Source organism: Pseudoflavonifractor sp. MSJ-37, assembly GCF_018917965.1.
Classification (GTDB): Bacteria; Bacillota; Clostridia; order Oscillospirales; family Oscillospiraceae; genus Pseudoflavonifractor_A.
On the sequence record NZ_JAHLPP010000001.1, the window covers coordinates 802,405 to 858,525 of the forward strand.

Annotated in this window: 58 protein-coding genes, 1 other RNA gene, 1 pseudogene and 2 riboswitches (2 of these 62 cut by a window edge); of the genes and pseudogenes, 40 read left to right on the forward strand and 20 right to left on the reverse strand. The window is 61.2% G+C overall.

Annotated elements, in window-relative coordinates; genetic code table 11:
• The 3 genes from alr to KQI12_RS03720 all read left to right on the forward strand — a co-directional run.
• Positions 1-144, forward strand: the 3' end of a protein-coding gene (alr, locus tag KQI12_RS03710; RefSeq protein WP_216570676.1) for an alanine racemase. 996 nt of this gene lie to the left of the window's left edge; 144 of the gene's 1,140 nt are visible here — the last part of the coding sequence; its start codon lies off the left edge, out of view; the stop codon is at positions 142-144.
• Positions 145-326: 182 nt separating this feature from the next.
• Positions 327-692: a type II toxin-antitoxin system PemK/MazF family toxin gene (locus KQI12_RS03715; RefSeq protein WP_216570678.1), complete on the forward strand. Its 366-nt coding sequence runs from the start codon at positions 327-329 to the stop codon at positions 690-692.
• A gap of 111 nt (positions 693-803) precedes the next feature.
• Positions 804-1,331, forward strand: coding sequence for a hypothetical protein (locus KQI12_RS03720; protein WP_216570680.1), 528 nt, complete (start codon positions 804-806; stop codon positions 1,329-1,331).
• 84 nt (positions 1,332-1,415) lie between these two features.
• Here the strand turns inward: KQI12_RS03720 and KQI12_RS03725 are convergent, their stop codons facing one another.
• Positions 1,416-2,498, reverse strand: a complete 1,083-nt coding sequence (locus KQI12_RS03725) for a glycosyltransferase (RefSeq protein WP_253290788.1) — start codon at positions 2,496-2,498, stop codon at positions 1,416-1,418.
• Complete coding sequence (csaB, locus tag KQI12_RS03730) at positions 2,495-4,741, reverse strand: polysaccharide pyruvyl transferase CsaB (RefSeq protein ID WP_216570682.1); 2,247 nt, start codon at positions 4,739-4,741, stop codon at positions 2,495-2,497. Before csaB ends, KQI12_RS03725 begins: the two co-directional genes overlap by 4 nt.
• Before the next feature lie 147 nt (positions 4,742-4,888).
• Here csaB and KQI12_RS03735 point away from each other — a divergent pair, with 147 nt between their 5' ends.
• The 5 genes from KQI12_RS03735 (at position 4,889) to KQI12_RS03755 (ending at position 8,829) form a co-directional block, all read left to right on the forward strand.
• The gene (locus KQI12_RS03735; protein ID WP_216570684.1) at positions 4,889-5,425 is read left to right on the forward strand and encodes a DUF4330 domain-containing protein; all 537 of its coding nucleotides are present in this window, start codon (positions 4,889-4,891) and stop codon (positions 5,423-5,425) included.
• A gap of 96 nt (positions 5,426-5,521) precedes the next feature.
• Complete coding sequence (locus tag KQI12_RS03740; protein WP_253290789.1) at positions 5,522-6,097, forward strand: phosphatase PAP2 family protein; 576 nt, start codon at positions 5,522-5,524, stop codon at positions 6,095-6,097.
• 101 nt (positions 6,098-6,198) lie between these two features.
• Entirely contained in the window at positions 6,199-7,044 is an 846-nt protein-coding gene (locus tag KQI12_RS03745) for a transketolase (protein ID WP_216570686.1), read from the forward strand.
• Positions 7,045-7,046: 2 nt separating this feature from the next.
• Complete coding sequence (locus tag KQI12_RS03750) at positions 7,047-7,994, forward strand: transketolase family protein (protein WP_216570688.1); 948 nt, start codon at positions 7,047-7,049, stop codon at positions 7,992-7,994.
• A 4-nt stretch (positions 7,995-7,998) separates the two neighbouring features.
• Positions 7,999-8,829, forward strand: coding sequence for an HAD family hydrolase (locus tag KQI12_RS03755; RefSeq protein WP_256445842.1), 831 nt, complete (start codon positions 7,999-8,001; stop codon positions 8,827-8,829).
• A gap of 66 nt (positions 8,830-8,895) precedes the next feature.
• On the opposite strand, the gene KQI12_RS03760 is transcribed toward KQI12_RS03755, so the two are convergent.
• Positions 8,896-9,216, reverse strand: coding sequence for a carboxymuconolactone decarboxylase family protein (locus KQI12_RS03760; RefSeq protein WP_216570692.1), 321 nt, complete (start codon positions 9,214-9,216; stop codon positions 8,896-8,898).
• A gap of 25 nt (positions 9,217-9,241) precedes the next feature.
• On the reverse strand, positions 9,242-9,673 hold the full coding sequence (locus tag KQI12_RS03765; RefSeq protein WP_216571440.1) for a cupin domain-containing protein: 432 nt from the start codon (positions 9,671-9,673) through the stop codon (positions 9,242-9,244).
• A 243-nt stretch (positions 9,674-9,916) separates the two neighbouring features.
• Between KQI12_RS03765 and KQI12_RS03770 the strand changes: the two genes are divergently transcribed.
• The 16 genes from KQI12_RS03770 (at position 9,917) to cobI (ending at position 27,082) form a co-directional block, all read left to right on the forward strand.
• The gene (locus tag KQI12_RS03770) at positions 9,917-10,810 is read left to right on the forward strand and encodes a LysR family transcriptional regulator (protein ID WP_216570694.1); all 894 of its coding nucleotides are present in this window, start codon (positions 9,917-9,919) and stop codon (positions 10,808-10,810) included.
• Positions 10,811-10,885: 75 nt separating this feature from the next.
• Positions 10,886-11,587, forward strand: a complete 702-nt coding sequence (locus KQI12_RS03775) for a response regulator transcription factor (protein ID WP_216570696.1) — start codon at positions 10,886-10,888, stop codon at positions 11,585-11,587.
• A 28-nt stretch (positions 11,588-11,615) separates the two neighbouring features.
• Positions 11,616-13,667, forward strand: coding sequence for a HAMP domain-containing sensor histidine kinase (locus KQI12_RS03780; RefSeq protein WP_216570698.1), 2,052 nt, complete (start codon positions 11,616-11,618; stop codon positions 13,665-13,667).
• An 82-nt stretch (positions 13,668-13,749) separates the two neighbouring features.
• Positions 13,750-13,932: riboswitch (cobalamin riboswitch) on the forward strand.
• Positions 13,933-14,036: 104 nt separating this feature from the next.
• Positions 14,037-15,200 carry a cobalt-precorrin-5B (C(1))-methyltransferase CbiD gene (gene cbiD, locus KQI12_RS03785; protein ID WP_216570700.1) on the forward strand — a complete coding sequence of 388 codons (1,164 nt, stop codon included), beginning with the start codon at positions 14,037-14,039 and terminating at the stop codon, positions 15,198-15,200.
• Positions 15,197-15,955, forward strand: coding sequence for a precorrin-4 C(11)-methyltransferase (gene cobM / locus KQI12_RS03790; protein ID WP_216570702.1), 759 nt, complete (start codon positions 15,197-15,199; stop codon positions 15,953-15,955). Before cbiD ends, cobM begins: the two co-directional genes overlap by 4 nt.
• Positions 15,952-17,004, forward strand: a complete 1,053-nt coding sequence (locus KQI12_RS03795; RefSeq protein ID WP_216570704.1) for a cobalt-precorrin 5A hydrolase — start codon at positions 15,952-15,954, stop codon at positions 17,002-17,004. The genes cobM and KQI12_RS03795 overlap by 4 nt, the downstream gene beginning before the upstream one ends.
• Complete coding sequence (gene cobJ / locus KQI12_RS03800; protein ID WP_216570707.1) at positions 16,995-17,729, forward strand: precorrin-3B C(17)-methyltransferase; 735 nt, start codon at positions 16,995-16,997, stop codon at positions 17,727-17,729. Before KQI12_RS03795 ends, cobJ begins: the two co-directional genes overlap by 10 nt.
• A 1-nt stretch (position 17,730) precedes the next feature.
• Positions 17,731-18,483, forward strand: a complete 753-nt coding sequence (gene cobK, locus KQI12_RS03805; protein WP_216570709.1) for a precorrin-6A reductase — start codon at positions 17,731-17,733, stop codon at positions 18,481-18,483.
• The gene (gene cbiE / locus KQI12_RS03810) at positions 18,480-19,688 is read left to right on the forward strand and encodes a precorrin-6y C5,15-methyltransferase (decarboxylating) subunit CbiE (RefSeq protein ID WP_216570711.1); all 1,209 of its coding nucleotides are present in this window, start codon (positions 18,480-18,482) and stop codon (positions 19,686-19,688) included. The genes cobK and cbiE overlap by 4 nt, the downstream gene beginning before the upstream one ends.
• Positions 19,685-21,058: a cobyrinate a,c-diamide synthase gene (locus tag KQI12_RS03815; protein WP_216570712.1), complete on the forward strand. Its 1,374-nt coding sequence runs from the start codon at positions 19,685-19,687 to the stop codon at positions 21,056-21,058. Before cbiE ends, KQI12_RS03815 begins: the two co-directional genes overlap by 4 nt.
• A 23-nt stretch (positions 21,059-21,081) precedes the next feature.
• Positions 21,082-22,143, forward strand: coding sequence for a nicotinate-nucleotide--dimethylbenzimidazole phosphoribosyltransferase (gene cobT, locus KQI12_RS03820; RefSeq protein ID WP_216570714.1), 1,062 nt, complete (start codon positions 21,082-21,084; stop codon positions 22,141-22,143).
• Positions 22,140-23,126 (forward strand): adenosylcobinamide-phosphate synthase CbiB, encoded by a 987-nt coding sequence (gene cbiB, locus KQI12_RS03825; RefSeq protein WP_216570716.1) that lies wholly within the window; start codon positions 22,140-22,142, stop codon positions 23,124-23,126. Before cobT ends, cbiB begins: the two co-directional genes overlap by 4 nt.
• 42 nt (positions 23,127-23,168) lie before the next feature.
• Positions 23,169-24,215 (forward strand): histidinol-phosphate transaminase, encoded by a 1,047-nt coding sequence (locus KQI12_RS03830; protein WP_216570717.1) that lies wholly within the window; start codon positions 23,169-23,171, stop codon positions 24,213-24,215.
• Positions 24,215-25,729 (forward strand): cobyric acid synthase, encoded by a 1,515-nt coding sequence (locus tag KQI12_RS03835; RefSeq protein WP_216570718.1) that lies wholly within the window; start codon positions 24,215-24,217, stop codon positions 25,727-25,729. Before KQI12_RS03830 ends, KQI12_RS03835 begins: the two co-directional genes overlap by 1 nt.
• Positions 25,726-26,373 carry a precorrin-8X methylmutase gene (locus KQI12_RS03840; RefSeq protein ID WP_216570719.1) on the forward strand — a complete coding sequence of 216 codons (648 nt, stop codon included), beginning with the start codon at positions 25,726-25,728 and terminating at the stop codon, positions 26,371-26,373. Before KQI12_RS03835 ends, KQI12_RS03840 begins: the two co-directional genes overlap by 4 nt.
• Positions 26,374-26,386: 13 nt before the next feature.
• Positions 26,387-27,082 (forward strand): precorrin-2 C(20)-methyltransferase, encoded by a 696-nt coding sequence (gene cobI / locus KQI12_RS03845; protein WP_216570720.1) that lies wholly within the window; start codon positions 26,387-26,389, stop codon positions 27,080-27,082.
• A gap of 68 nt (positions 27,083-27,150) precedes the next feature.
• On the opposite strand, the gene KQI12_RS03850 is transcribed toward cobI, so the two are convergent.
• The 5 genes from KQI12_RS03850 to KQI12_RS03865 form a co-directional block, all read right to left on the reverse strand.
• Positions 27,151-27,684, reverse strand: a complete 534-nt coding sequence (locus tag KQI12_RS03850) for a nitroreductase family protein (protein WP_216570722.1) — start codon at positions 27,682-27,684, stop codon at positions 27,151-27,153.
• A gap of 60 nt (positions 27,685-27,744) precedes the next feature.
• On the reverse strand, positions 27,745-28,518 hold the full coding sequence (locus KQI12_RS03855) for a GNAT family N-acetyltransferase (protein WP_216571442.1): 774 nt from the start codon (positions 28,516-28,518) through the stop codon (positions 27,745-27,747).
• A gap of 7 nt (positions 28,519-28,525) precedes the next feature.
• Positions 28,526-28,801, reverse strand: coding sequence for a zinc ribbon domain-containing protein (locus KQI12_RS12430; RefSeq protein ID WP_253290790.1), 276 nt, complete (start codon positions 28,799-28,801; stop codon positions 28,526-28,528).
• On the reverse strand, positions 28,801-29,772 hold the full coding sequence (locus KQI12_RS03860; protein ID WP_253290791.1) for a YafY family protein: 972 nt from the start codon (positions 29,770-29,772) through the stop codon (positions 28,801-28,803). The genes KQI12_RS12430 and KQI12_RS03860 overlap by 1 nt, the downstream gene beginning before the upstream one ends.
• 124 nt (positions 29,773-29,896) lie before the next feature.
• Positions 29,897-30,724, reverse strand: a complete 828-nt coding sequence (locus KQI12_RS03865; RefSeq protein ID WP_253290792.1) for a DegV family protein — start codon at positions 30,722-30,724, stop codon at positions 29,897-29,899.
• A gap of 225 nt (positions 30,725-30,949) precedes the next feature.
• Between KQI12_RS03865 and KQI12_RS03870 the strand changes: the two genes are divergently transcribed.
• Both KQI12_RS03870 and KQI12_RS03875 read left to right on the forward strand, forming a co-directional pair.
• Positions 30,950-31,651, forward strand: a complete 702-nt coding sequence (locus KQI12_RS03870) for a hypothetical protein (RefSeq protein ID WP_216570726.1) — start codon at positions 30,950-30,952, stop codon at positions 31,649-31,651.
• A gap of 5 nt (positions 31,652-31,656) precedes the next feature.
• Positions 31,657-32,211 carry a Fe-S-containing hydro-lyase gene (locus KQI12_RS03875; protein WP_216570728.1) on the forward strand — a complete coding sequence of 185 codons (555 nt, stop codon included), beginning with the start codon at positions 31,657-31,659 and terminating at the stop codon, positions 32,209-32,211.
• A 91-nt stretch (positions 32,212-32,302) separates the two neighbouring features.
• Here KQI12_RS03875 and purD read toward each other — a convergent pair whose 3' ends face one another.
• From purD to purE, 9 genes are all read right to left on the reverse strand, one after another.
• Positions 32,303-33,562 (reverse strand): phosphoribosylamine--glycine ligase, encoded by a 1,260-nt coding sequence (gene purD, locus KQI12_RS03880; RefSeq protein WP_216570731.1) that lies wholly within the window; start codon positions 33,560-33,562, stop codon positions 32,303-32,305.
• A 23-nt stretch (positions 33,563-33,585) separates the two neighbouring features.
• Entirely contained in the window at positions 33,586-34,422 is an 837-nt protein-coding gene (locus tag KQI12_RS03885) for a TraX family protein (protein WP_216570733.1), read from the reverse strand.
• Positions 34,419-35,714: a phosphoribosylaminoimidazolecarboxamide formyltransferase gene (locus KQI12_RS03890; protein ID WP_371817945.1), complete on the reverse strand. Its 1,296-nt coding sequence runs from the start codon at positions 35,712-35,714 to the stop codon at positions 34,419-34,421. The genes KQI12_RS03885 and KQI12_RS03890 overlap by 4 nt, the downstream gene beginning before the upstream one ends.
• Positions 35,612-36,322, reverse strand: coding sequence for an IMP cyclohydrolase (locus KQI12_RS03895; RefSeq protein WP_216570737.1), 711 nt, complete (start codon positions 36,320-36,322; stop codon positions 35,612-35,614). Before KQI12_RS03895 ends, KQI12_RS03890 begins: the two co-directional genes overlap by 103 nt.
• A gap of 65 nt (positions 36,323-36,387) precedes the next feature.
• A riboswitch (ZMP/ZTP riboswitch) is annotated at positions 36,388-36,467 on the reverse strand.
• A 69-nt stretch (positions 36,468-36,536) separates the two neighbouring features.
• Positions 36,537-37,169, reverse strand: a complete 633-nt coding sequence (purN, locus tag KQI12_RS03900; protein WP_216570739.1) for a phosphoribosylglycinamide formyltransferase — start codon at positions 37,167-37,169, stop codon at positions 36,537-36,539.
• A 14-nt stretch (positions 37,170-37,183) separates the two neighbouring features.
• Positions 37,184-38,227, reverse strand: coding sequence for a phosphoribosylformylglycinamidine cyclo-ligase (purM, locus tag KQI12_RS03905; protein ID WP_216570740.1), 1,044 nt, complete (start codon positions 38,225-38,227; stop codon positions 37,184-37,186).
• 49 nt (positions 38,228-38,276) lie between these two features.
• Entirely contained in the window at positions 38,277-39,704 is a 1,428-nt protein-coding gene (locus tag KQI12_RS03910) for an amidophosphoribosyltransferase (RefSeq protein WP_216571445.1), read from the reverse strand.
• Between the two features lie 89 nt (positions 39,705-39,793).
• Entirely contained in the window at positions 39,794-40,507 is a 714-nt protein-coding gene (purC, locus tag KQI12_RS03915; RefSeq protein ID WP_216570741.1) for a phosphoribosylaminoimidazolesuccinocarboxamide synthase, read from the reverse strand.
• 91 nt (positions 40,508-40,598) lie between these two features.
• Entirely contained in the window at positions 40,599-41,096 is a 498-nt protein-coding gene (gene purE / locus KQI12_RS03920; RefSeq protein WP_216570742.1) for a 5-(carboxyamino)imidazole ribonucleotide mutase, read from the reverse strand.
• Between the two features lie 462 nt (positions 41,097-41,558).
• Between purE and KQI12_RS03925 the strand changes: the two genes are divergently transcribed.
• The 8 genes and pseudogenes from KQI12_RS03925 to KQI12_RS12765 form a co-directional block, all read left to right on the forward strand.
• Entirely contained in the window at positions 41,559-43,121 is a 1,563-nt protein-coding gene (locus tag KQI12_RS03925; RefSeq protein WP_216570743.1) for an NAD(P)H-hydrate dehydratase, read from the forward strand.
• 67 nt (positions 43,122-43,188) lie between these two features.
• The gene (locus KQI12_RS03930; RefSeq protein ID WP_216570744.1) at positions 43,189-43,812 is read left to right on the forward strand and encodes a hypothetical protein; all 624 of its coding nucleotides are present in this window, start codon (positions 43,189-43,191) and stop codon (positions 43,810-43,812) included.
• Between the two features lie 109 nt (positions 43,813-43,921).
• A complete protein-coding gene (locus KQI12_RS03935) occupies positions 43,922-44,116 on the forward strand; it encodes a hypothetical protein (RefSeq protein ID WP_216570745.1) in 195 nt (64 codons plus the stop codon).
• Positions 44,117-44,223: 107 nt separating this feature from the next.
• A complete protein-coding gene (locus KQI12_RS03940) occupies positions 44,224-44,433 on the forward strand; it encodes a DUF1858 domain-containing protein (RefSeq protein WP_216570747.1) in 210 nt (69 codons plus the stop codon).
• Between the two features lie 60 nt (positions 44,434-44,493).
• Positions 44,494-45,207 (forward strand): tRNA (adenine(22)-N(1))-methyltransferase TrmK, encoded by a 714-nt coding sequence (locus KQI12_RS03945; protein WP_371817946.1) that lies wholly within the window; start codon positions 44,494-44,496, stop codon positions 45,205-45,207.
• A complete protein-coding gene (locus tag KQI12_RS03950) occupies positions 45,204-46,022 on the forward strand; it encodes a Nif3-like dinuclear metal center hexameric protein (RefSeq protein ID WP_216570751.1) in 819 nt (272 codons plus the stop codon). The genes KQI12_RS03945 and KQI12_RS03950 overlap by 4 nt, the downstream gene beginning before the upstream one ends.
• Before the next feature lie 108 nt (positions 46,023-46,130).
• Positions 46,131-46,859, forward strand: coding sequence for a YebC/PmpR family DNA-binding transcriptional regulator (locus tag KQI12_RS03955; protein WP_216570752.1), 729 nt, complete (start codon positions 46,131-46,133; stop codon positions 46,857-46,859).
• 143 nt (positions 46,860-47,002) lie between these two features.
• Positions 47,003-47,260: pseudogene (locus KQI12_RS12765) on the forward strand (site-specific integrase); the annotation flags it as partial.
• A 96-nt stretch (positions 47,261-47,356) separates the two neighbouring features.
• Here KQI12_RS12765 and rnpB read toward each other — a convergent pair.
• Positions 47,357-47,716, reverse strand: an RNA gene (rnpB, locus tag KQI12_RS03965) — RNase P RNA component class A.
• 237 nt (positions 47,717-47,953) lie between these two features.
• Between rnpB and KQI12_RS03970 the strand changes: the two genes are divergently transcribed.
• Positions 47,954-51,241, forward strand: a complete 3,288-nt coding sequence (locus tag KQI12_RS03970) for a DEAD/DEAH box helicase (RefSeq protein WP_216570753.1) — start codon at positions 47,954-47,956, stop codon at positions 51,239-51,241.
• Between the two features lie 4 nt (positions 51,242-51,245).
• Here the strand turns inward: KQI12_RS03970 and KQI12_RS03975 are convergent, their stop codons facing one another.
• On the reverse strand, positions 51,246-51,884 hold the full coding sequence (locus KQI12_RS03975) for a Crp/Fnr family transcriptional regulator (RefSeq protein ID WP_216570754.1): 639 nt from the start codon (positions 51,882-51,884) through the stop codon (positions 51,246-51,248).
• A 114-nt stretch (positions 51,885-51,998) separates the two neighbouring features.
• Here KQI12_RS03975 and leuC point away from each other — a divergent pair, with 114 nt between their 5' ends.
• The 5 genes from leuC to KQI12_RS04000 form a co-directional block, all read left to right on the forward strand.
• Positions 51,999-53,258 (forward strand): 3-isopropylmalate dehydratase large subunit, encoded by a 1,260-nt coding sequence (gene leuC, locus KQI12_RS03980; RefSeq protein WP_216570755.1) that lies wholly within the window; start codon positions 51,999-52,001, stop codon positions 53,256-53,258.
• A 34-nt stretch (positions 53,259-53,292) separates the two neighbouring features.
• A complete protein-coding gene (locus KQI12_RS03985; RefSeq protein WP_216570756.1) occupies positions 53,293-53,778 on the forward strand; it encodes a 3-isopropylmalate dehydratase small subunit in 486 nt (161 codons plus the stop codon).
• Between the two features lie 33 nt (positions 53,779-53,811).
• Complete coding sequence (leuB, locus tag KQI12_RS03990; protein WP_216570757.1) at positions 53,812-54,894, forward strand: 3-isopropylmalate dehydrogenase; 1,083 nt, start codon at positions 53,812-53,814, stop codon at positions 54,892-54,894.
• A 132-nt stretch (positions 54,895-55,026) separates the two neighbouring features.
• On the forward strand, positions 55,027-55,821 hold the full coding sequence (locus KQI12_RS03995; RefSeq protein ID WP_253290793.1) for a type III pantothenate kinase: 795 nt from the start codon (positions 55,027-55,029) through the stop codon (positions 55,819-55,821).
• Positions 55,822-55,946: 125 nt separating this feature from the next.
• Positions 55,947-56,121: the beginning of a pyridoxal phosphate-dependent aminotransferase gene (locus KQI12_RS04000; RefSeq protein ID WP_216570759.1), read on the forward strand. Its footprint extends 1,016 nt past the window's final position; the window shows 175 of its 1,191 coding nt (coding positions 1-175); its start codon is at positions 55,947-55,949; its stop codon lies beyond the right edge, outside the window.

Below are 56,121 nucleotides of genomic sequence, written 5' to 3' on the forward strand. Positions count from 1 at the left end.
CCCGGCGATGTGGCGGAGGTGTTCGGAAGGGAACTGCCCATCGAGAAGATGGCGGATGAGCTGGGGACCATCTCCTATGAGATCATGTGCAACATCGCCCGCCGGGTGCCCAGGATCTATCTGGAAGGGGCACGGACGGACTGACCAGCACATAAAATGGACCGGGGAGCGCATGGGCCGCGCTGTGCGGCGGAACGCGATCCCGGCAGATCTTTCGTGCTGTGGGTATAGATCGCGCCGCACCGTGGGAAAATCATAGCAGTCGGACACGGCCCCTGAGAGGGCGGTGTCTCCGGCTACTATCTGACCGCGGAGTGTGAGCTTTTGTGGATAACAACGTAAAGCGCGGAGACATTTTTTATGCCGACCTGAGCCCGGTGGTGGGGAGCGAGCAGGGCGGCGTCCGTCCGGTGCTGATCGTCCAGAACGACACCGGGAACAAACACAGTCCCACCGTGATCGCGGCGGCCATCACGTCCCAGACCGGGAAGGCCCGTCTGCCCACACACATCGAGTTCGCGGCGGGGACGTATGGGCTCCCGAAGGACTCGGTGGTCCTGCTGGAGCAGATCCGGACCCTGGACAAGAGGCGTCTGCGGGAGCATATGGGCAGACTGGACAACACGTTGATGCGGAAGGTGGACTCAGCCATCGCAGTGAGCTTTGGGCTCCATCCGCAGCAGATGGTCTGACCGCCTGAGGCGGCGGACCGGTACGCGGGCCGGCGGAAGGCTACATAGGATAGCGTTCCGCCGGGGCCCGCAGACCGATATCATGGCACAGGCATACATAGGAGGATCCTCATGAAGCAGAAGAAGTGGATGTCCTGCCGCCTGCTGGCGGGCGGCCTCGTGACGCTCTCGCTCACCGCCGCGGCGCTGGCGGCCAGTCAGGGGAGCCAAAGCGATCCGCTGGTGACACTGAGCTATCTGAACGACAAGGCGATCCCGGCGATCCTGTCGCAGGTGGATACGAAGATCGCCCAGCGGGAGACCGACCTGAAAAGCCAACTCCAGCAGGTGGCGGACGGCTATGCGCAGAGCGTGAAAGGGAATGGCGGGAGCACCTCTGCGGTCTATCAGGTGGTCAGCCTCAGCAAGGGCCAGACCCTGACGGCTGGGAGCTCCTGCGAGATCCTCCTGCGGACCGGTACTGGGACCTGTTCTTCCAGTACGTCCCCGGGACTGGTGGACATGACCGGCGGATCTACGCTGGCACCCGGCGGGACGCTGACCTCCAACCACCTCTATCTGGCCACTCAGCCAGATCGAGGCGTCAGGGCCGTCACTGCTGTGACACTGATGGTCCGCGGCAGTTACAGCATCCAGTGAGCAGAAAAAGAAACACGGCGCACCGCGGGGGCTTTCCCAGCGGTGCGCCGTGTTCGACTTTAAAAGATACTGAACGTGTAGGACTCAAAACATCCCGATGCCCCCCAGGATCTGTTCGATCTTCCGGGCACGGTTGGACCAGGAGGCGGCCTCGCCGTAGGCGCGGCGGCGGTCTCTGGCCCATGTCCCGGCCTCGGCCAGGGCACTTCCACAGAGCTGAGAGAACTCATGGGCGGAGTGGGCGCTGTAGATCACATCCGGGAACTGCTCTACCTGTCCGGGGAGGAGCATGGACACCACTGGCTTCCCGGCGGAGAAATACTCGAAGATCCTGGGCGGAAGGACATCGGTGTCCAGAGAGTCCCGCCGGAGAAGGCTGACCCCCACATCGAAGCGGGCCAGATAGGCCGGGAGCTCCATCAGCGGCCTCCAGCCCAGGAGACGTACGTTGGGCAAGGCGTGCAGGGCCCGAAGGGCGGGGGTTTCCTCCACCCGTCCGATCAGGACGAAGTGGACCCGGGGATAGTCCCGGGCGGCCCGGAGGAGGGGAGCGAGGTCCAGATCGTGCCAGATCGTGCCCTCATAGCCCACGATGGGGCCCTGGATGTCTTGAAGCTCCGGAGGGATGGACAGGTCCTCCCGGGAAAAGATAGACCAGTTGGCTCCGTTGGGGAGGAGGACCACGTTGTCATTGCATGGAGACAGATGGTCGACCAGCTCCGGCGAGGCGGCAAAGACCACGTCAGCCTCCAAACAGAGGTCGCTCTCCCAGTCGTCGGGGAGAGAGGACCAGTCACGGCCACAGTCGTAGATGAGTCCCCGGAAGGGAAGCGTATCCAGCAGATGGACCGCTGATGGGGTCGCGCACCAGAGGACAGGGTCCCGAAAGCCATGTCGGCCCATGATCCGCTCGATATACCGGGACAGCTTCCGCTGGCCCATGTGGAAGAGGAGGCGGTTGTTCTCCTCCGGGTCCAGGATCGGAGGAAGGGAATAGACCAGAAGGTCGGACCGCATCCGGCGTCCCTCGTCTTTCCAGTGGCGCTTCCGGCGGAGGGGAGGTTCCAGATAGAGGATCCGGACATCCTTCATCCTGGTCATGAGCTGCTGGGTCCGGGCGGGGACCCGGCTCCAGGGGCGGTCGGCCAGACAGACGAGCTGCTTCAATCCGCTGCCACCTCCGGGAGCCCCAGCAGACGGGCGGCCGTGGCAGAATTGTGGTGTTCCACCTGACGGAGCCGTTCCACACCCTCTGTGAGGAAGGCGTGGTCATCGATCCGGGCGTAGGCAGCGTCGATGTCGGCAGTGAGCTGATCCAGCGTCAGAGAGGAGAGGTCGATGAACAGATCCTGACCGATATAGGAGAGGAAAGAACTGATCTTCTGGTCATAGACCACGCCGACCAGAGGAACACCCTGACTGGCAGCGAACACCAGCGCGTGGAGGCGCATGGAGACCACGACCTTCATCCGGGCGAAAAGGCCGATGGTATTGGCGGAGGATCCGGTGTCCTCGATGATATGATAGGGCGCGGTCATCCGGGAGGTGGCCTGGCGGATGGCGTTCAGATCCAGCCGGCTCTCGATGGGGAGGAACACCGGGGTCAGACCATACTGCTTCCAGGCATAGTCGGCGGCGGCAGCAAAGATCTCCGCTTTTTCCCTGAAGCCGGGCCAGGGGCGCAGAGTAAAGCCGATGTAGCGGCCATTGGGCTCCAGACCTTCCCGCTCCAGAATGCCGTCCACCACTTGGGCGGGGGCCGCCGGAAGGATCACCGTGGGATCGGCAGAGAGGATGATCTCCGGCTGGTCCACGCCCATGGAGGCCAGCTCTTCCCGAGAGTGGGTATCCCGGAGCGTGATGGCGTCCACCCGCTTCTGGAGGACCTTGGCGGCCCGCCGCCGATTGGACTCCGAGCGGATGGGCCCGATGCCGCAGCCGTACATGAGGACCTTGTTGCCCAAGAGCTTGCCGGCTGAGATGGTGGAGAGATAGAACCACAGGGAGCGGTGGCTCGTCACGTCCTGCATGAGAGAGCCGCCGCCGTTGATATAGAGGCGTGTCTTGGTCATCCGCCACAGATAGCGGAAGAAGTTGAAGGTATAGATGGAGTTCACCCGGTAGGTGAGGCGTGTGCTCTCCGGATCCCGGGACAGGACCCAGACCGGGAGGTCCGGGTCCAGGGCCCGCAGTTCGGTGACGATGGCCTCCAGGATAGCGTCGTCTCCGGCATTGCCACGGCCATAGGCTCCGCAGACTAAAACGCCGTCTCTCCGATGGTGGGTCTTTTTCCGCTCTTGCCGCCGGAGGATCGTCTCATAGATCTGAAGCTGGCGGTGGAGGGTGGATCCCAGAGAGAAATCCCGGTCCGCCCGCTCATAGAGCCGGTCCCCCAGATGACGGCGGAGGGTGGCGTCCTTGGCCAGAGCGGTGAGCTGGCGTGCCAGCCCGTCTGCGTCCCGGGCCTCGAACAGGAGACCGGTCACGCCGTCTTCGATGAGATAGGGCACGCCGCCCACCCGGCTGGCCACAGTGGGGAGCTTGGCCCTGGCGCCCTCGGTCAGGGCATAGGGGAAGGTCTCAGAGAGAGAGGTGAGGGTGTTGATATCCAGAGCGTTGTAGAAGCTGTCGATATCGGAGATCCAGCCGGCGAAGCAGACCACCCGTTCTATGTCCAACTCCTTGACGAGCGTCTTCAGGGCATCCCGCTCCTCGCCGTCGCCGGCGATGAGGAGGCGGAGCTTGGGACGTTCCGCGTGAGCTTTGGCAAAGCCGCGGATCAGGGTGCCCACATCCTTCACTGGGTCCAGCCGGGCGGCGATGCCGACGACCACACAGTCATCATCCGCCTCCAGGCCGACCGAGCGGAGGTAGGCCGACCGGTCCAGAGCGGGATGGCGGGGGGAGAAATCCAGACCGTTGTAGATGGTGAAGAGCCTGTCCGGGTCGAAGCCCCGGGAGATGAGCAGATCCGTCATGGCGTCCGAGACACCGATCCGATAGTCCAGGAAGCGCAGAGCCACCGTGTTGGTGGTCCCATAGATGAGCCGGGCCGCAGGGCGGCCCAGATAATCCAGCCGATAGTCCGAGTGGACGGTGGATACGACCGGCAGGCCGGTGGACCGGCGCAGGAGGGCACCCATCATATTGCCGCGGGCACCGTGGCAGTGGATGATCTGATAGCCGCCGTCTTTGATGAACTTCTTCAGTTTTCGATAGGTGGCGAAGACGTTCCGGCCGGAGAAGATGACCGTGTGGATGCCCAGTTCCCGGGCTTCCTGCGCAAAGGGGCCGTCCATGAAACAGACCATCGTGACATCGATGGTCTGGGACAGGTTCTGAAGGAGAGAATGCACATGGGTCTTGGCGCCGCCGCTGTCGCCGCCGCTGATCAGGTGGATGACTTTCATTGGTGAGACCCTCCAGATGAAAAAAGACTTGTTCCAGAGATCGAAGTATGCTACAATGTCTCCAGTCGTGGGATGGACGGTCATAGCGGTCCTATTGTACACCACGTCTGATACTTATGTCAATTTACGACCCGGAGGCTGCAAAAGATGCTGGATGAAAAGGGCAGACTGTTTGGAAAGATCAATATCGTAGACCTGCTGGTCTTGGTCTTAGTAGTGGCGATCGCCGCGGTGGCGGCGATCCGGCTCATGGGCAAGGGTGGGACGCTCCCCGGAGAATCCGGCGGGAAAGCGAAGCTCACCTACACGGTCCAGGTGAACAGCGTCTATCCCGAGATCTATGATTCGATCAAAGAGTATATCGACCAGGTGGATGAGAACGGGCAGAAGGGCGACGAACTCATGGCTTCCGGCAACCTGCTCCGGGGCTATGTGACCGACGTGACCTCCCAGCCCCATGACAATGCCGCCATCATCACCTCCAGTACCGGTGCGTTGACCATCCCTCTGGCAGATGACCTGCTGGACCTGACCTTCACTGTGGAGGTCACGGTGCCCGACCGAGTCACCAACGAGGTGGGCACGCAGGAGGTCCGCATCGGCAAGACCCATACACTCAAGACCGCGCACTTCGAATTCGCCAACGGCGTCATCACGGACTGCCAGTGGGAAGGCGCGGAGTGATCGTATCCGACTGGACTGACAGGGCAGGGAGTTTTCCCCGCCCTGTCGTTTTTCTATCTGCGGCCGTTCGACAGCGGCTTGGGAGGGTGGCTTTGTATGATGATCGATCGTCTCATGCGTCTGGACGGCGCAGTCCTGCTCTGGATCCAGGAACAGGCCCGGGGACCGGTGCTGACGGCATTCTTCTCTTTCTATACACGACTGGGCAACGCGGGGCTCCTGTGGATCGTGCTGTCCCTGCTCCTGCTCTGCTCGCCTAAGACCCGGAAGGCAGGCGGATGCGCGCTCCTGGCCATGCTGTTCGGGCTCCTGTGTACCAACGTGGTCCTCAAGCATCTGGTCCAGCGGATTCGGCCCTGGCATCTGGTGGAGGGTCTGGTCCATCTGGTAGAAGAGAAAGACCCGAATTCCTTCCCCTCCGGGCATACGACCGCCGCCTTCGCCGCCGGGACAGTTTGGCTGAGGACCCTGCCTTGGCGGGGCGGACGGATCGCGGCCATAGCCATGGCGGTGCTGATGGCCTTCTCCCGGCTCTATGTGGGGGTCCACTATCCGACGGATGTGCTCATCGGCGTCCTGATCGGGACGGGGTGCGCTCTGGCGGCCCTCCGCCTGTGGGACTGGGCCGAGCGGGAGCATGGAGGGCGGCTTAGACGGAAAAAGCGGCCTTGAACGGCCGGAAATCATCGCTTTTCCATCTTGCGTCCCGGACGAAGGTGGTCTATACTGGAAGCAATGGTTCAAAAAACGATAGTAAAGGATCGGTGAATCGAATGGAACAGGCAAAGGTACATGAGCTGGCAGTCACTGCCGCGAAGGCACGCCTGCTGGGCATGGAGATGGTCCATACGGCGGCCTCTGGCCACATCGGCGGCGCGCTGTCCGTGATGGACATCCTGACGGTGTTGTATTTTCACGAGATGCGTGTGCGGCCTCAGGATCCCAAGTGCCCCGGTCGGGACCGCTTCGTGCTGTCCAAGGGCCACTGTACGCCCGCGCTCTATCCCATGCTGGCGCTGAAGGGCTATTTCCCCGTGGAGGAGCTGAAGCTCTTCCGCTCCATCGACGGCCATATGTCGGGCCATCCTGATATGGTGAACGTCCCTGGCGTGGATATGTCCACCGGCTCTCTGGGCCAGGGCCTCTCCGCCGCGGTCGGCATGGCGCTGGCCGGCAAGGTGGATCAGAAGGACTACCGGGTCTACTCCGTCCTGGGTGACGGTGAGCTGGCTGAGGGCCAGATCTGGGAGGCCGCCATGGCCGCGGCCAAGTACCACCTCTCCAACTTGTGCGCCATCGTGGACGTGAACGGGCTCCAGATCGACGGCAAGACCGAGGACGTCATGCCCACCGAGCCTCTGGACAAGAAGTTCGAGGCGTTCAACTGGAACGTGCTCCAGGTGGACGGCCATGACTACGCCGCCATCGCCGAGGCGCTGGATCAGGCCAAGACTTGCTCCGACAAGCCCACCGTGATTCTGGCCCACACCATCAAGGGCAAGGGCGTCTCCTTCATGGAGAACGACGCGGGCTGGCACGGCAAGGCGCCCAATGATGAGCAGTATGCGCAGGCCAAGGCCGAACTGGAGGCCAAGCTGAACGAACTGGAGGGGAACTGACCATGTCTGATAAGATCGCGACTCGCGGGGCCTTTGGCAAGGCCATCGTTGCGCTGGCGGAGCAGTATCCGGAGCTGGTGGTGCTGGACGCCGACCTGTCCGGAGCCACTATGACCAAGGATTTCGCCAAGACCTATCCGGAGCGCTTTTTCGATATGGGCATCGCTGAGGCCGATATGGTGGGCGTGGCCGCCGGTCTGGCCACCTGTGGCAAGAAGCCCTTCGCCGCCACTTTCGCTATGTTCGCCGCCGGCCGTGCTTTCGAGCAGGTCCGCAACTCCGTGGCCTATCCTCATCTGAACGTGAAGATCGTGGGTTCTCACGGCGGTTTGAGCGTGGGCGAGGACGGCGCTACTCACCAGTGCTGTGAGGACTTCGCCACGATGCGCTCGATCCCTGGTATGCTGGTCTGTTGCCCCTGTGACGGCTATGAGATGACTCAGGCCGTGAAGGCACTGCTGGACTATGAGGGTCCCGCCTATCTGCGCCTGGGCCGTCTGGCTGTGGAGACCGTCACGGACAGCATCCCCGGCTATTCCTTCGAGCTCGGGAAGGGCGTCACCCTGCGGGACGGCAAGGACGTGACCATCGTGGCCACCGGCATGATGGTCCAGATGGCCCTGAAGGCCGCGGATATCCTGGTCGCCGACGGCATCGATGCCCGCGTCCTCGATATGCACACCATCAAGCCTCTGGATGAGGAACTCCTGCTCAAGGCCGCACATGAGACCGGCGCTGTCGTCACCACGGAGGAGCACAACATCCTCGGCGGTCTGGGCGAGGCGGTCGCCGGTTACCTGTCCGGCGTCTGCCCGGTCCCTGTGGTCCGTCATGGCGTGAACGACGTGTTCGGCCGCTCCGGAAAGGCGCCTCTGGTGCTGGAGCACTATGGCCTGACTCCAGAGGGCATCGCCACCCAGGCCCGCGCTGCCGTCGCGCTGAAGAAGTGATCCGATGATCCGCCTCATCGCCACTGATATGGATGGCACGCTCTTGGCCCAAGACCATGTGACGGTCCCGCCCCGGAATTTGGCGGCTCTCCAGGTTGCCTCCGGGAAGGGAGTCGCTGTGGCTGTGGCCAGCGGCCGCCCCTGGTGTTATGTCCGCGACCTGGTGGAGCAGATGGGCTGTGTGGACTATGCGGTCCTGTGCAACGGAGCCTCGGTGCTGGACATCAGGGGGCGGGAATGGCTCGCCGCCGGAGGCTTGGAAGAGCCCCTCTGGAGGAAGGTCATCGGGCTCCTGCGGGCCCGGAAGATCTTGTTCTTGGCATACTGCGGGGGAGAGGCCTATTTGGAGCGCCCTATGGATGAGGTGGTCCAGACCCATCCCTTCTTGACGCCGGAATTCCAGCGGCTGGTGGAGGAGACCACTCAAGTAGTGGACGACTTGGATGCCGCCTTAGCAGGCCATCGGGTAGAGAAGATCGACTGCTTCCTCATCCCGCCGGATACACTGGAGGAACTCCGCCGTACCTTCGGGGAGATGGGAGGCCTCTATCTCGCCTCCGGGCTCCGGGATAATTTGGAGATCAGCTCCGCCAGCTCCGATAAGGGCCGCGCACTGGCCGCCCTTTGCGCTCAGCGAAGGATCTCCCGGGAAGAGGTCATGGCCTTCGGAGACGGTGGGAACGATGTAGAGATGCTCCGTTGGGCCAAGTGGTCCTTTGCTATGGAGAATGGCATGGAGGAGGCAAAGACTGCGGCGCAGTACATCGCGCCGCCCGCCTGTGAGGCCGGACTCGGCCAGATGATCGAACGATATGCGCTCCAAGATCTGGAGTGATGATGATGCCCCCCAGACGCAGATCTGCGTCTGGGGGGCCGTTCTCATATGCACATGGAGAAAGGATCAGCCGCCGTAGACCTCTTTGGCCATGCGGAAGGCGGCCCAGGCTTTGGGCCAGCCCGCATAGAAAGCCAGCTGTGTCAGGGCCTCCGACATCTCCTCCTTCGTGACACCGTGCTCTTTGGCCTTCGAGATGTGGTACTGGAGAGAGTTGTCCAGCACACCGCTGGCCATCAGAGCCGTCACCGTGATCAGACTTCGGTCTCGGGGAGAGAGCTTGTCCTCCCGGGACCAGATCTGGCCGCAGAGCACATCGTCGTTGAGCTCTGCGAATTTCGGGGCGAACTCGCCCAGAGCGTCATGGCCCACAGTCACTTTTTCCATCGTCACGATACCTCCCGCAAAATGATCAAAGCTTATCGTAGTCTGCGTCAGAGACAGGCTCGCACCACTCGTTTCGGCACTCCTCGCCGGGGACCTCCAGGGCGATATGGCTGAACCAGGAGTCCTTCTTGGCTCCGTGCCAGTGCTTCACCTCCGGCAGGATCACGATCACCGTGCCGGGGACCAGGCTGACGGCCTCCCTGCCCTCCTCCTGATACCAGCCTTCACCGGCGGTGCAGATCAGGATCTGACCGCCTCCCTTGACGGCATGGTGGATATGCCAGTTGTTCCGACAGCCGGGCTCGAAGGTGACGTTGGCCAGGAACACACCGTCCTGAGGTTTGGTGAGGGGGTTCAGGAAGGAATCTCCGATGAAATACGGAGCGAAAGCCGTGTTGGGCGCGCCGGTGCCGAACACGTTCTGCTGATCGAATGCTGCTTTGTCCATCGTTTTCATGATGACGGCTCCTTTCACTGTCCGAGCCAGGTCCGCAGGACCGGCTCCGCTTCCAAAATAGTTCTCATCTGCACGGGAGAAATAGGCGATCAACACGTTCGACATGGATATCATTCCTCCTTGTCGCCTCTGCGGCGGCCTTATCGCATCCATATGATACTCTCGGAACGGTTGACGGGGGAAGGGCCGATATGGTAACATCGTATCTACCAAAAGGCAATACGAATGAAGGGGGAAGGACCGATGTTCGATACACGCCTGACGGCGTTCACCTGTGTAGCCGACTGCGGAAGCTTCAACAAGGCGGCAGAGAAGCTCTTCCTGTCGCCCTCGGCGGTGATGAAGCAGATCAATGCGCTGGAGAAGCATCTGGGGTTGAAACTGCTGGAGCGGAGCAATCAGGGGATCCGGCTGACGCCAGCCGGACAGACGATCTACCGTCACGCGAAATTTCTCTTCGAATACTCGGACAGGGCCATCGCGGAGGCGCGCCGGGAAGCCCAGACGGCGGAGACCACTTTCCGTATCGGGAGCTCGCTCTTGAATCCATGCAAGTCCTTCATGGACCTCTGGTATCAGGTGGACCGGGAGCTTCCGGGCTATAAACTCCACATCGTGCCCTTCGAGGACGACCACCGGGACATCCTGGAGGAGATCGGTGCGCTGGGGGAGAAGTACGACTTCATGATCGGCGTCTGTGACTCCACGCTCTGGATGGAGCGGTGCCGCTTCGTTCAACTGGGGACCTATCAGCACTGTGTGGCGGTGCCCCGGGAACACCGGCTGGCCCACTGGGAGAAGATCCGGCTCCAGGACCTGCGGGGCGAGACGCTGATGATGGTCAAGCGGGGGGATTCCGAGACGGTGGATGGGATCCGGGCGGAGGTCCTGGCCTGTCCCGGGATCCAGATCGAAGATACCGCCCAGTTCTACGACATGGAGGTGTTCAACCGCTGCGCCCAGACCGGGAACGTGATGGTGACGATCGAATGCTGGAAAGACGTCCATCCCGGTCTGGTGACGATCCCGATGGAGTGGGACCATCCGATCCCCTACGGCATCCTGTATCCGAAGGAGCCGTCGGAGGAGATCCGGGCCTTTCTGGCCGCCGCGGAGCGATATCTGGGCAGGCCTTAAGGATCTTATAAGAAATATCACCGGCGGTCCGTAAGGATGTTCCGGTATCCTATGCCATGGAAGGAGGACGACGGGATGAACGAATGCGTACTGGTGGTGGATGATGACCGTGAGATCGTCAATGCCATCTCGATCCTGCTGGAGAAGGAGGGCTATCGGACCCTTCGAGCCTTCAACGGGCTGGACGCGCTGGAGCTGGCGGCGGAACAGTCGGTCCAGCTGATCCTGCTGGACGTGATGATGCCCAAGCTGGACGGCCTGTCCGCACTGATGAAGATCCGGGAGCGCCGGAACCTGCCGGTGATCGTGCTGTCTGCCAAGAGCGAGGCCAGTGACAAGATCCTGGGCCTGTCCATGGGCGCGGACGACTACATCGCCAAGCCCTACGACCCACAGGAGCTCCTGGCCCGGGTGAAGAGCCAGCTCCGACGCTACACCCAACTGGGCGGTGCGGGGGCGGCGGGCCAGACCGGTACCATCGTGAACGGGCGTCTGACCTACCGGCCCGAGGAGATGCAGCTTTTGGCGGACGGAGAGCCGGTGCGGCTCACGGCCACGGAGCTGAAGATCGTGGATCTCTTCATGCGGAACCTGGGCCGGGTGTTCCCGGCAGAGGAGATCTACCGCCGGGTGTGGAACGAGGATACGGTCTATGCGCCGGAAAATACGGTCATGGTCCATATCCGCCACATCCGGGAGAAGATCGAGCTGGAGCCGAAGGAGCCGGAATATGTGAAGGTGGTGTGGGGCATTGGATACAAGATGGAGAAAAAATAGGGGACCGATCCTGGCGGCCGCCGCTCTGATGGCAGGGAGCGTCCTGTTGTGCGGAGGAGCCAAGGATATCGCGTGGGCGATAAAGTGCGATGAGTTCACGCTGAAAGCGGGAGACTATCAGGATGACTATCGTTTCCGCGATACGGTCTCAGACGTGCTCCAGCAGCTGCTCTGGGCCGGGGCGGGTGGAGATGTCCCGGCCTCCGGCGACTATCAGCTTCGGGGCTTCGTCTACTGCGTCACCAAGGATGGCGGCGTGGTGACTCAGAACGATGAACAGATCCAGAGCGACATCGAGAAGGGCGCAGGAGACGGGTATCAGTTCCGGCTCCACTATGCGGACGGCAAGGTCCGGCTCTGGAAGCACGAGGCGGAGGTCGATCTCTATCGGACGGCCTATTATTGGGGCACCGATGGTGACGAGTGGTATCTGCCTGGCTACCGGGATGTGGACACCTGGACCTTTTTGAGGGATTCGATCTATACCAGCGGATACGAAGAAACGACAGTGACAGAGGATGGCGACTGGGTATACACCTCGAATACGAGCAGTGAGACGCCGATGCCGGAAGAGGATGGCGCGATCCGTCGGAGCGACGTGGATGGCGTGGAGGTCTTTCTGGCCGTGCCGGCCGGAACGATCCGCAGAGACAGTACCCTGGGCCAGATCGAGTACCAGATCCATGATCAGGTCAGAAAGAACTATCAGTCCATCGCGGCGGTATCGGTCGGAGCGGTCCTCCTGCTCCTGCTGGCCTGGAAGGGACGGAGTGCGCTCCTAGAGGCTATCCGAGGTCTGCGCAGATGGATCCGTGGTCTGTGGCTGGAGTGGAAGCTAACGGCGCTCTTAGCCTCTGGAGCGTGGCTGGCGGTCTGCGGCTGGCGGTACTTAGGAAGTACCGTCATCACGGTGGCCGCGGCCGCTATCTTTGCTCTGTGTGTGCTGGACCTGCGTGAGGACAAGGAAGACCTCTGGGCCAACAGCTTCGTGCGCTGGCTGGAACGGCAGGAGCTCCCACTCCAGAAGAAGCTGTTGAAGCGTGGGGCGCTGGATCTGGCCGGAGGGCTGATCTTGGCCGCCGGTGCGGCGGTATGCGACCTCTTCCTGCTGTTCTGGATCGGCTATCGCGGCATCATCATCCTGACCTTGGTGCCGATCTCGATCGGCATCCTCGGTATCTTCCTGCTGGTACGGCTCTTCGCCGCCTGGCGGGAGCAAAAAGCTCTGGCCGCCAATCTGGGGAAGCTCCAGAGCGGAGTGGAGGCTATGGCGGCCGGCCATTATGACGCGGACTGGACCGCTCTGGCCGACAGCGACCTGCGGGGTATGGCTGCCGGACTGAGCCGGGTCCAGGACGGGATCCAGACGGCCGTGGAGGAACGGACCCGAAGCGAGCGGATGAAGATCGAACTGGTGGCCAATGTCTCCCACGACCTCAAGACACCATTGACCTCTATCCTCAGCTATGCGGACCTGCTGGCCCGGGAAGAGGATCTGCCCGACCATGTGCGGGACTATGTGACCATCCTGAACGCCAAGGCTCAGCGGCTCAAGACGATGGTGCAGGAGGTGTTCGAGGTCAGCAAGGCCGCCTCCGGCGATCTGGAGCTCCACTGGGAGGAACTGGATCTTGGCAAGCTCCTGCGGCAGACGCTGGCCGACCAGCAGGAGGCCATCGATGCCAGCGGGCTCCGTTTCAAGACGACCATCCCGGTGGATCCGGTGCCGGTGCGGGGCGATGGAGACCGGCTCTACCGGGTGTTCCAGAATCTGATCCAGAACGTCCTGCGCTACGCACTGGAGGATTCCCGGGTCTATCTCACACTAGAGGTAGAGGGGGACACGGCCAGGGTGCTGGTCCAAAACATCTCCAAAGAGGAACTCCCGCGGGACAAGGACTTCACTGCCCGGTTCGTCCGGGGAGACGAGAGCCGGACGGACGGGGGGAGCGGCCTTGGCCTGGCGATCGCCAAGAGCTTCACGGAGGCTTGCGGCGGACAGCTCCAGGTCCGAACGGATGCGGACCTCTTCACGGCGGAGGTGCGGCTCTCGGTAAGCCCCAGTGATGCTAAGACGTGATCCAAACGGAGGCGGGACCGGATATACTGTCCGGTCCCGCCTTTTTCTTTACAGACGCCCCGATGATCGGTATAATAAGGAACATCGAATAAGGTCCAGGGGCGCGGCGTCTGCCGCAAAAAAGGGAAGCCGGGGAGGTTCCGGCGCAGTCTTACCTCTGCTGTGAACGTGGACGAAGGCGTCAGTATCCATTGGCCTGTGCCGAGAAGGGATGCCGGAGGAGGAAGCGTGAGCCAGAACACCTGCCCCTTGGATGGATCGAACGTCGCTCTGAGGTGGAGAGCGCCGTCGTTCTCCTATACGGAAAACACGGCCTGCCCAGATGAGGGGCGGGCCGTTCCTATCTATGTCCAAAAGGAGGGAGAAGGATTGGCGAAGTTGGAGCACTATATCCCTGTGGGGCGGGGCCGCCTGCGCTGTGGGTATACGACCGGCACCTGTGCCGCTGCCGCCGCCCGGGGTGCCGCTGAGGCGCTCCTCACTGGACAGCGGCCTGCGGCGGTCCAGATCGACACGCCGGCCGGGATCCCGGTGACGGCAGAGCTTGTGGACTGGTCCTCCGGCCCCGGGTGGGCCATGTGTGCGGTACAGAAGGACGGCGGGGACGACCCGGACGTAACGGATGGCACGAGGATATATGTGAAGGTATCTCACATTACAGGTACTGATATCATCATAGACGGCGGGGAAGGCGTGGGCCGTGTGACCCGCCCCGGACTGGACCAGCCGCCTGGTGCGGCGGCGATCAACTCGACGCCCCGCCGGATGATCCTGGAACAGTTGGGAGTAGCCCGAAAGAGCGCCAGAATGGATGGGGGATTGAAGGCGGTCGTCTCCGTGCCGGAGGGCGCACGGCTGGCGAAAGGGACGTTCAATCCCCGACTCGGGATCCAAGGCGGCATCTCAATCCTGGGGACCAGCGGCATCGTCCGGCCCATGAGCGAGACGGCGCTGATCGATTCCATCCTCCTGTCACTGGATATGGCCAAGGCCGCCGGAACGACGGACCTGTTGGTGACGCCGGGGAACTACGGTGAGGACTATGCCTGGGATCAGCTGTGGCTGGACGTGAGCGGCTCCATCGCATGCAGCAACTATCTGGGAGCAGCCATCGATCATGCGGTGGGGCTGGGCTTCCAGAGTTTCCTGCTGGTGGGCCATTTGGGCAAACTGGTGAAGGTGGCGGCGGGGGCCATGAACACCCATTCCAAGATGACAGATGGCAGGCGAGAGACCTTGACAGCCCATGCGGCGCTATGTGGAGCGGACCTTCCGCTCCTGCGGGGCGTGTTCGAGGCCGCCACGACGGACGGCGCGCTGGAGCTGCTGGGACCCGCTGGGCTGCTGGAGCCGACGATGACCTCTCTGACGACGGCCCTCTATGAAAATCTCCGGCACCGGGCTGGGGAGACCTTGGATATCCAGGCGGTGGTGTTCTCAGAGCGGTTCGGCCTGTTAGGCCAGACTCCGGGCGCCGCCGCTCTGCTGGAGCGTCATCGGCGCAGAACAGGAACGGAAGGAGAAGGGACATGATCCATTTCATCGGTGCGGGGCCGGGAGCCCCCGACCTGATCACACTGCGGGGCGCGAAGCTCCTGGGGGAGACAGACGTCATCATCTACGCCGGGAGTTTGGTGAACCCAGCTCTGCTGGACCGCCGAAAAGACGGATGTCAGGTCTATGACAGCGCCTCGATGACGCTGGAAGAGGTCCTGGGCGTCATGGAGACAGCGGAGGCAGAGGGAAAGGATACCGTCCGGCTCCACACCGGTGACCCATCTCTCTATGGCGCGATCCGGGAGCAGATGGACGCGCTGGATGCAAAGGGCATCCCCTATGATGTGACGCCCGGTGTCTCCTCCTTCTCCGGAGCGGCGGCGGCCCTCCGGGCGGAGTATACCCTCCCGGACGTGTCCCAGAGCGTGATCATCACCCGTATGGCGGGGCGCACACCGGTGCCAGAGGGAGAGGGATTGCGCAAGCTGGCCTCCCATGGCTGTACGATGGTACTGTTCCTCTCTACCGGTCTGCTGGATCAGGTGGAGCGGGAGCTGATGACCGGCGGCTATGCCCCGGAGACTCCGGCGGCCATCGTCTATAAGGCCACCTGGCCAGAGGAAAAGGTGTTCCGCTGTACGGTGTCTACGCTGGCAGAGACCGCCCGGCGAGAACATATCACCAAGACGGCCCTCATCACGGTAGGCGGCTTCCTTGGAACGGACTATGACCGCTCCAAGCTCTATGACCCCGCTTTCACACACGGATGCCGCAAGGGGAGCGAGCCATGAGGCTGGCCCTGACCGCCTTCACGAAACAGGGGTGCGCTCTGGCAGACCGACTGGCAGAGGCCCTGACTAGAGAGGGAGACCTCGTCGTTCGTGCGGCTCCAAACCGTATAGCAAAGATGCTTTACAGCGATTGGCACGACTATGAAAGCTTGGCCAGCTGGACCGGGGAACGATTTCGAGACTGCGATGGGCTCCTTTTCGTGGGGGCCTGCGGGATCGCGGTACGGGCCATCGCCCCCTATGTACGGGACAAGTTCCAGGACCCGGCTGTGGTCAGTGTAGATGAGGCCGGACACTGGGCCGTACCGCTCCTATCCGGCCATGTGGGCGGCGCTAACGCACTGGCGGAACGGGTGGCCCGGCATACAGGCGGCATCGCCGCGGTCTCCACTGCCACGGATGTAGAGGGACGCTTCGCGGTCGACCGCTGGTCTAACTGTAAAGGATTATGGTTTGACGGAAGAACTGAGGCAAAACAGGTCTCCGCAACGCTCTTGTCTGGTGCGAGAGTAGGACTGACAAGTATATGCCCTATACATGGAAATTTGCCGGATGGAGTGCGGTACGGACCGGCAGAGGTGGGCATCGCAGTAACATTGGACCCAGAGGCGGCGCCGTTCCCGACGACGCTTCGGCTGATCCCGCCCGTGCTCAGGATCGGCATCGGGTGCCGCAGAGGGACTCCGGCGGAGACGATCCGGCGGCGGGTGGAGCAGGTCCTGACGGAACACCATCTCTCCCGGCATGGGGTCGCCCAAGTCGGGACGATCGATCTAAAAAAGGATGAGCCGGGACTTTTGGCGTTTTGCCGGATGTGGGACCTCCCGCTGACAGTCTGGTCTGCGGAAGAGCTGGCCGCGGTAGAGGGGCGGTTCACTCCATCGGCCTTCGTGAAAGGCGTGACCGGCGTAGATAATGTATGCGAACGGGCCGCTGTCCGGACGGGCGGCGACCTGATCGTCCCCAAACAGGCCGGGGAGGGAGTCACCGTGGCGGTGGCCCGCCGTCCCTGGACGATCTCATTCGAGGAGGAGACACCATGGGCGTGACAGTGATCGGACTGGGACCGGGCGGCGGTCTGGATATGACGGGCCGGGCCCGTGCCGCATTGGAGGACTGTGACCTGATCGTGGGATATACGGCATATCTGTCCCTGCTGGATGGGATGTTTCCCGGGAAAGAGCGCCGTTCGACCGGGATGCGGAAAGAGGTGGACCGGTGCCGTATGGCGGTAGAGGAAGCGCTCCGGGGACGGGAAGTGGCGCTGGTCTGTTCCGGAGACTCTGGGGTCTATGGGATGGCGTCGCTGGTCTACGAGGTCTCTCTGGACTATCCGCCGGTGGAGATCCATGTGGTGCCGGGGATCACCGCCGCCTGCGGCGGCGCGGCGGTGCTGGGCGCGCCTCTGACTCACGATTTCGCCGTGATCTCCCTTTCGGACCTGATGACTCCATGGGAGACCATCGAGCTCCGGCTCACTATGGCGGCCCGGGCCGGGTTCGTACTGGCCCTCTATAATCCAGCCAGCCGGAGCCGCCCAGACTATCTCCGGCGGGCCTGTGAGATCCTTCTGCGGGAGCGGGCCTCGGAGACGGTGTGCGGATATGTCCGCAACATCGGCCGGGATGGGGAAGAGGCCCATACCTGTACGCTGGCGGAGCTGGGCGATGCCGCGGTGGATATGTTCACTACCGTGTTCGTGGGCAGTCCTCAGACGGTGCTGATCGGCGGGAAGATGGTCACGCCCCGGGGCTATCTCCAGCGGGGGCAGTGACATGGAGGATATCCTGCTGTTCGGCGGCACCACAGAGGGGAGGGAGCTGGCGGAATGGCTCTCGGACCGGGGCTGTCCAGTGACCGTATGTGTGGCCACCGACTACGGAGCATCGCTCCTGCCGGCGGGATGTCCGGGCCTGACGGTCCACACAGGCCGGCTGGATGAGGCGGCCATGGAGGCGATGATGGCCTCCCGTCCGTTCCGGTGCATCATCGATGCCACCCACCCGTATGCCGCGCAGGTGACGACCAATATCCGCGTCTGCTGTGAGCGGCTGGGTCTGACCTGCCATCGTCTGATCCGGGAGGAGCCGCCGGAGGGAGACTGGCTCCATGCGGACAGCGTGGCCCGGGCTGCGGAATTGCTCCGGGGCCTGTCCGGGAACGTGCTCCTGACCACCGGGAGCAAGGAGCTGATGCCCTTTGCGGCAGATGACTTGCGGGAACGGTGCTTCCCTAGGGTCCTGCCCAGCCGTGCTTCTCTGGAGGCCTGCCTGTCCTTAAGGTTCCCGCCGGCCCATATCATCGCCATGCAGGGGCCCTTCAGCCAAGAGCTGGACTGTGCCCTGATCCGGCAGTTCCAGATCAGGACTGTGGTGACGAAGGCTAGCGGCGGTGCCGGCGGTTTTTGGGAGAAGCTGGCCGCCGCCCGGGAGACGGGCTGTCAGGTCATCGTCATCGACCGGCCCCTCCGGGAGACCGGTGATACGCTGGAAGAGATCGAGTCGAAGTGGGAGCGTGGGATGCTATGAAAGTCTATCTGATCGGCGTGGGCATGGGGGGACTGGATACCCTGACAATGGAGGCCATGCGGGCCATCGAAGAGAGCCAGATCCTCGTGGGCGCGCCTCGTCTGCTGGAGCCCTGGTCCGATACGAAACGGACCGCCGCACTGATCCGTCCGGCCGAGATCGCCGCCGCCATCGGTCGGGAGGCAGAGGGACCGGTGGCCGTGCTCCTCTCCGGCGACACCGGGTTCTACAGCGGGGCCAAGGGTCTGCGGCCTCTTCTGGGGGAGCATGAGGTGCGGACCATCCCAGGGATCTCCTCGCTGTCCTATTTCTGCGCGAAGATCGGCACGGCATGGCAGGACGTGTTCCTGGTCAGCGCCCATGGCCGGGCACACAACGCGGTAGGGGAGATCCAATCCCATCGGCGGACCTTCCTCCTCACCGGCGGGCAGACCAGCGCGGCGGACATCTGTGTCCAGCTTTGTGAACGGGGGATGAAGGACGTGGAGCTCTGGGTGGGCGAGCGTCTGTCCTACCCAGAGGAGCGGATCGTCCACGGCACGGCAGAGGCGCTGGCCGGGGAGGCTTTTTCTGACTTGGCGGTCTTGCTGGCGGAGAATCCGGCTCCGGTGGAGCGGCCTATGACGGTGCCCGGATATCCGGATGGGGAGTTCCAGCGGGGACAGGTCCCCATGACGAAAGAGGAGATCCGTTCTCTGGTCCTCTCCAAGCTCCGGCCTGCCCGGGACAGTGTGATCTGGGACGTAGGCGCCGGGACCGGATCGGTCTCGGTGGAATGTGCCCTCTCAGCTCCGGCCGGCGTGGTCTATGCGGTAGAGCGGGATCCGGAGGCGCTGGAGCTGATCGGCGCCAATGCCGCGGCTCTGGGGGCTGCCAATGTGGTCCCGGTCCATGGGACAGCACCGGAGGCTTTGGAGGGCTTGGCCGCCCCGGACCGGGTGTTCATAGGAGGGAGCGGCGGTGCGCTGGAGCCGATCCTCCAGTTGGCGCGGAGCCGTACCCCATCCGTCCGGATCGCAGTGACGGCCGTGACGCTGGAGACTCTCCAGGAAGCGGTGACCGCCTTTGGCCGGCTGGGCTTCCGGGACGTAGACATCGTACAGGCTTCTATCACCCGCACCCGTTCGGCAGGGAGATACCATATGATGGACGCTCAGAACCCGGTCTGGATCATCAGCGGGACCGGCATGGAGACGGCCCCATGAGCCGGAGCGTGCCCCGCCTGCTGTTCACCGCCCCCGCCAGCGGCAGCGGCAAGACGACTGTGGCCTGTGCGGTCCTCCAGGCACTGGTCCGCCGGGGGATGCGGCCGGTGGCCTTCAAATCCGGGCCGGACTATATCGACCCTATGTTCCACACGGCCGCTATCGGGGTCCCATCCCGGAACCTGGATCTTTTTCTCATGGGAGAGGCAGCAGTGCGGCGCTCTCTGCTGGAGAACAGCTCCGAGCAGGATGTAGCCATCTTGGAGGGGGCCATGGGATACTATGACGGGATCGCTCTATCCAGTCAGGCCAGCGCCTGGGATCTGGCCTGCCGCACTAGGACTCCAGCGGTCCTGGTGGTCGACGGCAGAGGAGCGGCCCGGTCTCTTGCCGCGCTGGTGAAGGGCTTCCAGGCACTGGAGCCGGAGCATATGCTTCGGGGCGTGATCTTGGGTCGGGTGTCTGCCATGCTCTATCCCAGGCTCAAGGCGTGCATCGAGGCGGAGACGGGACTTACGGTCTACGGCTATCTCCCATCCATGCCTCAGTGCAGTCTGGAGAGCCGTCATCTGGGACTGGTGACAGCGGAGGAGATCCCCACGCTCCGGGAGAAGCTGTCTGCACTGGCAGAGCAGGCGGAGCGGAGCCTGGATCTGGACGGTCTACTCCGTCTGGCCTGGTCGGCGGAGCCGCTGACAGAAGAGGCCGCTCCACAGATCGCGGCCGATACAGAGAAGAGACGACCGGTGATCGGCGTGGCCCGGGACGAGGCGTTCTGCTTCTACTATGCTGACGCTCTGCGGTTTCTGGAAGAACTGGGGGCCGAGCTGGCCTTTTTTTCTCCCATGCGGGACGAGGCTCTGCCGGAGCAGTGCTCCGGACTCTATCTGGGCGGCGGCTATCCGGAGCTCCACGGGGCGGCATTGACCCAAAATATCTCCATGCGCCGGACGATCCGGTCGGCTCTCCAGAGTGGGATGCCCACCGTGGCGGAGTGCGGAGGGTTCCTCTATCTCCATGAGATCCTGACCGACGGAGAAGGGATGGACCAGCCTATGGCGGGGGCCATCCCGGCTCGGGCCTGGGATAGCGGAAAACTAGGCCGGTTCGGCTATATGGAGCTGACGGCCCGTCTCTCCGGCCTCCTCTGTGAGACGGGGGAGACGCTCACTGCCCATGAATTCCATTACTGGGAGAGCAGTGCCCCTGGGACTGCGTTCCACGCTCAGAAGCCGTTGAGCGGCCGGGGCTGGGACTGTGCATGGCATACACCGACCATGTATGCCGGGTTCCCACACTTCCATTTCTGCGGCTGTCCCAAGGCAGCGGCGCGGTTCGTGACCGCCTGCGCCCGCTATCGGACTATATGAGAAGAACAGGAGAGAGGATCGCTATGGAACTCCTAGAAAGAACGATCAGCCGGATCGTCCCGGCCGACCACCGAGCGGAACGACTGGCCCAGAGCCGCTGGGATTCGATCGCGAAGCCGCTCCACAGCCTTGGGCTGTTGGAAGATGCTGTGGTCCGGATCGCCGGCATGACCGGGAGTCCGAACATCGATCTGAGTCATCGGGCGATCGTAGTCATGTGTGCCGACCACGGCGTAGTGGCTCAGGGCGTGACTCAGACCGGGCAGGAGGTCACGGCCATCGTCACAGAGAATATGTCGAAAGGGGACACCAGTGTCTGCTGTATGGCTCGGACGGCTCATGCGGATCTGGTCCCGGTGGACATCGGAGTAGCGAGGCCGGTGACGGGAGAGCGCATCCTCCAGAGGAACCTGATGCGGGGGACCCATGATATGACTAAGGGGGCCGCTATGGACCGGGCGGTCTGTATCGAGGCCATCGAGACTGGGATCCGGACTGCTGTCGATCTGTGTACCTCCGGCGTGTCCCTGCTGGGGACCGGCGAGATGGGTATCGGCAACACTACGGCGGCCTCCGCAGTCACGGCGGTCCTGCTGGGACTGGACCCGGAGGAGGTCACTGGCCGGGGGGCTGGGCTCTCTAGCGAAGGTCTGGTCCGGAAGGTCGCCGCCATCCGGACAGCACTGTCCGTGAACGCTCCGGACCCGCAGGACCCGCTCGATGTGCTCTCCAAAGTAGGAGGGCTGGATCTGGCTGGCTTGGCCGGTGTGTTCCTGGGAGCCGCCGTCTGCCGGACGCCGGTACTGGTGGACGGCTTCATCTCTGCGGCGGCGGCTCTTTGCGCCGTTCGGCTTTGCCCCGCGGCGAAAGATCATCTGCTGGCCAGCCACGTCTCGGCAGAGCCGGCTGGACAGCGCCTGCTGGACGAGCTGGGACTCGTCCCGTTCCTCCGGGCCGGGATGTGTCTGGGTGAGGGGACCGGTGCGGCGGCTGTGATGCCCCTGCTGGACATGGCCCTCTCGGTCTACCGGGAGATGGCGACCTTTGACGAGATCGAGGTGGAGGCTTATCAGCCGCTGACATGATACACACGTTTTATACACAAAATTTGACCGCGCTCCTGCTGGGCTTCTGTCTGGACCTCTTGTTGGGAGATCCCCACTGGGCTCCACATCCGGTCCGGGCCATGGGGAGCCTGATCAGTCTGCTGGAAGGGCCGCTCCGGCGCATCTTCCCCTGTTCCAAGTGGGGCGAACTGCTGGCCGGCGGTGTGCTGGTGGTGTTGACGGCGGGCCTGTCCACTGGGATGGCCTGGCTGATCCTGAGCCTGTGTGGCCGCATTCATCCCGGACTGGCATTCGCCGGGAAGGTCCTGCTGTGCTATCAGCTTCTGGCCGCCAAGTCCCTGCGGGATGAGAGCATGGCGGTCTATAAGGCGCTCAAGGCAGAGGATTTGCCCGCTGCCCGGAAGGCGGTCTCCATGATCGTGGGCCGGGACACCGATGTGCTGGATGAGACAGGTGTGGCTAAGGCGGCCGTGGAGACCGTAGCGGAGAACACCTCCGACGGCGTCATCGCTCCGCTGTTCTATATGGCCTTGGGGGGTCCGCTGGCCGGTGTGGCTTATAAGGCGGTGAATACCATGGATTCCATGGTGGGCTATAAGAACGACCGATACCTCTATTTTGGCCGGGCCGCCGCCCGGCTGGACGATCTGGTGAACTTCATCCCTGCCCGGCTGGCTGGAGCCGTCATGTGTCTTGCCGCCGTCCTCACCGGCTTCGATGGTCGAGAAGCTCTGAGGATCTTCCGGAGGGACCGGCTCAGGCACAAGTCCCCCAACTCCGCCCACACTGAGGCGGCCTGTGCCGGTGCGCTCCGGGTAGAACTGGCCGGTCCCAGCTATTACTTCGGGAAGCTGGTGGAGAAACCCACTCTGGGCGACCCGATCCATCCGGTGGAGCCGCTGGACATCGTCCGGGCGGACCGGCTCATGTATGGGACAGCATTCCTGTCTCTGGTCCTGTTCTGCGGGATCCCACTTTTGGCGCTCCTGTTCCCATTTTGACCGGAGAGCAGCCCCATCCTGTTCGATCGAAGGAGGCTATCCATGCAGACATATACCCATGGCGGAGATATCTATCATCTGCCTCAGCCGGTGCTGGACTTTTCCGCCAATCAGTCTCCGCTGGGGATGCCGCCTGCCGTGGCAGACGCCGCCCGGGCGGCCGTGGCGGAGGCGGACCACTATCCGGACAGCCTGTGCCGGGATCTGCGGACCGCGATCGGCCGCTTGGACGGTGTTCTGCCGGAGCAGGTCTGTTGTGGGAACGGCGCCGCCGATGTGCTGTTCCGGCTGGCGGCGGCTCTGCGCCCCAAGCAGGCACTGATCACCGCTCCGGCCTTCTCGGAATATGAGGACGCGGTCCGGGGGGCAGGTGGGACGGTCCGGCGGCACCGGCTGGATCCGGCCAATGACTTCGATGTGGACCGTACGATCCTGATAGACTTGGTGCCGCCGGTGGATCTGCTCATCCTTTGTACCCCGAACAATCCTACCGGCCGGCTGATCGGGGAGCCCCTCCTGCGGGAGATCCTGACCCGATGCCGGGCGGCGGCCATCCGTCCGGTGATCGACGAGTGCTTCCTGCGGCTGTCTGACCGATCTGGGTCCGGGCTGGCTCCTTGGCTGGAAGAGTTCCCGGAGTTGGTGCTCATGCGAGCCTTCACCAAGAGCCATGCCATGCCCGGTCTGCGGCTTGGCTACTGCCTCACGGCGGATCCTGCCTTGCCGGACATGCTCTATCGGGCGGGACAGCCCTGGAACGTCTCTGCCGTAGCACAGGCAGCGGGCATCGCGGCCTGCGGCTGTCCGGAGTGGCCGGAGCGGACCATGGAGCTGGTCCGCCCGGAGCGGGACCGGCTGACCGCCGTGATCCGCAGTTTGGGCGGGATCGTCTGGGAAAGCGCTGCCAATTATCTGCTCTTTCGAGTCCCCGGTCGGACAGACCTGAAGGAGCGTCTGCTGGAGCATGGCATCCTGATCCGTTCCTGTGCCAACTATCATGGGCTGGGACCTGACTACTACCGGACTGCTGTCCGGCGCCCGGAGGAGAACGACCGGCTTTTGACTGCGATAGAAGAGGTGTTTTCGTGATGGCAAGACGTATCATGGTACAGGGGACGACCTCCAATGCGGGGAAGAGCTTCCTGTGTGCCGCTCTCTGCCGGATCTTCCGTCAGGATGGCTGGAGCGTGGCGCCCTTCAAGTCCCAGAACATGGCGCTGAACTCCTTCATCACGGAGGAAGGCTTGGAGATGGGCCGCGCTCAGGTCATGCAGGCGGAAGCGGCGGGCATCCCGCCGTCCGTACGGATGAACCCGATCCTGCTCAAGCCCATGAGCGACGTGGGGTCCCAGGTCATCGTCAACGGTGTGCCCAGAGGGAATATGCCTGCCCGGGAGTACTTCGCCTATAAGAAACAGCTCATCCCGGATATCCTGGAGGCCTATGGAAGTTTGGCCGAAGAACATGACATCATCGTCATCGAGGGGGCGGGGAGCCCCGCGGAGATCAATTTGAAGGCTGATGACATCGTGAACATGGGACTGGCCAAACTGGTAGATGCCCCGGTCCTCCTGTGCGGCGATATCGACCGGGGCGGTGTGTTCGCCTCCCTGTACGGGACCGCGGCCCTTCTGGACCCGGAAGAGCGGTCCCTACTCCGCGGCTTCGTGATCAACAAGTTCCGTGGAGATGCGGAGATCCTGCGGCCCGGCCTCTCCATGCTGGAGGACCTGACCCATATCCCGACGGTGGGCGTCGTGCCCATGATCGATGTAGATCTGGATGACGAGGACTCTCTCTCATCCCGTCTGGATCGGCGGGAAACGGTGGGACTCATCGACATCGCCGTGATCCGTCTGCCCAAGCTGTCCAACTTCACTGATTTCAACCCGTTGGAGCGTCTGCCGGAGGTATCTCTCCGGTATGTATCCTCGCCCCGGGAGCTGAAGACTCCGGACCTCATCATCCTGCCTGGGACCAAGAACACCCTGGCTGATCTGCGGTGGCTCCGCCAATGCGGACTGGAGAGCGCGATCCGGAAATACGCGGACCGCGGCGGTGCTGTGGTGGGGATCTGCGGCGGCTACCAGATGCTGGGCGAGTCGATCTCTGACCCGGACGGCGTGGAGGGCGGCGGTACGCTGGCTGGCCTGGGCCTCCTGCCCGGACACACCGTGTTCCGGGGAGAGAAGACCCGGACCCGGGTAGAGGGACAGTTCCATTGCCTCGACGGCCTGTTTGCCGGGATGGACGGGGTGTCTTTTGGGGGCTATGAGATCCATATGGGAGAGACGACGCCCACAGGCGGCAGCAGCGCAGTGTCTTGCGGGACTCTGAGGAGCCTGGACGGTATCGAGAAGGAGGACGGCATGATCTGCGGGAACGTATGGGGCAGCTATGTCCATGGGATCTTCGACCGGGGCACCTGCGCCTCCGCTCTGGTGAACTGTCTCCGTCGGGCCAAGGGCCTGGAGGATCGGTCTGCTGTCCTGGACTGGGCGGACTATCAGGAGCGGCAGTATGATATCCTGGCTGACGCGGTACGGGGCGCACTGGATATGGAGCGCATCTATCAGATCATGGATCGGGAGGACACGATATGAGAGAGTTCCATCTGGAACGGGTGGCCCCGGCGGACATCGAGGTCAGGAGCATGGAGATCATCACACAGGAGCTGGGAGACCGGACGTTCCCACCGGACCAGCTCCCGATCGTCAAGCGATGCATCCATACCAGCGCAGACTTCGACTATGCAGATAACCTGATATTCTCACCAGCGGCGGTCTCCAAGGGGATCGCCGCTCTGCGGGCGGGCTGTACCATCGTCACAGATACCCAGATGGCCCGCTCTGGCATCAACAAGCGGGTCTTGTCCAGCTTTGGTGGCGAGGCAGTCTGTTTCATGTCCGATACTGACGTGGCCGCGGAGGCGAGAGAACGAGGCGAGACCAGGGCCGTGGTCTCTATGGAACGGGCTGCGGCCCTGACGGGCCCTGTGATCCTGGCGCTGGGCAATGCACCCACGGCCCTGATCCGGGCTTGTCAGCTCATGGACGAGGGGAAACTCCGGCCGGAGTTGGTCATCGGCGTACCAGTGGGCTTCGTGAACGTGGTAGAATCGAAAGAGCTCCTGCTGAGCATGGATGTGGACTATATCGCAGCGCGTGGCCGAAAGGGCGGGAGCAATATCGCCGCCGCGATCTGCAATGCGCTGCTGTACATGGCCTCCGGTGGACGCCGGGAATGAGGGGGCAGACACGATGGAACGAGGAAAGTTGTACGGTGTGGGCGTCGGACCCGGAGATCCGGAACTGCTGACACGGAAGGCGATACGGATCATCCGGGAGGCAGATGTGGTGGCCTTGCCAGACCGGGGCGGCGGCGGACAGACCGCCCGTGCCATCGTCCAGGACTATCTGGACGGAAAGGAACTCCTGTCCTGTCCGACGCCTATGGTACGGGATCAGGAACAGCTGGAGGTCAGTTATCAGGAGAATGCGGACCGGATCTGCACCCTTCTGGAAGCGGGGAAGACGGTGGTGTTCCTGACGCTGGGAGACCCGACCATATACTCCACCTATATCTACATCCACGAGAGAGTGCTGGAACGGGGGTTCCAAACGGAGTTGGTCCCCGGTGTGCCTTCCTTTTGTGCGGCGGCGGCCCGGCTGGGCGTGAGTCTGTGTCAGGGGGAAGAGCGGCTCCTCATCGCCCCGGCCAGCCACTCGGTGGAGGACTGCGCCGGTCTGGATGCGAACCAGATCTACATGAAAGCCGGCCGGAACATGGGAGAGCTCCAGCGGGTCCTGGAGCGGCATGGGAGCCTGGGCCGGGCCATGGCGGTGTCCAACTGCGGCATGGAAGACGAGCGGGTCTGGCCTCACGCGGCGGAGATCCCACCGGAGAGCCGCTACTTCACGGTGGTGTTCGTCCCACAGAAGGAAACAGAGGAATAAAAAACGGACTGCCTCCCATCTATCGTGGGAGGCAGTCTGTTCGTTCATATGGAGATGACCGAGAGATATCAGCGGTAGGTGAGGAGCGTTTCCACATCCTTACGTTTGGGACCGGTGGGCTCCTCAGCGGGATAGCCCACTGCAATGAGGGCCATCAGCTCCTGATCCTCAGGAATCTGGAGATAGGACTCCAGCCCCTTCCGATCGAAGATGCCCATGATGACGGTGCCGAGCCCCAAGTCATGAGCGGCCAGGCAGAAGGTCTGAGCGGCGATCCCGCAGTCATAATACTGCCAGCCCGCATCCCGGTCGGTGGAGAAGGAACTATCCCGCTCGAAGCCGGAACGGCCCTTTACGAAAGTCTGGGCGATGAGCGTCTTACAGCCGCCGATGATGCGGGCATTGAACGAGGCATAGGTCTCACAGATGGTCTTGCGCATCTCAGGGTCCTCGATGGCGATATAGCGGCTGATCTGAGTATTCTTCCAGGAGGGAGCCCAGGCCGCCAGCGCGACTGCCTGTTCCAACAGCGTGCGGGGGATGGGCTCATCGGTGAATTTGCGGATGCTGCGCCGTGTCTTGATACATTCCTGAAGCTCCATAGGGCTGACCTCCATGTCCTGACATTGTGACCCTATGGTAGTCCTGCGGTTGGTAAACTGTCAAGTACGAGACGCTGGCGGACATCGGGTCAGGAGCTTCTTCACATGAGTCACATCCAGCAGGTCCACGGTTTGGAAGTCCCCCTGATAAAATACAGCCCAGTTGTTGAAGGGACAGGGGAGGGACTTGGCCTGCTCCAGACGCTCCACCGGAACGATGGTGAACGGAACACAGACTTCCTTGCAATAGGCGCGGATCTTTTCCAGAGCCGGGACGATGAAGGGACACTGGGCATCATGATAGATCGTCAGTTCCTGCTGGTCGATGGTCCCACGCTTGGCATTCGGACAGAACTGTGGAACGCTCCCATCGAAAGAGAGCGCCAGGAGTTCATAGCCGCCCACAGAGGTGTCCACACACTGGAAGCCAAATTTTTTTGCGAAGGACTGGTCGGAGAGCCATGCCTTCTGGCGCTTGGCCCCCAGCATACAGACTCCGGATCGGCCCTGCGCCTTGACATCTGCCAGACAGGACTCCATCAGAGCCCGCCCATAGCCTTTCCCGCGGTGTGGACTCAAGACCCATAGACAATAGAGATAGGACCAGCCATCGCCCTCGATCGGGACCCATGCGGTCTCCAGCGGGGCGTATTCGATGAACACGGTGGCAGAAGGGTCGTCCAGCTTGCGGAAGACGTGCCCCTCGGCCAGCCGGTCCGCAAGCCAGCGGCGTTTCGCCTCGATACCGGGATGGGACGTTCTGCGGCGAATGATACAGCACAGGTGCTCGTCGGAGATGTTCTCCGGACTCAAGTCGATGAAATGTGTGCCCAGAAAAGTGTCACCGTCCTTCGTTCTGCCATCGAAGAAGTTTGGGGAAAGTTTGAGCCATCCGGCTCCGGGCCTGGTCCGCCGACATCTCCGGGTGTGCCTGGACCATGATCGGTACACAGAAGTCGATCATCTGCTCCATGGTCATATCACCGGTGAACGTACCGTTCTGATAACAGTATTTGCAGTAATGGGGGCTTAGCGTGCCATCAGCCTCCGTCCCATGGAGGGACGGAGCGCCGATCGGCATGGCGCAGGACTGGCAAAATACGTTTTTCTCATACATCAGGAAGATGCCTCCTCTAGTCTGGATGAGGCTATCTTATCACAGTATCCCTGACAAGGACCGTCAGGTCTTGCCGCCTTTCTCGCAATGTCCAGAGCCATGGCGCATACCTTCTGCCGGACCTCCGGCGGAGACAGGACCTCGACCGATGGACCGAAGGAGAGCAGGTAGCCATAGAGCCATCGGTCCTCTGGGAAACGGATCTCTGCCAGGAAGCTCCCGTCTGGATCGATGGAGATATCGGATGGGGCGAACTCGTCGTAGACCCGGTAGGCCATGTCCGCGGTAATCCGAAGGAGCACCGGGCGAGGCGGAGAAGCACTTGGTCCGGGACCGTCGATCGGCGGAGGGGCCAGGACTCGGTCGAATACCGCATCCAGTACAGACAAGCCGAGGATACGGCTGACCTTGAACGTCCGATAGTCCTCCCTGATCAGGCACCAGCCTTGGAGGTACCAGGCCTGATCTTTGAAGACCAGCCGGGCCGGGAGGACTTCCCGCTGAGTACGTTCACCGTGGGCACTCACGTACTGGAAGGAGAGAGAACGCCGTTCCAGGATGGCGGTCCGGATCCACTGGAACTTGTCCCGGTCTGCCGTGTCGCTGCCCCAGTGGGACAGATCCACCTGGAGCCAGTCCGGAGCTTCTTTCTGAAAGAGCCCCGACAGCTTGTCCAGCGTCCCGGAGGCCTCAGCCCGTACGTCCTCCGGCAGACTTTGAAGGGCTGTGAGGAGCTGGGTCTGTTCCGCAGATGTGAAGGCGGAGCGCTCCAGAAGGCCCCGCTGGAGCAGGAATATCCCGCCATTCTTCCCTTGAACGCCGTAGACCGGGAGGCCCATGGCGGAGAGCGCGTCGATGTCCCGGTAGATGGTACGGACAGAGACCTCGAAGCGTGCCGCCAGCTCCGGCGCGGAAGTCCGGCGGTGGCTGAGAAGATAGTAGAAGATTCCAAACAGGCGGCTGGCAGACATGATATCGCTCCTCTCTCATCGTCTCCGCCAGTATAGCAGGATGGATTCAACGCGTAAAGAACAAAAAACGCCGGTATCTGCCTCATGCAGATACCGGCATCCTGGAGCGATCTGGAACGATGGATCAATAGGCCGCGATGATGCCGCCGTCATTGGCGTATACGGTGGAGATGCCGCCGGTCTCCGTGAGCAGGATATCTTTGAAACGGCAGTTCTTGAGGGCCATTTCCTTCAACATGAAGGCACGCTCCAGACAGTTGCAGTGGGTGATGCACAGAGTACGTTCCTCCTGCCGATCGGCCTTGGCCATGACCTCTGCCATCTTGGTCAGTGCCTGCTTCATAGAGAGGGCCTGACCGCGCTTGCAGATCTCGCCCTCCGGAGTAGAGCCCATCAGGAGCTTGATCCGCAGGGTCCCGGTGACGATGCTCTGGAGCCGGGTGAGGCGGCCGTTCTTCCTCAGGTTGTCCAGCGTCTCCAGGACGAACATTGTGTCCATCTGTCCGATATAGGCGGAGGTCTGCTGGACGACCGTGTGGAAATCCAGCCCGGACCGGGCCAACTCCATGATCTTCATGGCGGCCAACACCTCACCGGAAGAGGCGGAGCAGGAGTTGAAGATATGGACATTGGCCTTGGGATGCTCCTCCAGATACATGAGCCGAGCCTGTGCGGCGCTATTGTGGGAACCGGACAGAAGCGCAGACAGAGTGACCACATAGATGTCATCCGCGCCGCAGTTGAAGGCCTCCAGGTAGGCGGCAGGAGAGGGACAGGAGGTCTTAGGTGCCTCCGGGTCTTGCTTCATGGCCCAGAGGAGCTTCGATTGGTCGAAGGAGGCGTTGTCTGTGAACACCTGTTCCCCAACTTGGATCGTGAGAGGCACCTTGCAGAAATAGGGGCTGTGGGCCAGTGCCGCCGGAAGGTCGCAGCAGCTATCGACAACGATCATAAAACTCATATGAACCATCCCTTGATGTGATATTGAAAATCAAATTCGACAGACCTATTGTAGCATATATCGCGTGAAATGTAAAGCGGATCAAGCATGGACCGTCATCTGAAGTACTTTCCAGGATTGTATTGCGGTGATAGTTGTGTTAAAATGGACAGGATCAAACGAAATATCCCCTTGTCCGAGTGAACAGGGCCTGGGAGAGAAGGAGCGTGTACGCAGATGGAGACAGGGGACATTCAGTTCCGGACCGCCGCGCTGGGCGGTTTCGTCAAGCAGGACGTACTGGATTATATCGAAAAAGCCAATAAGGAACATGAGGCCAAGGTGGCACAGCTCCAGAAAGAGTCTGCCGCTGTGGAAGAAGAGCGGGATCAGCTCCGGGAACGCTCCGGAAGTGCGGAGAGCCGTCTGGTAGAGCTGTCCGGTCAGGTCCAGCAGTTGACCGGTGAGTTGGCGGAGCGGGGAGCAGAGCTGGAAAAGGTCCAGGCGGAGCTGGCGGCCCAGACTCGGGAACGCACCGCTCTGGAGGAACAGTTGGATGCGCTCAAGGAACAACTTTCCAAAGCAGAGCAGTCCGCCCGGGCCTATGAGTCCATCAAAGACCGCACGGCCGGCATCGAGCTGGATGCCCACTGCCGGGCGCAGAGCATCGAGGCGGAGGCCATGGTCCAGGTGGGCAAGGCCAAGGAAGAGCTGGAGCAATGGGTCTATCGGGTCCAGGCCGGATATGACCGGATGCGGTCTGACATCGAAGCGACGATCGCCCACACCTCCGGAGAGCTGGAGCGGGTCCGCAAGAGCATGGAGGGACTGACTTCTGAGTTCAAAGACCATGACAACGAGCTCAAGACCCTGCTGGAGACCTATGAAGAGGCGCTTGGGCCCAAGATGCCAGAGCCGCTTCCGTTGAAGGAGGACTGAGTTCGATGGAGCATCATCTGCATACGGATGACCTCCGGGCCCATATCCCGGAGCTGAAGGCGGGGGACCGCGTGATCTTGAGCGGGACAATCTATACGGCCCGGGATGCGGCCCACAAGCGTTTTTTTGAACTGCTGGATCAGGGGAAGGAGCTTCCGCTCCCTCTGAAGGACGCAGTCATCTACTATGCCGGCCCTACACCCGGCCAACAGGGGATGGCAGTGGGAGCCTGCGGTCCAACGACCGCCAGCCGGATGGATGCGTTTGCACCGCGACTCCTGGATATGGGCCTTGCCGCCATGATCGGCAAGGGAGAACGGGATCAGAAGGTCATCGACGCGATCGTGCGGAACGGGGCCTGCTACTTCGCCGCTGTGGGCGGTGCGGGTGCGCTCATCGCCCGGTGTATCGAGCAGGTGGAGGTCATCGCCTTCGACGATCTTGGCTGCGAGTCGGTCAAGCGGATGACCATCAAGGACCTTCCGCTGACCGTGGCCATCGACAGTACTGGGGGGAACCTCTTCCAGATCGGCCGCGCCGCCTATGCGGTGGAGGACTGACGGAGAAGAAACTGCGATAGAGAAAAATGGAGGAGAGGCATCGGATGTCTCTCCTCCATTTCTATTTGTATATCAGGCTCTTCGTCTGGAGTCAAAAAGCGTGGCCGATATCGGTACGGAACTGCATATCCTGGAACTGGATGTGCCCGGCGGCGGCATAAGCCGCCTGGATCGCGCGTTCCAAATCATCGCCTACGGCGGTGACGCCCAGGACACGGCCGCCGCTGGTGACGATGGTACCATCCTCGTTCTTGGCGGTCCCGGCATGGAAGACCACAGCGGTCTTTCCAGCCTCCTCCAGACCGGTGATGGGGCGGCCCTTCTGATAGGAGCCGGGATAGCCGCCGGAGGCCAAGACAAGACAGCAGGCGGCGCCGGACTTCCAACGGATGTCCAACTGGTCCAGGGTACCATCATGGCAGGCTTGGAGGATATCCATCAGGTCTGTATCCAGCAGAGAGAGGACCGACTGGCACTCTGGATCGCCGAAGCGGGAGTTATACTCTACGACCTTCGGCCCCTGAGGCGTGAGCATGAGGCCAAAATAGAGCACGCCTTGGAAGGGACAGCCTTCTGCGGCCATGGCGTCCACAGTGGGCTGGAAGATCGTCTCCATACATACCTTGGCGACATCGGGGGTATAGCAGGGAACAGGGGCGATGGAGCCCATGCCGCCGGTATTGGGCCCCTTGTTCCCGTCATAAGCCCGTTTATGGTCCTGAGAAGAGGGCATCGGGACCAGGTGTTTGCCATCACAGAACGCCAGCACCGTGACCTCAGGGCCAGTCATGCACTCCTCGATGACTACCTTTGCGCCTGCCTCGCCGAACTTTTTATCGGCCATCATGGAACGGACGGCCTCTTTCGCTTCCTCTACGGTCTGAGCTACGATGACGCCCTTGCCCAGAGCAAGGCCGTCGGCCTTGACCACGATGGGAGCGCCCTGTTCCTCCACATAGGCCAGAGCGACATCCATATCCGTAAAGGTACGGTATTGGGCGGTGGGGATATGGTATTTAGCCATCAGGTCCTTGGAGAATGCCTTGCTGGCTTCGATGACGGCGGCGCTGGCTTTAGGGCCGAAGGCGGGGATACCCTCTGCCTCCAGAGCGTCTACCATACCCATGGCAAGGGGGTCGTCCGGTGCGACCATGACGAAGTCCACGGTGTTGGCTTTGGCCCAAGCTACCATACCGGTCACGTCCGTAGCCTTCACGGGAACACAGTCCGCCAGCGCGGCGATCCCGGCATTGCCGGGGGCGCAGGAGATCCGATCGACCTTTGGGCTCTTGGAGAGGGCCCAGACGATGGCGTGTTCACGGCCACCGCCGCCTACGACTAGAATATGCATGGAAAAAGACCTCCCATTCAAGATCAGGATCGGGCGAGCAGAAGACTCGCCCCATACAGGAACAACAGATGGAGCGGATAGAACCAATAAAAGAACCAGCGGCTCCCGTTCCCGCGCCGCCCATCATACCGGGACAACGGGATCAGAGCGGCACAGGAGCAGATCGCCATCAGCATGGCATGGGGCAGGGCAAAGGAGCAGAAAGAGGACATCCTGCCGTTGAGTGTGGACCAAATAGCCCCAAAGCTGCCGACGGCCAAAAGCTCCAGCGCCGAAGAGAGCCACCAGTCCCAGATGACGCCGCCCAGATAGTACAAGCAAAGACAAGCGGCCAAGACCCGGAACTGTCGGGACCGATCCTCTCCGCAGAGATAGAGGGATACCACGGTCAAAGCGCCCACCCAGCCGTAATCTCCATGCAGGAGCTGAGCCAGGATGATACAGGCTGCTCCAGCCAGGAATGCGGCGGCTGGATGCCCTTTGGCCCGTAGGATACGGATGCATCCGATGGCCAGTACCGCCAGAAAAAAGGTGGTCATGATGCTGAAGCCATCCCGAGGCATGACGATATAGAGCGGGATCTGGGTCAACAGAGTGAAGAAGAACAGGCGTTTCACATAAGAGGACCAGCACCGGGTCTTTCGACAGCCCTCTGCCACGAAAAAGGCAAAGATAGGGAACGCCAGTCGACCCAGATAGCGAAACAGATCATATCGCAGATCTTCTGGCGGGAGAAAAGAGGCCATGGGATGGAAGAGCATCCCGATATGGTCGATGACCATGAAGAATGCCGCCAGATATTTGAGCTGTGTCCCAGTCAGGCCGCCGGTATGGGTCTGCGCTGGCTCCCCAGTACTCAATGGTGGAAGAGGCGGATCCCAGTGAAGGCCATGACCATGCCGTGCTTGTCAGCCGTAGCGATGACCTGGTCGTCCCGGATGGAACCGCCGGGCTGGACGATATAGCGGACACCGGATCTATGAGCCCGCTCCACATTGTCACCGAAGGGGAAGAAGGCGTCAGAGCCGACCGTCACATCAGAGAGGTGCGCCACCCACTCTTTTTTCTCCTCGGACGTGAGGACTTCAGGCTTTTCTCGGAAGATGTTCTGCCAGACGCCATCAGCCAATACATCCTCGTGTTCATCAGAGATATAGAGGTCGATGGCGTTGTCCCGGTCGGGACGGCGGATGCCGTCCACGAACTGGAGTGCCAGGACCTTTGGATGCTGACGGAGCCACCAGATGTCCGCCTTGTTTCCGGCCAAGCGGGTGCAGTGGATGCGGCTCTGCTGTCCGGCACCTACACCGATGGTCATGCCGTTTTTCACATAACACACAGAGTTGGACTGGGTGTACTTGAGGGTGATGAGAGCCAGGAGCATATCGTGTTTCGCCTGCTGAGGCAGGTCCTTATTTGCGGTGACGACGTTCCCCAGAAGGCTTTCGTCGATCGACAGGGCATTATAGCCCTGCTCGAAAGTGATGCCGAAAATATTCCGGCGTTCCACAGGAGCGGGGACATAGTTTGGATCGATCTCCACCACATTGTAGCCGCCCTTGCGCTTGGCCTTGAGGATATCCAGCGCCTCATCCGTATAGCCGGGGGCAATGACGCCGTCGGAGACCTCGCAGCTCAGGAAGCGGGCGGTGTCCGCGTCGCATACGTCAGACAAGGCCGCCCAGTCACCGAAGGAACACAGCCGGTCCGCGCCGCGGGCACGGATGTAGGCACAGGCCAGCGGAGAGAGAGAGCCCTCCGGCGCAAAATAGATGTGGCGTTCCACATCTGTCAAGGGAAGGCCCAGCGCCGCACCAGCAGGGGAGACATGTTTGAAGGAGGCAGCGGCAGGCAGACCAGTGGCCTTTTTCAGAGCCTTGACCAACTGCCAAGAGTTGAGGGCGTCCATGAAGTTGATGTAGCCGGGCCGGCCGTTGAGGACCTTCAGGGGGAGTTCGCCCTCCTCCATGAAGATTCGGGCCGGCTTCTGGTTGGGGTTGCAGCCGTATTTCAGTTCCAATTGGTTCATGGTGTTTTGGACCTCCGATCTTACTGATGCTTGTTGATGATCACGGTATCGGCCGCGCCGGTGGCCAGATCGATATAACGGACGAAGAGAGAGACCTTGTTGGCCTCGTTCAGGCTGGACCACAGACCATCTGCCAGAGTCTTGGCGTCAGGGGCTTCCACCGCCACCCGGCGGGGCTCGCCCTCGAAGGAGGGCAGCGGGTCCTTGTCCTCCTGATAGGTGTGGATAAAGTGGCCCACACCAGCGGCAGGAGCGTCATACTCATAGAAGTACCGGCAGCAACAGGAGGGGTCACCGTCCATGCTCTTCAGGATGGAGAGATCATAGGAGTAGTCGGGCTTGAGTACACCGGAGATCCGAGGCGTGTAGTTGGGTCCGTCCGGCTCGAAGGTCCGGGTATTCAGAGCGTGGCGGTAGCAGTGGCCCTCCAACAGGTCGTCCCGGATGGTGTCGGTCTGGTCGCCGTTGGTGACGATCACCATACCGTTGGGCATGGTGCGCACCGGGTGGTAGATGATGAGGGAAGGATCGGTCATCTTGCTCTCATCGTAGGCTTTGGTACGGATGCCGTCTTCGGTCTCCTCGAAGACACGGTTGCGGCTGTTTTCACTGCGGCCCATGATGAAGTAGGCGATGACCGCCTTCTTGTCATCGGCAGACCGGCCCAGCAGGATGCCACGGCCGGGATAAGAGTGGCTGCGGAGCAGTTCATAGAGGTCGAGCTTGTTCATAGGTGATCTCCTCCTGTCGAAATATTCGTTCCAAAACGAGAAAAAGAAAATGGGCGCACCAAACACAGGTGCGCCCAGACGGTCGGCATTCCAAAGACTGTACTCCATGTGGTCGTTCCACGTTCCGTCAGTTATACAGCTCTGTCAGCATATCATATCCGGGACAGCTTTGTCAAGACGCACCGGAACATCTATGAGCGGACCCCGCCTAGGATCAGGGGAGGATCCGTACCTGCCGCCCCTCGACAGAGAGCCGGTCCTGGCAGAAGAGCGAGACCGCTTGGGGGAGGAGCTTCCACTCGGCCTCCTCCATGACCCGGCGCTGGAGGACTTCCGGAGTATCGCCCTCCTGGATCTCTACCGCCTTCTGGAGGATGATGGGGCCGCCGTCTGCCTCTTCGTTCACGAAATGGACGGTGGCTCCGGTGACCTTCACGCCATAGGCCAGCGCCTTCTCATGGACATGGAGCCCGTAAGCGCCCTTCCCACAGAAGGAGGGGATGAGCGCCGGATGGACATTGAGGATCGCGTTGGGGAAGGCCTCTACGATCTCGCCGGTCAGGATATGCAGGAATCCGGCCAGGACCACCAAATCGATAGACAGGGATTGGAGCTTCTGCACCAGAGCCTCTGTCATGGCCTGAGCGGAGGGAAAGTCTTTCCGGGACATCACATAGCCGGGGATGCCGACCTTAGCGGCCCGCTCCAGGGCGTAAGCTCCAGTGGCGGAGGAGATCACAGCAACGATCTCACCGCCTACGATCTCGCCGCGGCGCTGAGCGTCGATCAGCGCTTGGAGATTGGTCCCGCCGCCGGAGACCAGTACCGCGATACGCTTTTTGCCCATAGTGTCCTCCCAAGTCATGCCAGCTCGACGCCGACGTCTCCCTTGACCACGGAGCCCACCACATAGGCGGTCTCACCGGCGGCCTTGAGCGCGTCCACAGCCTTCTGAGCCTCCCCGGACGGGACAGCGAAGATCATGCCTAGGCCCATATTGAAGGTGTTGTACATATCCCGCTCGGGTATCTCGCCAGCCTTCTGGATTAGGTCGAAGATGGGCAGACGGGGGAAGGTGCTCAAATCGATATGTGCAGTCAGACCCTCGGTCATCATGCGGGGAACGTTCTCATAGAAGCCGCCACCGGTGATGTGGCTCACGGCGCGGATATCCACGCCAGCCTTGAGGACCGCCTGGATGGCTTTCACATAGATCTTAGTGGGGGCCAGCAGGGTCTCACCCAAGCTCTTGCCGCCCAGTTCAGTCATAGGAGCCTTCAGGTCGATATGCTCCACGTCGAATACCTTTCGGACCAGAGAGAAGCCGTTAGAGTGGACGCCGGTGGAGGGCAGACCGATCAGCACATCGCCCTCGGAGAGACGATCGCCGTCGATGATCTTCTCCTCGTCCACCATACCGACAGAGAAGCCGGCCAGATCATACTCGTCTACGGGATAGAAGCCGGGCATCTCAGCGGTCTCGCCGCCCACGAGGGCGCAGCCGGCCTGTCGGCATCCCTCTGTGATGCCGGACACGATGTCGGCGATGCGGGCGGGGTCATTTTTACCGCAGGCGATATAGTCTAGGAAAAAGAGGGGGGAGGCACCGCCGCAGACGATATCATTGACACACATGGCCACACAGTCGATGCCGACCGTGTCATGCTTGTCCATCAGGAACGCCAGCTTGAGCTTGGTCCCCACACCGTCGGTGCCGGAGACCAGGACAGGCTTTTTCATGCCGGCCATATCGGGAGCGAACATACCACCAAAGCCGCCCAGCGTGCCCATGACACCGGGGATGTAGGTGGATTCCACCATGGGCTTGATCCGCTTGACCGCCTCGTAGCCGGCGGTCACATCGACACCAGCGGCGGCATAAGAATCGGAATGAGAGTTTTTCATATAGAGACCTCCTGTGGAATGGATGGCATCGGACAGGGGAGCCCTCGGCTCATTCCCGCCCGGTCCAGCAGTAAGTACAGACCTTGCAGGGCTCCAGACCGATGGCCTTCATCAGACCCTCCAGAGACTGATAGCCCAGAGTGGTGAAGTGGAGCTTCCTACAGATCTCATCCAGCATACACTTGCCGCGCTTAGTGGAAGGATCGGCATACTCATCCAGATGCTCCTGACCTTCGTCGCCCTCCAGCTCCTGGATGGTACGGCGGGTAATGAGCTCCATCTCGGACTTGCTGGAGGAGAAGTTCAGATATTTGCAGCCATACATGATGGGCGGGCAGGCGGAACGGATATGGACCTCCTTGGCACCGGACTCGTAGAGGAAATCCACAGTCTCACGCATCTGCGTACCGCGGACGATGGAGTCGTCGATCATGAGCAGCTTCTTGCCCTGGATCAGCTCAGGGACGGGGATCTGCTTCATCTTGGCCACCTGATTGCGGACCTTCTGATTGTCGGGCATGAAGGAACGGGGCCAGGTGGGGGTGTATTTGACGAAGGGACGAGCGAATGGCTTGCCGCTCTGATTGGCGTAGCCGATCGCGTGAGGGAGACCGGAGTCGGGAACGCCGGCCACATAATCCACATCCTGCGCGATGCCCTTATCCTTGTCGGCTTCAGCCATGATCTCGCCGTTGCGGTAGCGCATGACCTCCACATTGACGCCTTCGTAGTTGGAGTTGGGATAGCCGTAATAGGTCCAAAGGAAGGCACAGATCTTCATCTCGTTCCCCGGAGGGGAGAGCTGTTCCACGCCGTCGGTGGTCACCCGGACGATCTCCTTGGGCCCCAGCTCGTAGTGATTCTGATAGCCCAGCTTGTGGTAGGCGAAGGACTCGAAGGAGACACAACAGCCGTCCTCGTCTTTGCCGATCAGGACGGGAAGGCGTCCCATCCGGTCCCGGGCAGCGATGATCTCGCCATCAGCGGTGAGGATCAGGATCGTGGCGGAGCCGTCCACCACCTCCTGTGCATGGCGGATACCGTCCACCAGATCTTCCTTCTGGTTGATGAGAGCGGCGATGAGTTCCGTAGAATTGACCTTGCCGGAGCTCATAGCCATGAACTGGGTGCCGACACCGGCATCGAAGTACTGCTTGACCAGTTCTTCCGCGTTGTTGATGATGCCGACTGTCGTGATGGCGAACAGGCCCAGATGGGAACGGACCAGCAGGGGCTGAGGGTCCGTATCGCTGATGCACCCGATACCGCTGTGTCCGGAAAAGTCGGCCAGATCTCCCTCGAACTTGGTCCGGAAGGGAGTGTTCTTGATATTATGGATCTGGCGCTGGAAGCCCTTCTCCCGGTCGTAGATGACCATGCCGCCCCGGCTGGTGCCTAGGTGAGAGTGATAGTCCACGCCAAAAAAGATGTCGAGCACGCAGTCCCGCCGGGAGACCGCACCAAAGAAACCACCCAAAGTCGTCTTTCCTCCGATCATGATATGACGGCGGACCGGCATGGGTCCCGGTCCGCCGTTCGCGTGTAAAGGTGAGAGGGAGAGGCGTATTACTTGTCGCCCATCAGACGACGCATGACTTCCTCATAGGCCTCCTCGGCTCCGCCCAAATCGCGGCGGAAACGGTCCTTGTCCAGCTTCTCGTGGGTCTTCTCATCCCACAGGCGGCAGGTATCGGGGGAGATCTCATCCGCCAGGACGATCTTGCCGTCAGAGGTCTTGCCGAACTCCAGCTTGAAGTCCACCAGGTCGATGCCGATCTCCTTCATGAAGCCCTTCAGCAGGTCATTGACCATGAAGGCATACTTCTTGATGAGCTCGATCTCATCTTTGGTGGCCAGCTTCAGGGCCAGAGCGTGGTAGGTGTTCAGCAGGGGGTCGCCCAGGTCATCGTTCTTATAGGAGAACTCGATGGTGGGCTCATCGAACACGATGCCCTCTTCCACGCCATAGCGCTTGGCGAAGGAGCCGGCGGAGATGTTGCGGATGATGACCTCCAGAGGAACGATGGTGACCTTCTTCACCACGGTCTCGCGGTCGCTGAGCTCCTCCACATAGTGGGTGGGCACGCCCTTCTCCTCCAGGCGGCGCATGAGGTTGTTGGTCATACGGTTGTTAATCGCGCCCTTGCCGGCGATGGTGCCCTTTTTCAGGCCGTTGAACGCGGTGGCGTCATCCTTATAAGAAACGATGACCAGTTCGGGGTCGTCAGTCGCAAAGACCTTCTTAGCCTTGCCTTCGTAGATCTGCTCACGCTTTTCCATCGTAAATACTCCCTTTCAACTATTCAGATATGGATGTATCGATATCGTTCATCTATCAGCGGCTTGCCCGACCGATCCGGATCCGGGAAGATCACAGAGCGGCCAGTTCTACCTGGAGTTTCGACTCTTTCTCGACGATCTGTGCGGCCATCTTGGTCCGGGCCGCATCCAGCTTGGCGGCGAGAGCATCATCCGACACGGCCAGGATCTGGGCCGCCAGGACCGCGGCGTTCTTGGCCCCATTGAGGGCCACCGTGGCTACCGGGATCCCGCTGGGCATCTGCACCGTGGCCAGGAGCGCGTCCAGACCGTCCATAGCGCCGCCCTTCATGGGAATGCCGATCACGGGCAGGGTGGAATTCCCGGCGAAGGCACCGGCCAGATGCGCCGCCATTCCGGCTGCACAGATCAGCACGCCAAAGCCATTCCTGCGGGCGTCCCGGGCAAACTCGGCCGCCTGAGCGGGGGTGCGGTGGGCACTGAGGATATGGGCCTCATAGGGGATATCGAACTCCTTGAGCTGGGCGCAGGCGGCCTTGACCACCGGCCAATCGCTGTCAGAGCCCATGATGATCGCGACTTTTTTCATCGAAACGACCTCCTCTGTCAGGGTGTACCAAACAAAAAGTCAGGGAAGCAAAAAATAAATCAGGGCATCCGACGAACGGACACCCTGTTCTCACATCCCGGCCTGAAACGGGCGGAAGGACCGGGACAGACTCCTGACGCAGAAGATCTCCCACATCGACTTACGAGCCATCCCCTTCACCTCGCCCATCCGAAAAGATGGATATACTATATCCAGTCCAGGGGCTTTTTTCAAGTGCAGTGGTCGAATTTTGTATAGTCTCACAAGTAGAAAACGGAGAGGATGGCCGAAACATGGCTGGAATGGAGAGGATGATGTGGAAGCCGGAGAAAGACATCGTAAGAAAATAGTTTAGACAAGCTGTGGTCTGGGTGCTAGAATAGCAGACGAAAACAGGTCTCATGCAAAGCGCTTCCTGCGCATCTGCAGGAGGGCATGTCTTGGAGGGAGAGGAGATCGGACATGAAGATCGCGACAGCCCGACAGATGCGGGAGATGGACCGGGCCGCTATCCAGGACCGCGGTATCGATTCGACACGACTCATGGAGAACGCCGCACAGGCGGTGGCGGAGGCTGCCTTCCTGGCGGCCCAGACCCGACCGGAGCGAGAGGGACGCATTCGACGGGCCATCTGCTTCTGCGGCGCGGGCAATAATGGCGGAGACGGCGTGGCCGCCGCACGCCAGCTCCTGGAACGGGGCATGGAGGTCCGGGCCGTCTTGGTGGGGCGGCGAGAGAAGATGACCCCGGACAACAGGGAGATGGAGCGGCGGCTGGAGTCTGTCGGCGGCCATCTGGAGGATTTCCGGCCGGAGGATCCCGCCTTCGTCCAGTGGTGTCTGGATGCCGATGTGATGGTGGACGCCCTCTTCGGCATCGGTCTGAACACAGATCTGCGGGGCGACTCTCTGACGGCAGTGCAGATGATGAACACCTGCGATATCCCTGTGGTGTCGGCCGATATCGCCAGCGGTGTCGAGGCCGATACCGGCCGTATCTTGGGCGACGCGGTCCGGGCGGACGTGACCGTGACCTTCTCTCTGGCCAAGGCCGGTCACTTTCTGGGGAAGGGAGACCTCTGTACCGGTCGGCTGATCGTGACGGAGATCGGCATCCCGCTGGACCTGGTCCACGGAGTGGAGAGCGGTCTCTACTCGGTCTGCGGGAACGATGTCCGTCTGCCTGAACGACCGCGTGAGTCCCATAAGGGCGACTTCGGCCGAGATGTGATCATCGGCGGTGCGATGGGCTATACTGGGGCCCCTGTACTGGCAGCCCGGGCGGCAGTCCGTTCGGGAGCGGGACTGGTGTCTCTCGGTGTCCCGGAGCCCATATGGCCCATCGTGGCGGCCAAGCTGGAGACCGCCATGCCACGTGCGCTCCCTGCCGGTGCGGATGGGATGCTCACGCTGGCGGGCATCGATCAGGCTGAGGCTATGCTCCGGCCTGCGGATGCCTGTCTGATCGGACCGGGCTTGGGCCGGGACAGTGAGACGGCAGAGCTGGTCCGGCGGCTCCTCCGGACTACGGCGGCGCCGGTGGTCCTGGACGCCGATGGCATAAATGCGCTAGAGGGGCATATAGATGTGCTGGAGGAGCGCCGTGGCCGGGTCACGATCCTGACGCCCCATGACGGTGAGTTCGCCCGCTTGGGCGGAGACCTGAGCGGAGGAGACCGCTTGTCGGCGGCCCGTGAGCGGTCCAGACGGCTGGACTGCTGTATCGTTCTGAAGGGGCACCGCACGATCACTGCTTTCCCGGACGGCACTGCCTACGTGAACACCACCGGGAATCCCGGCATGGCTGTGGGCGGGAGCGGAGATGTCCTGGGCGGCATCATCCTGTCTCTGCTGGGGCAGGGGTTCCCGGAGCGAGAAGCGGTCCCGATGGCGGTGTGGATCCACGGCCGGGCTGGCGATCTGTGCGCGGAGACTTTAGGCGAGTATAGCATGGCGCCCACAGACCTCATTGAGCGTCTGCCTCAGGTCTTGATGGAATGTGAGAGGCGTTCCAGGACCTTGTGACGTGTGCGGCGGTCCTCCTGACGACTGAGAACAGGATAGAGGGGGGACCGCCATGCGCTGTCTGCGGATGTCGTCTATATTGATCGTCACATCGTGCTTATCGCTCGCTGCTTGCGGCAGTCCGTCCGGCGCTGAGGCGGATGAGACCGCCCTGGAGATCCGGACGGACTATCTGGCGATGGAACGCTGTTCCGCCACAGTGGATCTGACGGCCGACTACGGGGAACGAGTCTATGAGTACGGCCTGACGTTCTCTTATGAACGGGCTGGTGAGACGGTCCTGATGCTCACCGCACCAGAGGCGGCGGCGGGGGTCTCCGCCCATATCCGGGCCGGTGAGACGACCCTGGAGTATGATGGTATCCGAGTAGAGACCGGTCCCCTCGATCCAGCGGGGCTGAGCCCTATGGACGCTGTCCCAGCGCTCCTCGCCGCGGTACGGGAGGGCTATCTGGCGGAGACTGCCCTGGAGGGCACGGAGGAGGCAGGGGGGCAGGCCCTCCACATGGTGATCCGGGATCCGGATGTCTCTGCCGGAAGCGGCACCGAATACCAGCTCTGGTTCGACCCGCGGGACCGGGCGCTCCTCCAGGGCGAAGTGAGCGTGGATGGGCATACAGTCGTCCGATGTATGTTTTCGGACTGGAGCATGTCCGGCCCTGAGACTGCGGGGGAGGGAGGAACTTCCTGACCGGACCATTACGGGACCTTTACGCAGGATCGATAGCAGGGAGGACCGGCATCTGTTATCCTGAAGGCGTACTCATGTCCATACCCGCCATCAGGAAAGGAGACGTCTCATGCTTCCCTGTCAGGACTGCTGCCCGGACTATCATGTTGGCTGCCATAAGATCTGCCGCCGCTGGAACGATTTTCAAGAGGGACAGCGGGTGGTGCGCCAGCTCAAAAAACGATATCTGAAATTTTATACGGAGCTGTGCGGACAGACGATCCGTCAGCTCCGTTCCATGCAGACCCGATATCCCGCGCGATGAGTCGGATCGGAAAAAAGATGGGCCATCCATATGATCCGATGTTGAAAAATGCGGATAGATAGGATATACTATCCTTGCATCATTCATTTTCATGGAGGTCTACCATCATGGCTAAAATCACTAAGGATACGATCATCGGCGACATCCTGGACATCGCGCCCCAGACTGCGCCCCTGTTCATGTCTATCGGTATGCACTGCCTTGGCTGCCCCTCTTCCCGCGGCGAGACCGTCGAGGAGGCCTGCATGGTCCACGGTGTGAACGTCGAGGCGCTTCTGAACGCCATCAACGAGCAGATCGAGGCCGCCGAGCAGTAAGGCGTCCCATGAAAAAAGAGCGGCATTTGCCGCTCTTTTTTCGATCATGAGAGAAGAGAGGTGCCGCCCTTGAAACATATCGAACTTTCGCCCAGACTGCGGGCGGTGGCAGAGTTGGTACCATCCGGGACCCGCTTCGCAGATGTAGGGACCGACCACGCCTATCTGCCGGTCTATCTCATCCAGGAGGGGATCATCTCTGGCGCAGTGGCGTCTGATCTGCGGGAGGGACCTTTGGATCGGGCCCGGCAGACGGCGGAGCGCTATGGCGTCACAGACAAGATCTCCTTCCGGCTGTGTGATGGGCTGGACCGGGTCGCGCCGGAAGAGGCAGAGACCATTGCCATCGCCGGGATGGGCGGCGAGACCATCGCCGCGATCCTGGGAGCCGCGCCCTGGACCAAGCTGGGGGAACATCGGCTCCTGCTCCAGCCCATGAGCGCACTTCCTGAATTGCGGAGTTGGCTCCAGAAAGCGGGCTATGTCATCCGGAAAGAACGGCTCTGCCAGGAGGGCAAGACGATCTATACTGTCATAGAGGCTGGGCACGGAGAGATGCCGCCTCTGAGCCCGGCAGAATGCTGGGCGGGACGGCAGGACACCTGCGCCGGCGACCCGCTCCGGCCCACTCTGCTGGCCCATCTGCTCCGGCGCGTGGAGCGTGCGCTGACGGGGATCCGCCAGTCTGCCCGCCCGGAAGATATCCCATGGAAGGACGAGCTGGAGCAGGTCCGCACAGGCCTCATCGCTATGCAGGAGGAGGAAACGAAATGATCAAAGTCAATGATATCTACGCCTATCTGGACAGTGTTGCCCCATTCGCGATCCAGATGGACTTCGACAATGCAGGGTTTCTGGTGGGGCACGGAGAGGCATCGGTGAAGAAGGTCCTGGTCTCTCTCGACATCACCGAGGAGGTGGCAGAGGAGGCGGCCGCGGTGGGCGCTCAGCTCATCGTCTCCCACCATCCGGTCATCTTCCATCCTGCCCGCAGCATCACAGATCGAGATCCAGTGGGGCGGACTCTGCTGGCCCTCACGGAGAAGAAGATCGCTGCGATCTGTGTCCATACGAACCTGGATGCGGTGTCCGGCGGTGTCAACGACGCCCTGGCCCGCCGTCTGGGCCTGACGCAGGTAGAGATGCTCCGCCCCGAGGGGACGGATGCCTCTGGCCAGACCTACGGCGTGGGCCGGATCGGTCTGAGAGAGGGGAGCGGCATGTACGCCCCAGCCTTTGCCCGCTTCGTACAGGAGGCGCTGGATGCCAACGGCGTACGCTATGTAGATGCCCGGCGCCCGGTCCGGCGTGTGGCGGTGGGCGGCGGCGCCTGCGGCGATATGCTGGCGGATGCCCTTCGGATGGGCTGTGACACGTTCGTGACCTCTGATGTGAAGTACAACGGTTTTCTGGACGCCAAAGCTATGGGCGTCAACCTGATCGATGCTGGCCATTATCCCACCGAACAGGTGATCTGCCCCATCTTGGAGCGGCGGCTCAAGACGGCCTTCCCGGAGCTGGAGGTCGTACAGACCAAAGAACACAAAGAGGTGTTCACCTACCTGGCCAAGAGCGGCGGGGCGGAGTGACCTGCTGCTGGGGCGATAGGCCCCGTTTTCGGCTGGTAAGGGGTTGCACCTTCCGGCCCTTTATGGTAAAATATTTTAGCTTATTTCTTATCGAAGGAGACGGATCCAATGTCAGGACATTCCAAGTGGCATAATATCCAGAAGACCAAGGGCGCTGCGGATGCGAAGCGTTCTCAGGCATTCACTAAGATCGCCCGCGAGATGATCGTAGCGGTCAAGCAGGGCGGCAGCGGCGATCCTGCCAACAACTCCCGTCTGGCCACCGTCATCGCCAAGGCCAAGGCGGTCAATATGCCCAACGACAACATCAAGCGCACCATCGACAAGGCGCTGGGCGCGGGCAATACCGACAACTTCGAGAGCGTCGTCTATGAGGGCTACGGCCCCAACGGTGTGGCCGTGATCGTGGACGCGCTGACCGACAACCGTCAGCGCACCGCCCCGGAGGTCCGCCATCTGCTGGACAAGTATGGCAAGGGCCTGGGTGCTACCGGCTGTGTGTCTTGGTGCTTCGACCAGAAGGGCGTCATCGTCATCGAGCGCGAGGATCTGGACGAGGACACCATGATGATGGACGCACTGGACTGCGGCGCCGACGATATGCAGGCAGAGGATGAGGTGTTCACCATCTATACCTCTCCCGAGGCGTTCGGCGAGGTCCTGCCCAAGCTGGAGGAGAAGGGTTATACCTTCCTGGAGGCTTCCGTGCAGATGGTCCCCCAGAACTACGTCAAGCTCACCGACGAGGCCGATATCAAGAACATGGAGAAACTTATCGACCTGCTGGAAGAAAATGACGATGTCCAGAACGTGTACCATAACTGGGAACAGGAGTAAATACGGCAAGATGTTGCCGAAATAGGATTGAATCGTCAAAAAAAGAAACTTTTTCATCAATCGGATTTGGCTGAGTAAAGTGAAATCCCGATGAGCGATGATGTACATGATACCTTCTATTGTGCTATACATGGAGGGTCATCATGAACATTGAAAACGCGATCAAAGACTACCTGATAGAGATTGAGATTAGAAAGTATACCCCGAAAACGATCAAGGGGCATCGGACTAGTCTCAATCTCTTTTTGTGCTTCTGTGAGGGAGAGATGCACATCTCAGATATGGAAGAGGCAACATCAGGCGTCGTAAAGAAATATGCTGGGTATATGTCGCAAAACGGGAGGAAAGGGACTTACGTCAATGGACTGCTGAAGTCTCTAAAATCGTTCGCACAATATTGTTATGAAGAAGGCAGTGATGGGTTTAACGCAAAGCACAACTTCAAGTGGTGTAAAGAAGAAAAGACCGTCCGGAGCGCTGTGCTCCGGACGGCCAAATATGCAAGCAAGCCTGTAAGCCGGGTTCTGTCCTTTAAGACAGCCATCTATCTCGACGCACCGTTGCCGATACGCTCAAGCCGCCTCCCTGGGACGGTCGGGCCGACCATATGTCCCTCCACGGCGTTGCTCCGGATAGAGTTTACAGCGATGGACGCTTCCACGCCATCGGGCGGGCTCTTGCCTCCGCCTTTCCACCCTTACTGCCGGATGGAGACCATCCGACAGCGGTCTATCTCTGTTGCACTTTTCCTAGGGTCGCCCCCGGCGGGTGTTACCCGTTATCCTTGCCCTGTGGAGCCCGGACTTTCCTCACGAACGGGCCTTTCGCCCCGTCCGCGCGGCTGTCCAGCTTACTTGCAGGTGCTATTATAGCGTATCCGGAGCCGATCGTCAAACGATTCGTTTTGGAATGACCTGTGCGGGGCCATGCTGCTCCATAGACAAAATAGAGGATGTTCTGACGGATCTTCTCAGACGATCAGCGGACCATTTTTCATTGTTGTGCCATGAAAAATGTGGTATGATATCAGATGCAAGGAATTCGTGCGGCTCCTGGAGCGCCGTGCGAGATATCAAGGAGAGAGGATGGAACCTATGGGATCCTTTGACTCATTTTTCAAGAAACGGCTGGAAGAGTTGGTCGCCGGGCAGAAAGCCCCGGCGCTTTTGTTCTTTCGCGGGTTCCTGCCCGCGCAGATCGAGACGCTGATCGGACATCCGGCCAGCCTGCTTCCGGACCCGGCGCTCATCCGGGACGGTGGGGTAGACCTGACTTTTCTGGAAGGACAGAAGCGGGCGCTGGTCCAGCGGCTGACCTCTGTGGACGGGGTCTTGGTCGGCTTTTATGAAGAGCTGATCGCTCTTTGCTCGGTGGTCAGCGACCCGTCCGCGCTCCTGGGTGGTCCGGTGATCGTAGTGGAGAACGATCTGTTCGGGGATGCCGTCCCGAGCTGTATGAGCGACGCCGACACAGCCATCCTCCTGCGGGATACCAAGTCTGAAAAGGCAGGCAGCGGGGAGAAGGCCGCAGACCTCCTGGCCCAGTATTACAGCGACCCGATGCCGCTGGATGAGAGCCATGTCCTAGTCTGTCCCCGAAATGTACACAAGGACATCGGCGTCGAACCGATCGCGTTCTTCCCGGCAGCGGAGCCCAAGTCCCAGCCGGAGCCCCAGGGGGACGACCTCCGTCTGGATACGAAGCAGGACCTCCTGTACCGCTTCCGGGTGATGGAAGGGGAGGGAGCACCTGTCCATCTCCTCACCGGTCGGCAGGAGGGGGATGTCGGTCTGGCGGCCAGCCTCAGGAACGCACTGACCGCGCTGGACATCCCCTTCTCTCAGGAGGACGAGGATGCTGAGGGCGATGCCGCGGCGGATATCTTCATCCCAAAGGCAGTCACGGAACTGCTGAAACATCACTGGGGCTCCAATGCATCCTTCCGCGATCTGCATTTCTACCGGGCACCGGCCACATCGAAGGAGACGGTGGAGATCTCTCAGGGCGCACTGGTCAGCGAAGTCATCGATCAGTGCGAGCGTGCTGAAGCGGAAGAGGAGTTCCGGGACATCTTCATCACCGCCCCCACCGGAGCGGGCAAGTCCCTGCTGTTCCAGCTTCCGGCCCTCTATCTGGCGGAGCGCTGTCAGGCGGTCACGCTGGTCATCTCTCCGCTGATCGCGCTGATGAACGACCAGGTCTCTCAACTGGAGGATGAGCATGGGAGCGCTCTGGCCACCTATCTGAACTCCACACTGACCTATGAAGAGCGGCAGCAGCGGTCTGAGGAGATCCAGTCCGGGAAGCGGTCCATCGTCTATCTGGCCCCGGAGCTCCTGTTGTCCTCTGGGCTGGACGCGATCCTGGGCGACCGCCGGCTGGGACTGCTGGTCATCGACGAGGCCCATACCGTCACCTCCTGGGGCCGGGATTTCCGCTCCGACTACTGGTATCTGGGCGACTTCCTGCGGCAGGCCCGAAGGGACCGGACGCCCTTCCCGGTCATGTGTCTGACGGCTACCGCCGTGTACACCGGACCGGAGGATATGGTGAACGATACGATCCGGGAGCTGGATCTGAATGCGCCGATCATCCATCTGGGCAGTGTCAAGCGGGAGGACATCTCCTTCGACATCACCAGACCGGAGCTCCCGGAGGCAGGCGTCACGGTGGAGTCCCTCAAGCAGAAGCTGGTCATCGACCGCCTGATCGAATATGTGGGCAAACGGGAGAAAACACTGGTCTATTGTCCCTTCCGGACCCAAGTCGAGGGGCTGTATGTGATGCTGGATGCCAAAATGCGCCGGGTGGTACGCCGTTATCACAGCCGGGTGACGGCTCAGGAGCGAAAGCTGATCGAGAAGGAGTATCGGGATGGTACTGCCCTCGGCCTGATCTGCACCAAAGCGTTCGGTATGGGCGTAGACGTGAAGGATATCAAGCATGTGATCCACTTCGCGCCTACTGGGACACTCTCCGACTATGTACAGGAGATCGGCCGCGCCGCCCGGGATCCGTCTGCTGTGGGCACGGCCCATATGGACTACTTCAAGCAGGATATCCGCTATGTGCGGACACTGAATGGGCTCTCTGAGATGAAGCAGAAACAGCTCAAGTCCATGCTCCAAAAGCTGGTGGATATTTACGATGCCAAGAAACACCGCAACCTGCTCCTGGCTCCGGACTCCTTCGCTTATCTGTTCCAGGAGTCCGAGGCGGAGAACAAGACCAAGAACGGCCTGCTCCTGCTGGCCAAGGATCTGAAAAACAAATACGGTTTCCCGGTATTGGTGGTGCGCCCTCGGCTCATGCTGACGGAGAATTTCGTCAATGTGCCGCCGGAGCTGACCGACCGATTCCAGAAAGAGTTCGGCGAATACGCCGCACCCTGCGGAAAGGTGAAGGACCGCTTTGTCCCAACTGGAAATTCCTCCCGGGCCTCTGAGGTCTATATCCGCAACGTGGGCGAAGTCTATCGGGTCCGGATGGGCGACCTGTGGGAGGCCAGGTTCCCTCACCTGACATTTGCCGCCTTCAAGCATCAGTTCTTCAATGAGCGTCTGGACCGGAAGGTGGACAGCCATCTCTCTCCCCGGATCCGGGTCACGGTCCACTATCACGATCCGTTCGACAAGGTGCAGGAGGAAGTCACCAGATTGCTGGATGACATCCTAGCCGTGTTCACCCGCCATAAGCTGGGGGAGAAGAAGACGTTCGATGAGAAGACCTTCCGGGCGGAGCTGAACGAGCTGCGTCCAGATCAGGAGCTGACGGATGCGCAGGTCACGTTGCTCTTGGCTATGATGACACAGGAGGTGGATGAACGGGCCTCCTTCAACGCCGCCAGAAGCAGTATGAAGGTGCTCCAACGCAGGAAGCAAAAGGGGAAGGCCGGCGGGACGGAGTACCGGATCTCCAGCAGCCACGCGACCCTGAAGGACTATATGCTCCGGCTCCTGGGCCAGTGTGAGCCAGATCCGGAGACCGGGAGCTTCAGCTCCTTCGTCCCGGATCCCGCCAAACGCCCCATCATGCTCCTGCCGATCCTGAAGCTGATGGAGATCATGGGGCTGGCCTCTTATGAGCTCCAGGGCGGCGAGGCGGCCGAGCTGTTCGTCCGTATCAACGATCCGGAGAAGCTCCGCCGTCTGGCCGGTGGCAAGTACAGCAATGGCATCCTGACTGAGCTCCACCGGAAGCATGAGGACAGCCGCAAGCTCCTGACCGCGTTTTTCCAGGCGGAAATGGACGATGCCTCCCGCTGGGCGCTGATCGAGGACTATTTCCTGGGCAATGATGAGGCGGTACGCGCCGCTCTCCCGACCGCAGGGGGGGCGGAGAGCGAGATCGACGAGGAGCCTGAGGAGGGCACGGAGACGTGAAGCCTCAGCGCTCCACTGTGCGTTCCACCAGATGCTCCAGCTCTCTGGGGCAGAGGATCTTGATGGAGCGGTAGCCTGTCTGGATCCAGCCGAGACGGACGAACTCACCGATGACCCGGCTGACAGTCACTCGGCTGACCCCTACTGATGCACCGATCTCTTCATGGGTGCAGTGGATGACACCGTCCGGGCCGGTCGGCCGCAGGGAGAGGAGATGCCGTGCAATCCGCTGATCTGCCTGGAGGAAGCTACTGTCCACATGAGTGGACAGTAGCCGCACGGTCCGGGCCAGATACTCCAGCATGGAGACGGCCAAGTCCGGGTGCCGTGCGAACACCGTGTGGAGCCGCGCCCGATCCACTGAGATGAGAGAACAGGTGGTCAGCGCCGTTGCGGAGGATACCCGGGGCTGTTTGTCGAAGAACGCGGCTTCGCCGATAAGGTCGCCTGCATGGTGATAGGTGAGGATCCGCTCTTCACCGGAGCCGGCGCTGAGGAAGCACTTCACCGTCCCCTCCAGGATATAGTAGAATCGGTCTGCAGGCGTGTCCTGAAGATAGATGAGCTGTTCCGGGGCATAGAGCAGGGGAGCCTGGCCCTCTGCCAAGGGATACCAGATGTCCACGTCGAACGCTCCTTTCATGGAATTTTCTTTGACTCGTCTCAGATCGTATCACACTTTACATTCTTTTGGCAAGGATCCTATCATAATTGACCATACAGAAAGGTACCAAAGGTTATTCAGGAGGAATGCATCATGGGAATGACGATGACCCAGAAGATCCTGGCAAAGCATGCCGGGCTCGATTCAGTAGAAGCCGGACAGCTCATCGAGGGGAAGCTGGATCTGGTCCTGGGCAACGATATCACCACCCCTGTGGCCATCACCGAATTCGATAAGGCTGGCCTGACGCAGGTGTTCGATCGGGACAAGATCGCCATCGTATTGGATCACTCTACGCCGTGCAAGGACATCAAGTCCGCACAACTGTGCGCTAAGGCCCGTGATTTTGCCCACCGGTTCCAAATCACCCACTTCTTCGACGTGGGACAAATGGGCGTGGAGCACGCTCTTCTGCCGGAACAGGGCTTGGTGGCTCCCGGTGAGGCCGTGATTGGTGCGGACTCCCATACCTGCACCTATGGTGCGCTGGGCGCGTTCTCTACCGGGGTCGGTTCCACGGATATGGCCGCCGGTATGGCCACCGGTCTGTCTTGGTTCAAGGTGCCCTCTGCCATCAAAGTCACGCTGAAGGGCAAGTTCCAGCCCTATGTCTCCGGCAAGGATCTGGTGCTCCATCTGATTGGCATGATCGGCGTGGACGGCGCCCTCTATAAGTCTCTTGAGTTTGCCGGTGAGGGTGTCTCCGAGCTTTCTATGGATGACCGCTTCACCATTGCCAACATGGCCATCGAGGCTGGCGCCAAGAACGGCATCTTCCCTGTGGACGAAAAGACCCGCGCTTATCTCAAGGGCCGTGTGGACCGGGAGTGGGAGGCTGTGGAGGCGGACTCCGATGCCATCTATGAACGTGAGATCATCATCGATCTGGATGAGCTCCGTCCCACGGTGGCACTGCCCCATCTGCCTTCCAACACCCGTACGGTGGACGAGGTGGCCGGTACCCCCATCCAGCAGGTCGTTATCGGCTCCTGCACCAACGGCCGCATCGAGGATATGCGGAAGGCCGCCGAGATCCTGAAGGGCCGCAAAGTCCATGAGGGCGTCCGCTGTATCGTGCTCCCTGCCACCCAGCAGGTCATGCTGGACGCTATGGCCGAGGGCTTGGTCCAGATCTTCATCGAGGCTGGCTGTGCGGTCTCTACGCCTACCTGCGGTCCCTGTCTGGGCGGCCATATGGGTGTTCTGGCCGATGGGGAACGCGCTATCTCCACCACCAACCGGAACTTCGTGGGCCGGATGGGCCCTGTCAGCTCTGAGATCATCCTGGCCAGCCCTGCTGTCGCCGCCGCCTCCGCCGTGGCCGGCTGTGTGGCCGACCCCCGGTCTATCTGAGCAAGAACGTCTGAGACAGAAAGGATAGAATGACATGAAAGTCTATAAATACGGCGACAACGTGGACACCGACGTCATCATCCCCGCCCGCCATCTGAACGATCCGGACCCCAAGGCCTTGGCCTCCCACTGTATGGAGGATATCGATGCGGACTTCGCCACCACCGTCCAGCCCGGCGACATCGTGGTGGGCGGCGCCAACTTCGGCTGCGGCTCCTCCCGGGAGCATGCGCCTCTGGCTATCAAGTCCTGCGGCGTGAAGTGTGTCATCGCCGCCTCTTTTGCGCGTATCTTCTACCGCAACGCCATCAACATCGGGTTCCCCATCATGGAGTGCCCGGAAGCCGCCGCTGAGATCCAGGCTGGCGATCAGGTCAGCGTGGACTTCCAGAGTGGTCTCATCCTGGATGAGACCACTGGAAAGCAGTACCATGCCGCGCCGTTCCCGGAGTTCATCGATGGGATCATCGACAACGGCGGTCTGCTCTCCTCGTTGAAGGCCCGCGGACTGGCGAAGTGATATATCGATCTATCGAGAAAGGAATCGACTGATATGGACTATAAGATCGCATTGATCCGGGGCGACGGCATCGGCCCCGAGGTGGTGGGCGAGGCCGTCAAGGTCCTGGACACTGTGGGCCGAAAGTTCAGCCATACGTTCCATTATACCGACGTCCTTCTGGGCGGCTGTGCCACCGATGCGGTGGGGAAGAGCTACCCCGATGGGACTGCGGAGAAATGCAAGTCCTGCGACGCTGTCCTGCTCGGCGCCGTAGGTGGTCCCAAGTGGGGATCTGATAAGCCTGCGGAACAGCGTCCGGAGACCGCTCTCTTGGCGATCCGCAAGGACCTTGGACTGTACGCCAATCTGCGTCCTGCCGCGCTTCGCCCTGCCATGGCGGACGCATGCCCCTTGAAAAAGGAGACTGCGGAGAAGGGCATCGACCTGATGATGGTCCGTGAGTTGACCGGAGGCATCTATTTCGGCCGCCGTGAGAAGTATGAGACCGAGGACCGGGGCATCGAGGCCGCCGACCGGATGGCTTACTCCGAGAAAGAGATCGAGCGCATCGGTCGCCGCGCGTTCGAGCTGGCCCGTCTCCGCCGGAAGAAGGTCTCCAGCGTAGACAAGGCCAATGTTCTGGAGACCTCCCGCCTGTGGCGTTCTGTGATGCACCGCCTGTCCGCGGAGTATCCCGACGTGGCTTACGAAGATGTGCTGGTGGACAACTGTGCCATGCAGCTGGTCCGGGCCCCCGGTCAGTTCGATGTGGTCGTCACAGAAAATATGTTTGGCGACATCCTGTCCGATGAGGCCAGTATGGTCACCGGTTCTATCGGCCTGCTGCCCTCGGCCTCCATCGGTGACACCGCGCCCGGCCTGTATGAGCCGATCCACGGCTCCGCCCCGGACATCGCAGGACAGGACAAGGCCAACCCCATCGCCACGATCCTCTCGGTGGCTATGATGATGCGCTATTCCTTCCATCTGGCCGCTGAGGCTGACGCCATCGAACAGGCGGTGGATGCGGTCCTGGCCGCCGGCTGGCGCACGGCCGATATCGCAGAGCCTGGTGTGGCCCCCATCGGCACGAAAAAGATGGGCGACCTCATCTGCGCCAAGCTGGAGGGCTGATCCTCCCGCGCCTCAAAGCATAGAGTCCCCGGCCCGTTGCGATGGACCGGGGACTTTTCCTGTCCGCAAACCTTGACAGAGGAGGGGAAGTCTGCTACGATCAGGCAGATAGTGAAGCGTGGAAGGAACGTGATGGATTTGATCTTGATGATAGATGTAGGGAATTCCAGCACTACCATTGGGCTGTTCGAGCCCAACGGGAGCCTGACATTCCGCTCAGTGCTCCCGACCTATAAAAGCGCCATGCAGGACCACTGGGCGATCAGTCTCCTGGATGTGTTTCGACTCCACCGGGCGGAGGTGGATGCCGTCACAGGCATCATGATCTCCAGCGTCGTGCCGCCGGTGACGGCGGCGATCTGCGGTGCGGCGGAATTCATCACCGGGATCCGGCCAATGGTCATGGGTCCCGGTATCAAGACCGGTCTGAACATCAAGTCCGATCTCCACTCCCAGTTGGGGAGCGATATCGTGGCGTCTTCTGTAGCGGCCATCGCACAGCGGCCCACGCCGCTCATCGTCATCGATATGGGCACGGCCATCACCATGTCCCTGCTCCGGGGGAACGTTTATGAGGGCTGTATCATCATGCCCGGCGTCCGGGTGGCGGTAGAGGCACTCTCTCAAGAGGCGGCGGAGCTGCCTCATATCTCAATCGAGCCTCCGGAGACGCTGCTGGGCCATAATACTGTCACTGCGATGCGCTCCGGCGTAGTCTATGGAAACGCCAGTATGGTGGATGGGATGATCAGCCGGATCGAGGCAGACATGGGGGAGCCTGCGGCGGCTATCGTGGCCACCGGTACCTCCGCGCCGGAGATCCTCAAGCACTGTTCCCATGACATCCATTACAGCGCGGACCTTATATTGGAAGGATTATTTCTGCTTTACCAGAAAAATACAGCCATCCGCCCGCGCCGGGCATGATCGATTCAGCGCTGGACGGACGGTATCCGCAAATTTTGAAAGAATGCAATGTTTGTCTTGCATTCTTGACTCCGGACTCATATAATAAAAAGCACGAATCTAATTTGATCTGGAGGAGATCCACCATGAAAGAGCTTTCCCACATCGCACAGGCCGTCCAGGCCTCCACCACGATGGCCATCGATTCGATGTTCAAGCAGATGAAGGCGGACGGCATCGACGTCATCGGGTTCGGCGCCGGTGAGCCTGACTTCAACACCCCGGACGAGATCAAGGAAGCCGGCATCCAGGCGATCCAGA

Excerpts from the sequence above, each read along its gene's own strand:
- KQI12_RS03955 (WP_216570752.1), top strand. The coding sequence starts at position 46,131 with ATGTCAGGACATTCCAAGTGGCATAATATCCAGAAGACCAAGGGCGCT.
- KQI12_RS03875 (WP_216570728.1), top strand. The coding sequence starts at position 31,657 with ATGGAGCATCATCTGCATACGGATGACCTCCGGGCCCATATCCCGGAG.
- KQI12_RS03995 (WP_253290793.1), top strand. The coding sequence starts at position 55,027 with ATGGATTTGATCTTGATGATAGATGTAGGGAATTCCAGCACTACCATT.
- KQI12_RS03935 (WP_216570745.1), top strand. The coding sequence starts at position 43,922 with ATGCTTCCCTGTCAGGACTGCTGCCCGGACTATCATGTTGGCTGCCAT.
- purD (WP_216570731.1), bottom strand. The coding sequence starts at position 33,562 with ATGCATATTCTAGTCGTAGGCGGCGGTGGCCGTGAACACGCCATCGTC.
- cobK (WP_216570709.1), top strand. The coding sequence starts at position 17,731 with ATGGAGGATATCCTGCTGTTCGGCGGCACCACAGAGGGGAGGGAGCTG.
- KQI12_RS03735 (WP_216570684.1), top strand. The coding sequence starts at position 4,889 with ATGCTGGATGAAAAGGGCAGACTGTTTGGAAAGATCAATATCGTAGAC.
- KQI12_RS03860 (WP_253290791.1), bottom strand. The coding sequence starts at position 29,772 with ATGTCTGCCAGCCGCCTGTTTGGAATCTTCTACTATCTTCTCAGCCAC.
- KQI12_RS03840 (WP_216570719.1), top strand. The coding sequence starts at position 25,726 with ATGAGAGAGTTCCATCTGGAACGGGTGGCCCCGGCGGACATCGAGGTC.
- KQI12_RS03760 (WP_216570692.1), bottom strand. The coding sequence starts at position 9,216 with ATGGAAAAAGTGACTGTGGGCCATGACGCTCTGGGCGAGTTCGCCCCG.
- KQI12_RS03930 (WP_216570744.1), top strand. The coding sequence starts at position 43,189 with ATGTCGTCTATATTGATCGTCACATCGTGCTTATCGCTCGCTGCTTGC.
- cobJ (WP_216570707.1), top strand. The coding sequence starts at position 16,995 with ATGGGCGTGACAGTGATCGGACTGGGACCGGGCGGCGGTCTGGATATG.
- KQI12_RS03940 (WP_216570747.1), top strand. The coding sequence starts at position 44,224 with ATGGCTAAAATCACTAAGGATACGATCATCGGCGACATCCTGGACATC.
- KQI12_RS12430 (WP_253290790.1), bottom strand. The coding sequence starts at position 28,801 with ATGTATGAGAAAAACGTATTTTGCCAGTCCTGCGCCATGCCGATCGGC.
- KQI12_RS03950 (WP_216570751.1), top strand. The coding sequence starts at position 45,204 with ATGATCAAAGTCAATGATATCTACGCCTATCTGGACAGTGTTGCCCCA.
- cobT (WP_216570714.1), top strand. The coding sequence starts at position 21,082 with ATGGAACTCCTAGAAAGAACGATCAGCCGGATCGTCCCGGCCGACCAC.
- KQI12_RS03835 (WP_216570718.1), top strand. The coding sequence starts at position 24,215 with ATGGCAAGACGTATCATGGTACAGGGGACGACCTCCAATGCGGGGAAG.
- KQI12_RS03870 (WP_216570726.1), top strand. The coding sequence starts at position 30,950 with ATGGAGACAGGGGACATTCAGTTCCGGACCGCCGCGCTGGGCGGTTTC.
- KQI12_RS03985 (WP_216570756.1), top strand. The coding sequence starts at position 53,293 with ATGAAAGTCTATAAATACGGCGACAACGTGGACACCGACGTCATCATC.
- purE (WP_216570742.1), bottom strand. The coding sequence starts at position 41,096 with ATGAAAAAAGTCGCGATCATCATGGGCTCTGACAGCGATTGGCCGGTG.
- KQI12_RS03830 (WP_216570717.1), top strand. The coding sequence starts at position 23,169 with ATGCAGACATATACCCATGGCGGAGATATCTATCATCTGCCTCAGCCG.
- cbiE (WP_216570711.1), top strand. The coding sequence starts at position 18,480 with ATGAAAGTCTATCTGATCGGCGTGGGCATGGGGGGACTGGATACCCTG.
- KQI12_RS03850 (WP_216570722.1), bottom strand. The coding sequence starts at position 27,684 with ATGGAGCTTCAGGAATGTATCAAGACACGGCGCAGCATCCGCAAATTC.
- KQI12_RS03720 (WP_216570680.1), top strand. The coding sequence starts at position 804 with ATGAAGCAGAAGAAGTGGATGTCCTGCCGCCTGCTGGCGGGCGGCCTC.
- purM (WP_216570740.1), bottom strand. The coding sequence starts at position 38,227 with ATGAAAAACTCTCATTCCGATTCTTATGCCGCCGCTGGTGTCGATGTG.
- csaB (WP_216570682.1), bottom strand. The coding sequence starts at position 4,741 with ATGAAAGTCATCCACCTGATCAGCGGCGGCGACAGCGGCGGCGCCAAG.
- KQI12_RS03795 (WP_216570704.1), top strand. The coding sequence starts at position 15,952 with ATGAGGCTGGCCCTGACCGCCTTCACGAAACAGGGGTGCGCTCTGGCA.
- KQI12_RS03745 (WP_216570686.1), top strand. The coding sequence starts at position 6,199 with ATGGAACAGGCAAAGGTACATGAGCTGGCAGTCACTGCCGCGAAGGCA.
- KQI12_RS03865 (WP_253290792.1), bottom strand. The coding sequence starts at position 30,724 with ATGATCGTTGTCGATAGCTGCTGCGACCTTCCGGCGGCACTGGCCCAC.
- KQI12_RS03750 (WP_216570688.1), top strand. The coding sequence starts at position 7,047 with ATGTCTGATAAGATCGCGACTCGCGGGGCCTTTGGCAAGGCCATCGTT.
- KQI12_RS03895 (WP_216570737.1), bottom strand. The coding sequence starts at position 36,322 with ATGAACAAGCTCGACCTCTATGAACTGCTCCGCAGCCACTCTTATCCC.
- purC (WP_216570741.1), bottom strand. The coding sequence starts at position 40,507 with ATGGAAAAGCGTGAGCAGATCTACGAAGGCAAGGCTAAGAAGGTCTTT.
- KQI12_RS03815 (WP_216570712.1), top strand. The coding sequence starts at position 19,685 with ATGAGCCGGAGCGTGCCCCGCCTGCTGTTCACCGCCCCCGCCAGCGGC.
- cbiB (WP_216570716.1), top strand. The coding sequence starts at position 22,140 with ATGATACACACGTTTTATACACAAAATTTGACCGCGCTCCTGCTGGGC.
- cobI (WP_216570720.1), top strand. The coding sequence starts at position 26,387 with ATGGAACGAGGAAAGTTGTACGGTGTGGGCGTCGGACCCGGAGATCCG.
- leuB (WP_216570757.1), top strand. The coding sequence starts at position 53,812 with ATGGACTATAAGATCGCATTGATCCGGGGCGACGGCATCGGCCCCGAG.
- KQI12_RS03970 (WP_216570753.1), top strand. The coding sequence starts at position 47,954 with ATGGGATCCTTTGACTCATTTTTCAAGAAACGGCTGGAAGAGTTGGTC.
- KQI12_RS03775 (WP_216570696.1), top strand. The coding sequence starts at position 10,886 with ATGAACGAATGCGTACTGGTGGTGGATGATGACCGTGAGATCGTCAAT.
- KQI12_RS03755 (WP_256445842.1), top strand. The coding sequence starts at position 7,999 with ATGATCCGCCTCATCGCCACTGATATGGATGGCACGCTCTTGGCCCAA.
- leuC (WP_216570755.1), top strand. The coding sequence starts at position 51,999 with ATGGGAATGACGATGACCCAGAAGATCCTGGCAAAGCATGCCGGGCTC.
- KQI12_RS03765 (WP_216571440.1), bottom strand. The coding sequence starts at position 9,673 with ATGAAAACGATGGACAAAGCAGCATTCGATCAGCAGAACGTGTTCGGC.
- KQI12_RS03770 (WP_216570694.1), top strand. The coding sequence starts at position 9,917 with ATGTTCGATACACGCCTGACGGCGTTCACCTGTGTAGCCGACTGCGGA.
- KQI12_RS03780 (WP_216570698.1), top strand. The coding sequence starts at position 11,616 with ATGGCAGGGAGCGTCCTGTTGTGCGGAGGAGCCAAGGATATCGCGTGG.
- cobM (WP_216570702.1), top strand. The coding sequence starts at position 15,197 with ATGATCCATTTCATCGGTGCGGGGCCGGGAGCCCCCGACCTGATCACA.
- purN (WP_216570739.1), bottom strand. The coding sequence starts at position 37,169 with ATGGGCAAAAAGCGTATCGCGGTACTGGTCTCCGGCGGCGGGACCAAT.
- KQI12_RS03925 (WP_216570743.1), top strand. The coding sequence starts at position 41,559 with ATGAAGATCGCGACAGCCCGACAGATGCGGGAGATGGACCGGGCCGCT.
- KQI12_RS03975 (WP_216570754.1), bottom strand. The coding sequence starts at position 51,884 with ATGAAAGGAGCGTTCGACGTGGACATCTGGTATCCCTTGGCAGAGGGC.
- KQI12_RS03740 (WP_253290789.1), top strand. The coding sequence starts at position 5,522 with ATGATGATCGATCGTCTCATGCGTCTGGACGGCGCAGTCCTGCTCTGG.